This is a genomic window from Pseudomonas sp. BT-42-2, assembly GCF_025847435.2.
Classification (GTDB): Bacteria; Pseudomonadota; Gammaproteobacteria; order Pseudomonadales; family Pseudomonadaceae; genus Aquipseudomonas; species Aquipseudomonas urmiensis.
Genome location: NZ_JAOYTM010000025.1, coordinates 1 through 57671, shown reverse-complemented (window position 1 = coordinate 57671; position 57671 = coordinate 1). Strand labels below are relative to the sequence as shown.

Sequence of the window (57671 nt, the reverse complement as noted above, 5' to 3'; positions counted from 1 at the left end):
CCGTGGGGGGTTTTACCCAAGCGTTGACCTGGTAGCCGGCTACGGCCGCCAGCGCTCCGACAACCTCAACACCCGCGGGCTCAATCCTGACGGTACGCGTAACCACAACAAGGAGACGCTGAACTACACCCAGTCGGAGCTGCGCCTGCGCCAGATGATCTTCGACGGCTTCAACACCGCCAACGAAGTTGGACGCACCGAGGCGGTGGCCAATTCGCGCGCCTACTACACCCAGGCAGTCGCCCAGGACATCGCCTTGCGCACCATCGAGGTGTACCTGGAAGTGCTCAAGCGTCGCGAGCTGGTGACGCTGGCCAAGAACAACCTGCAAGCCCACCTGCGCGTCAACGACCAGATCGGTCTGCGCAGCGAGCGTGGCGTCGGCAGCACCGCTGACCTCGATCAGTCCCGCGCCCGCCGCGCCCTGGCAGAAAACAACCTGGATACCGCCGAAGTCGATCTGGCCGACGCCGAGGCCAACTTCTACAGCGTGGTCGGCCGCGTTCCCGACGAGCTGGAAACGCCCTCCACGATCAAGGTGGAAATGCCTGCCAACCTGGAGGACGCGCGCCGCGGCATGCAAGAGAACAACCCCTATCTGCGTTCTGCCCAGGCCGACGTGAATGCTGCCGAACAACAGTACGAAGTGGCCAAGTCCCCCTTCTATCCACGCCTGGACGCAGTGCTGGCCACCGGCGCCAACAACAACCTGGGCGGTGAGCGCGGCCACAGCAACAATGACTGGCAGGCTGGCGTAGAGCTGAGCTACAACCTGTTCCGTGGCGGCAGCGACAAGGCTCGCCTGCAGTCCGACGCGCACAAGATCAACCAGGCCCTGGACATCCGTAACAATGCCCTGCGCGAGCTGAACGAAAACCTCAGCCTGTCGTGGAACGCCATGAACAATGCGCGCAAGCAAACCCCTACCGCCCGCGAATACGCCGAGACCACCCAGCGCGTGCGGGCGGCCTACCAGGACCAATTTGGCCTGGGCCAACGCACCCTGCTCGATGTGCTGGACAGCGAGAACGAGCTGTACAACGCCAACCGGCGCTACACCGAAGTGCGCTACACCGAGGAGTATTCGATGTACCGGGTGCTGGCGACCATGGGTGAACTGCTGAGCAAGCAGCGCATCTCGCTGCCTCCCGAAGCCATTGCCAAGAGCGAAGTACGCAGTGAGGCCAGGTTGCCCGAGATGCGTTAGGCGTTCAGGGAGCTACGTTCGGACGGAGCCGTACCCCCTCCAAATGCGGCAGGAGTAGGCCATCGTGACCAGTATGCAAACACCCCAGCCGCGTCTGGACGTCGATGATCCGTTGCTCGATGGCCTGCTGATCCTGTGCAAACTGCATGGCTGCCCGGCCAGCCGCGCCAGCCTGTGCAGCGGCCTGCCCCTGGCCGAGCAGCGCCTGGGCCAGGAGCTGCTACCACGGGCCGCCGCCCGCGCCGGCTTGCAGGCGCGCGTGCTGACGCGCGAACTGTCGGCGATCTCGGCGCTGAACTTGCCCGTCCTGCTGTTGCTCAACGATGGCCGCAGCGCTGTGCTGCAGCGCTGGGGCGAGGATGGCCGAGCGCTGATCCTGCCCTGTGAAGCTGAAGGCGGCGAGCAATGGGTCGAGCGCCAGGTGCTGGAGCAGGCCTACTGCGGCCAGGCCCTGTTTGCCCGGCCGCGGCATACCTTGGAAAACCTGCGCACGCCGCTGATGCCACGAGTCGATGCCTGGTTCCGCGATACCTTGCGCCATTCGCGCTGGTTGTACAGTGATGCGTTGCTAGCCAGCCTGCTGATCAACCTGCTGGGCCTGATGGTACCGCTGTTCGTCATGCAGACGTACGATCGGGTGGTGCCCAACCAGGCTATCTCGACCCTCTGGGTGCTGGTCGCCGGCTTGTTCATCGGCACCGCATTTGAAATGGTCCTGCGCATGGTCCGCGCCCACCTGCTCGACCAGGCCGGCAAGAAGACCGACCTAATCCTCTCCGCCACTCTGTTCGAACGCATCACCGGCATGTCGATGAAAGCCCGCCCAGCGACCATCGGCGGCTTTGCCCAGAGCATTCACGACTTCCAGGGCCTGCGTGAATTCCTCACGGCGGTGACCCTGACCAGCATCATCGACCTGCCGTTCGTGGCGCTGATGCTGGTGGTGATCGGCCTGCTCGGTGGCTGGCTGGTAGTGATTCCGTTGGTGGCGTTTCCGCTGGCAGTGGGCTTTGCCCTGTTCATCCAGATACGCCTGCGCGACACGGTGGAGAAAAGCCTGAGCCTGGGCGCGGTACGCCAGGCCCTGCTGATCGAGACCCTCGGCGGCCTGGAAACCCTCAAGGCCTGCGGCGCCGAGAGCGAGCGTCAGTACCACTGGGAGCACACCAACGGCGCCATCGCCCGGCTTGATGCACACGCGCGCAACCTGTCTTCGCTGGCCAGTAACGGCACCCTGTTCATCCAGCAGTTCTGCGGCATGGCGACCATCGTTGCGGGGGTCTACAGCATCATTGCCGGCAATCTCAGCGTCGGCGCCCTGGTCGCCAGCTATATGCTCGGCAGCCGGGTGTTGGCGCCGCTGGGGCAGATCGCCGGGCTGATCACTCGCTATCAGCAAGCCCAGCTGACCATGCGCAGCACCGACGCGCTCATGGCCCTGCCGCAGGAACGCCAGCTGGACCAGCAGGCGTTGGACCACACCACGCTCCAGGGCGGCATCGGCGTCAGCCATGTGACCTTCCGCTACCCCGGGCAAACCGCCGCCGCCCTCAACGACGTCAACCTGACCGTGCAACCGGGCGAGCGCATCGGCATCATCGGCCGCAGCGGCTCGGGCAAGAGCACCCTGGGGCGATTGTTGATGGGCTTTCATCACCCGGACGAAGGCCAGGTATTACTGGACAACCTCGACCTGCGTCAGCTGGACATCGCCGACCTGCGCAGCCAGATTGGCTATGTCGCCCACGACCTGCCGCTGCTGGCTGGCAGCCTGCGCGATAACCTGACCCTCGGCGCGCGGCATGTCAGCGACGCGCGCATGCTGGAGGTCGCCGAGCTGACGGGCGTCAGCGAACTGGCCCGGCAACACCCGCAAGGGTTCGACCGGCCAGTGGGTGAGCGCGGCCAACTGCTCTCTGGCGGCCAACGCCAGGCGGTACTGCTGGCCAGGGCTCTGCTGCTGGAGCCGCCGATCCTGATCCTCGACGAGCCGACCAGCCACATGGACAACAGCGGCGAAGAGCAACTGCGCCAGCGCCTGCTGCAATGGGTACCGGGCAAAACCGTGCTGCTGGTCACCCACCGCACCTCGATGCTCAGCCTGGTGGACCGGCTACTGGTGTTGGACAACGGCAAGATCGTCGCCGACGGACCGAAGGATGCGGTCATCGACGCCCTGCGCAAAGGTCGCATCGGCGCGGCCCTGTAGACGTCTTCGAGGAGTAGGTCCATGTCCATCATGCGCAGTTATTTGCAGGGCACCGGCAAGAGCGCCGAGCGCGACTACATGCCGGAGCTTGCCGGCGCCACCTTGCAGGACGCGCCGCGCCTGTCACGCCTGACCGTATGGCTGGCCGCCGCGCTACTATTGGTGGCGCTGACCTGGGCCAGCTTCGCCGTGCTCGATGAGGTCACAGTCGGCGAAGGCAAGGCCATTCCCTCGAGCAAGGTGCAGGTGATCCAGAACCTGGAAGGCGGCATCGTCACCGAGATCTTCGTCCGCGAGGGCCAGATGGTCGATAAAGGCGCGACGCTGCTGCGCCTGGACGACACCCGTTTTCGCTCCAACAAGGGTGAAAGCGAGGCCGATCGCTATGCATTGACGGCGCAGGTCGAGCGCTTGTCGGCGGAGGCTGAAGGCCGCCCGTTCGAGCTGTCGGACGAAGTGCGCGCCAAAGCGCCACAAGTCGCCGAGGATGAAACCGCCTTGTATCAATCGCGCCAGCGGCGCCTGGCCAGCGAGAAGCAGACGCTCAATGAGCAACTGCGGCAGAAGACCCAGGAGCTTGCCGAGTTCCGCTCCAAGGTCGACCAGTACCGCTCTGCCCTGGGCTTGCTCCAGCAGGAGCTGAACATGTCCTCGCCGCTGGTGGGCACTGGGGCGATTTCCCCGGTGGAAATCCTGCGCCTGAAACAGCGCACAGTCGAAGCCCGCGGCCAGCTCAATGCCACCAGCTTGGCCATCCCACGTGCCGAGGCAGCGGTGGCGGAGATCAAGAGCAAGATCCAGGAGTCGGATGCGACCTTCCGCTCCGAGGCGGCCAAGGAGCTCAACGATAAACGCACGGAGCTGTCGAAGATTGCCGCGACCAGCATCGCCATCGATGACCGGGTCAACCGCACAACGGTGGTGTCGCCGGTACGCGGGATCGTCAAGCTCCTGAAGGTCAATACCATAGGTGGCGTGGTGCAGCCGGGCAGCGATCTGGTGGAGGTCGTGCCGATCGAGGATAACCTGCTGATCGAAGCCAAGGTGCGCCCGCAGGATGTCGCGTTCCTGCATCCGGGGCAGACGGCGATGGTCAAGTTCAGTGCCTATGACTACACCATCTATGGCGGGCTGAAGGCCAAGCTTGAGCTGATTGGCGCGGACACGGTTACCGATGACAAGGGCAATGCGTTTTATCTGATCCAGGTGCGTACGGACAAGAACCACCTGGGCGGGGACAACAAGCCGTTGCTGATCATCCCCGGGATGGTGGCGACGGTGGACATCATCACTGGGCAGAAGAGTGTGTTGGATTATCTGTTGAAGCCGGTGCTCAAGGCGCGGACTGAGGCTATGAGGGAGCGTTGAAGGGTTCTGAAGTCGCGAAGTGAGTGGCGGCGCCTGGGCTGGCCTTATCTGCCGATAGTGGCGGTTCTGTGAATATTCCGGCCTCTTCGCCGGCAAGCTGAACTGGTCAATTTATTTTGGGGGGCGCCATCATTGCGCCCGTAGAAGGTGTCCAAAATCATTAGGCCAGATCAGCTTGCCCCGCGATCTGCCGCAACGCGGCAGAGCCTGAATTCGCGGCGTCTTTGCACTATGTGATATCGGGTACAGGAGCGCTTTGCACTCTATCGCGGGGCAAGCCCGCTCTCACAAAAATTTTCGTACAGCGCCTAAACAAAGTGCGCGATCAGGCGCAAACACGCAGCTCGTCTCAACCATAAAGTATCTTGCAAAAGTTACGCCTATAGGGCTTGCCAATCATTGCCAAAGGGTAGCGTTGAGGGCGGTCTCGATGGAGACCAAACACCGGGGTCGGGTGAATACCTCGTCAAATCATTAAAGAAGTTTGGCAAAACGGCACTCTGGTCAAGTAGCACTCCCGCCGCAGCCATGCTTTCGACTTTCTCCCGAGGCAAACTTCTTACTTGCCTATAATTCACGAAGCCTCCAACGGTGTTAGTTACCATTGTGTCCACTGCACTGTGGCAAAAAGCAGCGATAGTATGGTTAGGGCCATTCAATATTGGAGCCATTTCCCTTTCCATCATTGGACGATAGGGTCCAATACCCTCTATCCGCGTATACATAGCCACGTTCAACACTTCAAAATCCGCATAATCTTTGTATTTATGGGCAACTTCTAAATCCGCCGCAAAAAATTCAGGCATCTCCTGAGTCTTATATTTATCAGCCATAGGATTCGGCTGCAAGACGCCGTTATGATCAGGCATGAACTTATACTGCCGCTGACCATAAGGATTACCATGTGTGCCGGTAAGTATAGTAATTCTAGGTCTACTACCTTCACTCCCGGCTATAATCCTGTGTATTGTGTGCTCAGTGACGCCACTGTTGGTGGTCATCGGCGTCATCCATACCATACCACCGGCTGCGTTGCGCTTGGGCTGCATCATTGCGTTCATCATTTTCTGATACTCCGGATCTTCGGACCCCAGTTTGAATGTCACAAAACTTGGATCTCCCCCGCGCAGTGCATTCCCATCTAGGTATTCTGTAGATCTTGAAAAACGCGACATTCGGAACTTGCCAAAGGCTTTAACAACCCTCGCTCGTACGTTACGCACTATCTTGAAAGCTGCCTTGAGACCTTTGAGAGCTTTGACTCCAACAATATCGGCGAAGCTAGCAATTGTCGCCGCCCACCCCAGCTTTTCTGCCAACTCTGGGTTACTACGCTGGACTGCCACCTTGGCGATTTCAAACCCGGCGTAGGCAAACGTCGACGCGTACATCATCCATTTCGCCACCCCGAGCATCTGCGCCCCCACAGCCGGTGCGCTTGCCAATGTCATCACGACGTGGCCGATCGGCTCCAATGTGGCAGAAAGGCTTGGATTGCTCTGACGCAAGGCCATACCCGTTGCCGTGATTCCTGCGCCAACGGCCAGTCCAACCATGAGTATCCCAACCACAGCTGGAGCGAGTAATCCCGCTGACCCGATAATTGCTGCAGCTGAAATCGCTACCATCACCCCCAGCATTACCCACTCCCCAACACTCGCTGCCTGCGGTGGTGGTGGTTTGGTAGCCTCGATCAGGTCATCGAGATAGGCGAGGTTACTGGCCGCATCGCGACGGCTAATCATGATATGACCGCTGGGGTCGTGCCAATTGACTGGGTCGCCTTCGGCGCAGTAAGCGCGATCATTCAAACCACCAGCACCGAAGGGACTCCAGTCATCTGGTTGATAGAAAACTTTGTGCCCTGGGTCATAAACCCGGTAGCCATTGCCCAAGTGATAACGACCCGTCACCGGATCTGCTCGCTGGCCGTTGTAACCCAGGCCGGCTTTCAGGGCATTCATGCTGTCTAGAGGAGCCTCCCCCCAGGGTGTGAAGCTTACAGAATTGCGCTGCCAGTTGCCGTGGGCGTCCTGTGAGTACTCATCACCACCGCCGTTTTGCGGATCGGTCAAGGTGAACAGCACTTGATCACCCAGCGCAATTGCAAAGCCCGCTTCGTCATCAAGGGTCACCCGCTTGATTACCGTGCCCTGTGTGTCCAGCCAGGTTTCCGCGCACACACGACCGTTGGCGTAGCTCAGAATACGACGCTGCTGGGTAGCGGCAATGTACTGAGCAATCAACTGATCGGCTTCATCGTACTCATAATAGGTCAGCGGCAACGTCTGACCTTTCGCGGTTACCGAGCGAAGCTTACCGGTCTCGCTATAGGCCAGTGTTTGTTCGTGCTCATTGGTTGTGAGGTTGCCGTTACCGTCGTAAGCCAAAGCGACCAACTTCTGCTCGCTCTTGGTCGTGCCTTCAAGCTTATGGCTTTTAAACTGGGTACGGCGGGTCGGGTGCTGGGCATCCGTGTACTCGTAACTCTGCTCGACCGTGCTTCCATCCACACGCAAGGTCGTGCAACTGCTCATATTGCCGAGCACATCGTAGGTATAGATCTGCTCATTGATAGTTTTACCAGCAGCATCCTTGACTTCATTGCCGTCGGTGGCAACGACTGTCCACTTCTGCAGCTCATCGGTACCAGTGACCGTGGTGTTGTAGGTAAATGTCTCTATGCGGGCGTGCTCAGCGGCTCCGTCTCGATAAAGTGTTTTGCTCAACAACTGGTTGGCCGCCGACCAAGTCTGGTGATAGCGGGCCTTTACCTGCCCGCCCACACGGTATATGCGCTCGGACTCACGGCCTAAGGCATCGTAGCTGAAGGCAACACTCATTCGTTGCCCGTTACGCATGTCTTGCACCATCACTGAGGCGCATTGGCCCAAAGCTGTGTACTGGTAGCGATACTCCAGCGAGCCACGGCGCACGCGGCTCCGACGCCCTTGAAGGTTGCTCCACGCTTCACTGCTTCCCCCGCTTGCGTGCCGTACAGAAATCAGTTGCCCACGCAACGACCGCAACGCTTGTTGACGCTGCAGCGTCCTATGCACCGTACGGTCGAAACGCCAGGTGCCCAACAATAACGGCGACAACAACTGGCTAGTGACTTGGCTTTGCTGGGTGCCTAGCGCCTTGCGCTCGCCAGCTATTCCACGGGTCAAGGCGGAATATTTGAATGTAATCAGGGCAGTTCCCAACCCAGTCTCTCCAGCTTTCTGGGTGTACCAGCAGACCGCATCGCCGTTTAGTTCCTTCGGGTAAACGGCTGAACCATCGGGCTGACGGACCTTACCCGCGTTCAGCGTGCTCTTCTTGCTGGCATCAGCTCCACGCACAAAAGCCTGCACTACGTCACCCTGATTGCCATTGCCCACCATTGACCGGCTGCCAAGTACTTTTTCGCTCCCTTGGGCAGCCGTTACACTGACCTTGACCGGCACTGAACTTAAACCCTGATACTCCCATTTCACTACTGAGCCATCTGGGCGTTTAATGCTTTCCTTGCGTGCTAACTCATCCCAGGCAATTTCCCACTCCCGCTGCTTGGGGCTGCCACTGGCGCATGGGATAGTTTGCTTTACACAGGTGACTTGGCCTTTGGCATTGAGCGTCTCGACGGTTTTGATACCCGCCCCTCGAGTAGTTTTTTCGCCCCCTGTCCAGCTTGCTCGGGCTAGGGTAACGCTACCGTCCTTGAGGTTGGTCTGCTCATGCTCGTGAGTGAACTGTGCGGCTCCCGCGTACAGTCCCAGCACTGACTGGGTCTTGCGGGAGACCGCACCCGTTGCGTTGTCAGTCACGACCTTGCCAGTGCGGTCTATCTGCCAATAGCAGTCTTTCAGGTTCTGCGGGGGCGTAACCTGCGGACTACCTACGCGCAGCCCACCCGGCAGATAATCATAGGCCTCCTGCCAGTTCAGGCGGCTATCACTACCCCAACAGACTTCCTCCAGTAGGCAATAATTCGCGTCGGTGTGATCGTTGCCCGGCTCGCGTTGCAGTTCCCGGCGCACGACGCGTTGCAAGCCGTCGTACAATACTCTGCTGTGACGGCCCGTGGCATCTGACAACCTGACCTGAGTACCAGCGACGGTCTGCTGATAGCCTACGGTCTGCGTATGTTTCACGTTGAGCTTCGACACATCCCCACTGTCGAACGCGGCCTGGTCGAACTCATAGGTCGTGCTGCTCAGGCCACGACCGCGGCTGTCATAGGCATGGCAAATAAAGCTGGTGGGCTTACCCTGCCCATCCTGCTGGCTTTCGCGCAGCACACGGCCAGTGCGTACAGAGACAATATGCTGCAGCAGCACCGCCTCGCCGTCACCTACAGCCAACCTGGCGGTTTGGCGCAGCTTGTTGGTGCCAGGTTGCTCGCCCTTATACAGGGCCTCGGTCATGGCTTGGGTGTTGCGTGCAGTTTTATCATCTTTGTACCAAGTGGTGACCGTGCGCGTGGTACTGCGGATGGCGCCCTTGACCTCGTTGTAGGCGATCTGTGCCAGCGAAACACTCAAACCCTTGCGCTCAGCTTTTTTCGCAAGCTTCAAGATAGCGTCTTGTTTCCAATCGCCCACCGGCTCGATGCCCTCAAGGGTAAGTACCGTATCAGGCAGCAATATGCCATTGTCATCCCGATTACCGCTGATATAGCCAAACAAGGTCAGGACCGGGTCCGATTTGTTTTCAGCCGAAAACTTTATGTACTCATACTGCGCGCACAACGGTAATAGCGCACCCGGCCCCTTGGGCAAATGGGGGCACGTAAGCTTCACCGCTTCGGCCAATGTCCTGCCGTCGGCCAGTGTAAGTCCGGTAACGACGGCACTTACGTCCGGTACCTGTTGCGTAATAGGTATTTTTGTAACTACCGGGTCCTGGTAGTACCACGCCTGCGCGGTCATTCCATCATCGGTGGTAAAAAGGCTCGGCTCGAAGCGGCCTTTTATGTACTCCACACAGTTGGTCTCAGTCTGGGTCTTCTCAAGCGCTTTGCGGGCATCACTCATGACTGCTGCTCCGGAAGTTGCAAGGTAGTGAGGTCTTCGACGGTGACGGTGGTAGATACCTGCAGTGCTCGAGCCAACGGTTTGAGCTCCGCTGGATAGTCGGCAGTATTCTGCTGATAGCGGTACTGACTGGTCCGACGCTGTTGGCCTGGTACCTCCTCGATAATGCGATCAAGCAATGAGCCGCCTTCGTCACAGACGGAGTACTCCCAGCGGGTAAATGGTTCCGCGTCGGCATCAACACCCTCGTTCAAGATCGGGGTTCTCATGGCTGACAATACATAGTCGTAACCCGACCATTTCCATGCGTTGATGATGTTTGGTTGGTTTGCCCCTGGGGTTATCGTATGCAGACTGACGCGAGGTAACAGCCTTTCACTGCTCGCTCCGTACTTGACTGCCTCTACCGAACCGTCTTCTTCCGCCACGCTGGTGAGCACGCGATCCAGCGCGACATCCCTTGAATAGCCAAACTGCACGCGTTGATCGACAGTGCCACCGTCCACATCACGGTATCGTGTTAAGGTCTTCAGTAAGCAATCTTCGATATCCAGGACGATCGTGCATTTCTCATCGCTGTCTGGCCAAAGGGTAAAGGTAGTTTTGTCGGGGCCCTCAAGCACAGGCTTATCAGCCTGGCTGGCATTCAGCAGTACGGTGTCTCCATCCTTGATATTTTTCAGCCGCACGTGCCCTCCTACCCCCTGCCACTCGAGTGTGAGTGTGTCACCGTGGGCTGAAGCTATGCTTGATGTGGTTAAAAGCAATGCTGGACGGGTGAGGTTTTCCAGCGTCTGAGTGAACTGGGCGCGCATACGTGCCATGGCAGCAGCCTGTTCGGCTTGAGCGCGCTCAACCTCGAGTTGCTGTTTGAACTCGCCCTCCGGCCGCCCCGCGCGCTCCCACAAGGCGTAATCGTATTTTTTAATCAGCGCTTTAAATTCTGTTACAGCCGCCGTTGCCGCTGCAGATACAGGCACACCTGCAGTCAATTCTCCCCCGAACAACCCGAACGCCGGCCCAAATAGCGCAAACAACCCTGGGTTCAACTTCTGATCAGGCTTGGGCTCCGATTGTTTGAGAAATGCCATAACCTTCTCGCCAAAAGATTTAAGGTAGGCGCTACCGCTCTCTTCATCATCATGATCGTCAGGCTTGCTGATCACTTCCTTACGGCCATCCGGAAACTCCAGGGTCAACCGGGTTAGACGGTCCTCACTGCCTTGCGCATCGGTAATGGTAAAGCCGACGCGCTGTACCTTGTTCTTCGTGTTCGCAATCAGGGTTCTGATTTCTTTCAGGGTCAGCTGTACTGTACGGCCCGTGCTCAGGGTCAACTGCCGCTCGCGGTTGTCAAAGGACGAAAAACGAAACGCCCAACCGTCTCCCAGCGCACTTTCATTGGCCCGACGGGCGGAATAATGCAACGACAGGTCAATAACAGGGCCCCGCCCCGTCAACCCTTGCAATGTGCAAATGGGGTAATGGGCGTGGAACAGCCCCGTTCGCTCGTCAACACCATTGGTGCTTGCGCCGGTGGTATCGTAGAGCTGAGAGCCATGGGTTGAGGCGTAATCAGCACAGAGCGTGTCGGGCGGAGAATACTTCGGTGCCGTAGGTAAGATAACGGGGTTAAGCCCCACGCACTGCCAGATTTTTTCCGCTGTTACATAACCATTCCAGATTTCTGGGTGAGTGTGCGCCGAACCATTCGGCCGATGTATCTCGAACAATACCTGGTCAGCATGTGCCTCAGCAAAATTAAAACAATAGCCCGACGCCAAAGAAGGAGGAGCAATCACTGAAGCCAACTGCAGGCAGCCATGACGCTGTACCGTGACCGCCACAGAGCGCCCGGACACGTTAACCACCGTTAATTTTTCTGGCTTATCTTCAAAACTCACCGAGCATGAAGCACTTCCATTTTCAATCAGATTCATCTTGCAGGGGAACGCATATTTACGGAACGTCTTGTACAGCGTTACTTCGTCTATACGCCCCCGAAAACCAAGATCGTCAAACATCCAGTCACGTTCTAACTCGAGCTGACTTTCCACATAGTCATAGCCATTCATTGAGAGATACTTCCACGCCGCCTTCGACTCAAACAGCTTCCACAACACGTCATTCGGCAGAAAAATATTGGGCGAGAGAAATGGCATCCCCCTCCTTCTCAAATCACGATCTTCACCATGTTCATAAACTGGAGTTTTGAAAACCTCATAATCCTGCAATAGCCCACTACGCCCGCCTAACCCATGGTGAAAGTCTGCACCTTCGTGCTTAAGAAAATTAAGCTGCACTACTTTCCGATAGAATTTTCTCATCATGTTACTTATTTCGTCTGACTCTGAGCCTTTGGCGTTGGGCGCCAGCGTCGCCAAGAGATCCTCATAAATACCCTTAGGCAATTTATTCTCCCTATTACGAACAACACCACTCGCACAGAGAAGAAACACACCCAAAATCTGATTGCGCACTTCAGCCGTTGTTACTGCACCTCTCACCCTTGGAAGTTGCACGTTCGCACTCAACGTTTTGCATCCAAACTGCATCAACACATCCGCACTAGCGTCCAACCAAAATGCAAGGGAAGACACTGAAACTTCCCGCCCCTCCTCCACCACGGGACACGTCGCACTGCCAAAACTACAGGCTATACCGACGGCAATCATTTCAGCTTCGAGGAATGCCTGAAGGCTCTCCACCCAACTCGACAAATAGTTACAATCTTCACTTTTTACCAAGATAAAGCTACAGCTGTGAGCCACATTTCCGCTTCGACGATCACGCAGTTCAAGGTGCAACTCGGTATCTACATTGCTCTGGGATTCAAGCATTGTGTGTAGCGTTATTGCTGTATTTTGATCCTGCACTTGCGGAGTAGCGGGTACCCAATGGGTGGCACCTCCCAATGGTTCGCTCATCCAGATCCGCAGCGGTACTCCAGCCTGCCACCACTGATGGGTGGTGGCATTCTCAGCCCGCTCTTTGTTTAAATCCCCCACCTTTCCGAGGTGAATATAGCCAGCGAGCAGGGACTGCTTCAGCACTTGACTCAATGCTAGAGGCCACGCCGCCTCCGCGGTTTCATTAGCCTTCGGCGTGAACTTGAACGGCGAGCCCGGCAATGGCACTCCGGACACATCATCGTGCACGTTCAAACAAATGGTTTTTCCTGCGGTCAATGATCCCTTTGCTGCAAAACCATCCAACGCATACCACATTAATGGCTCAATCGTGACACTCAGGTTCGACCCTTGAGGAACCCACAAGGCATTCGCTTCAATGGCCGACTTGATGGTGATTTTGTCGTTCTCCAGCACCCCAGCCCGAAGTAGATTAGAACGTTCATTGATCACACTACACACGTGCTTCTGCTGAGCGCCGGCTTCCGTGTGCGTGGGGTCACAGGTGACTATGTGAGACTCGTGCAGGTACTGGCTGGATCGGTCACGGACTTGAATACAAATGCGCTCAACCCAAGAGGGGAAACTGTCAGGCACATAGCCTGCAATGACCTGATTGGCGACAAACGGCGCATTCGTATACATACGCGCTAGCGGTTCGAATACCCAGATCCGGTCAAATTGGGCACGCGCGGACTCTTCGGCAGCGCAATAACTGATACTATCAACACCCTTATCAGCAATGAGGACACCGTCTTTACTCAAGTGCCCTGCCTGTAACAGTGTGGAGCCTTCAACCAAAGTGGTATCGGCATTAATTGCAGCGACCAGCGCCTTTGGCCATACTGATTTTTCCCGATTATCTTTCGTGGCTGTAAGTTCGACAGACTTCAAAACGCGCCCATCCAAGTGAGCGACCGCCCAAACCCGGACTTTTTCACCTATCACCAAGTCCCGGTCTGCGAGCAAGTAACCAGGACTCGTCCATTGGCACGAACCACTTCCGAGCGTCATGCTATCGAAACCGGTCATATCAGGGAGTGTATCAGGAGCCCGCAAATACGCTGCCCCCGCCAGTTCCCACCAGGACTCCAGTGGCGGAATTGTTAAGCTGGCGGAATTATGTTCTGGAATCTCTGGAGGCTTGGGCTTAGGTAAACCATGAACCTTGCTGACATCAGTAATTTTTTCGGGTGCAATTTGCAATATTTTTTTTAATAACTCATCACTCCCCAATGCTGCAGACCTTACGATTAACCACTGACACACTGGCAGTGAGTCCGGATAACCTAAGACAGCACCCTCTCCATACCCCCCACCTCTGTAACCGTCACCCGGCTCAATGTAAATTTCCCCGTCATAGGATTGCGTCAATGAAAAAACTTCGAAACCCGCAGGAGCCTCATCCAGGAACAAATGCTGCTCTTCAACTGAAGGAACTGTAATATCTTCCAACCCTGCATAATACTGTGCAGCAATACTGGTTTTATCTAAAAGACTCCAACCCGTCGCGCTTGATATCCGCCCATTTGTCGACAGCAGTTTCAATACAGCTTCTTGGCTCGCACCCTCATCTACGAGGACCAACATCTCTTCGGTCGCCTGGGCCACTGCTCGTTTGACCAAAGCGTCCACGACCTCAGGATCTCCCCAAATTGCCTCTTTCTTACTTGAAAATACGGCAATTTTCCGAACACCTTCATAGCCGCTAGCGAGTACTAGGTCCGAACCCGACAGAATGCAAGGCACACTTAACGCTTCACGCCGTTTTTTCAATGCTGCATCAGCCTCTTCGATAGGCTCTTTACGCGTAAACGGAATTATAAAATTAAAACGCGGGTCGTCCGCCTTTGGTTTCAGGCCGTCTGACCCAGCATAGGGCCCCTTAGTGATAAACCTCACGCCTTCCTCAAGTACCTCCAAAATGTAGAGCGTTGAGCCACCGTCAGAGGTTACACAATCACCTCTTTTGAACCCGAGAAGCTCCAACATTTCTTTACTGTACATAGAGACTCCTGGGCCCCACGCAGCGACCATAACGCCGCCGAGACCAATTAGACGACCGAGAAAAATCGTATTGATTCACGTCATTGCTGAATAGGATTGCTCCAAAGCCTCGCATGCAGTGAACACGTTAACCACTGACAAAAATGACAGTTGACCAACTGGAAGAACCTAGGTTTTGTACGAAAAGTATGGTCATCCATCGTTGTGGGAGCGGGCTTGCCCCGCGAACTGCCGCAACGCGGCAGCAAAGTCTGAATTTGCGGCGTCTTTGCACTATTTGAACCCACGTCAGAGGTAGGCCCCGAGCCAGTGATCGACGGATGCTTGATGGCGTACTGTGGGTGCTCTGTTCGGGTGCTGCGTGGCAGGATAGCGGTCAGCTACGAATGGCTGCTAACGACCCAAAGCTGCCCTTCACGACGTTCCGCAATCGGCCTAAAGCTGCCTGTTCGTAACGGGAGAAAGCTTCCGGAATTGGATGCCTGAAAGCGCATGATTACCCACTCGCACTGTAGGTACTATGACATGCCCTCAATTCATACCCTGAATGCTCGCGGCAACGTTCTCCTCCCTGTAATGCCCGCTCCCACAGGCTCACCGCCAGCCGGAACAACCGCGCGGTATCTGTGGCAGGTGTGGTGGGTGATCTGGCCTTTTCGCGGGCAAGCTGGCCAACACAAAAGAAAAATTCAAACCTTGGCTGTGGCTTCTGCGAGAGCGCAGCGATTCGCCCGCTCTTGATCTTCGTGCGCGCAGTTTCGGACGACGCAAATTCGCGACTTCAGGAGGCTGAGCAGAGGTGCCTGTAGGGCCAGGTGCGCCAGCACCCTTCGGCGTAGCCGAAGGCGCGAGATGTAGATTTGCGTAGCAAATCGTAGGCCGCACGGGCCCGGAAGGCGCCGGCGCGAAGGGATCCCGCCACGGGCGGGACTGATGGTGGAGCGCAGACTTTTTTGGTTACTTTTGGCTGGGCCGGCACAAGAAACCCAGAACCTCACCCCCCCCCGTGATTACGCTCAAACGTCTCCCGCCCCATAGCCCTGATCTGCCCCTCGATCAACGCCTCAAACGGCCGCAACAACTGATCAAAACACCCCGGTGCCTCCAACACATTGAGCCCCTGCACCACCGCCTCCAACGTAGACAGAGCCCCTGCCTCGGGCGCCTTGCGCAAACGATACCGCGAAGGCAAAACCTGCCCCAGCGTCACCCGCGGCAACTGCGCCAACAACGGATTGAGGTACAAAAGCTTACGCGCCTTACGCCACGTCCCATCCGGCACAATCAGCATAAAGGGCAATTCACATCCCTCCTGCGCATACCCCACCAAGGCCTGTGCCTGCTCCCCCGGAAACAACAGCACCGGCCGATACCCAGGCGTCGCAAATAACTGATCAAGATCGGCAAACACTTCGCCCACCCGCAACTCGGCATTGACTAACCCCAGGGTCGCCAAACGGGCGGTATTGAGGGCATGCAAACGCTCACTCGGATGCTGCAACACCACCACGCGAGTACGGCTCTGAAGATGGGGAATCAACGGGCAAAGACAATGATCTTGCGCACGCAGGCAGCGTTCGCAGCGGGGTCTGGACATCGGGTTCTCCTGGCTCAGGCAATTTTGCCACAGCCACCCGAAAAAAAGCCCACATCCCTGTGGGAGAGACGATCACGCGCTATCGGTTGAAACGTTCAGCCAGGCTGTGCAGATATTCGGCCATGCGCTCAAGGTCCTGGCTGATTTCAGCCCCCTGCTTGGCCTGCCCCGCACTCTGGTCGCACAAGTGCGCGATGCGGGTTATCTGCTGATTGATGTCCTCGGCCACATGGCTTTGCTGCTCCGAAGCTGTCGCCATCTGCTGGCTCATGCCGGTGATACGGCTGACCGCCTGGGCAATGCCTGACAATGCCTCACGCACCGCCTCGACACTGTGCACGCTGTCGCGCGAGATCTGCTCGCCGCGATTGGCGGTGGACACCGCGCGCTCAGCCCCCGCGCGCAGGCTGGCAATGATGTGGTGGATCTCATCGGTGGAGGCCCGGGTGCGCTGCGCCAACGAGCGCACCTCATCGGCGACCACGGCAAACCCGCGACCCTGCTCGCCCGCCCGCGCCGCCTCGATCGCGGCATTGAGCGCCAGCAGGTTGGTCTGCTCGGCAATCGAGGTGATCACATCGACCACGCTGCCAATCGACTGGGTCTGCTCGGCCAAGGCATTCACGGCCTGGCCGATGTCGTTGACCGCCTCGCTCATGCTGCCCATCGCCTGCAAGCTCTGCTGCGCCAGGTCGCTGCCTTGCTGAGCCAGCTGATCGGCGTCGCTGGCCGCATGGGCGGTGCTTTGCACGTTGTGAGTGACTTGCTGGATGGTCGCGGCCATTTGTGCAATGGCGGTGGCCGACTGATCGGTCTCGCTGCGCTGGCGATCGAGCATCTGCGCCTGGGCATCCGACAGGTCCGCCGACTGCGCAGCGCGCGACTTGACCCCGACGCCGGCATCGACCAGGCGAGTCAGCGCTGTCTGCAAACGCGCTTCTTCGCTGATGATGGCCAGGTCCAACTGGCCATGCAGACCGGGATTATCACTGTAGGTCAAGGCCACGAGAGGGCTGGTGAAGGCTTTGGGATGCTCATCGAGGGTGCGCTGGATGGCCCGATTGTGCCGATGCTCGATCAAATACCAAGCGCACAATTGGCTGGCCATCAGCACCGCCAGCGCGGCATAGGGCTGCAGCCACAGGTAGCCGGCCGCCGACACCAGCCCCGCGCCGATCAGCGGCCAGCCCTGGCCCAACCCATGGCCTAATCGCGCCGCCCAGGAGACTGCACTGCGACCGTTACGCAGGCGTGCATAAAGCGCCTCGGCACGGTGGATCTGCTCACGACTAGGCACCGAGCGCACCGATTCGTAGCCGCTGATCCGGCCGTTTTCATAGATCGCCGTGACATAGGCGCTAACCCAATAGAAGTCGCCGTTCTTGGAGCGGTTCTTGACCACTCCCATCCACGGTTTGCCCTGTTTGATGGTTTCCCACATATGACCGAAAACTGACGGCGGCATGTCCGGGTGACGCACCAGGTTGTGGGTCTGCCCGACCAATTCGTCGTAGGTGAAACCGCTGATCGCCACGAATGCGTCATTGCAATAGGTAATGCGGCTGTTGAGGTCGGTGGTGGAAATCAGCCGCTGCTCGCTGGAGAAGGTTCTTTCATGCTCGGTGACGGGCAAATTCATGCGCATCGGGGCAGTCCTTGCTTGTGTAGATGATGGGAATTTTCATCAAAGCAAGTAGAGGTTTAGCAGAGCGCCAGCATGAAAGCGGTCAACTTTTTGTAGGAAATTATCCCTGTCAGACGGAATGTCCTAAATGCGGTATTGCCTAGCCAACATTGAGCTGGCTTTTGAGCAGGTCACGGAAGGTCTGGATCAATGGCTCACGGCTGCGCCCCCGGCGGATGATCAGCGAGAAGGGTGCCTGATAACCGAAGGTAGCCGGCGATAGTACCCGCAGATCCCCTTTATCGACCCAGGCCTGGGCGTAATGCTCAGGCAAATAGCCGATGTAGGCGCCGGAGAGAATCAGGATCAGCTGCGCTTCCATGCTTTCAACGGTTGCCGCGCTGTGCTTGAAGCCATGCCGGGCCAGCTCGGCCTGGCTCCAGTAACCCCGGCCGACCATGCGCTGCTGGGTCACCACCGGTTCGGGAATGCGCCGTTCGACGAACAATGGGTGCCGGCTACTGCAGTACAGCCAGTGCTGTTCGCGATACAACGGCTGATAGACCAGGCCACTCATGCGCGAAGAGAAGGCACCGATGGCCAGGTCCAGACGGTTGTCCTGCACGCCCAGTTGCAGTTCGTAGGGGCTGGAGACCGACAAGTGCAGATGCACCGCCGGATGCTCCTGGCTATAGGCGCCAATGGCCTCGGCCAGGGGCAAGGCGCGATCGCCGACAGTTGAGTCGATCACCCCCAGGTTGAGGGTCCCGCGCAGCTCGCCCTTGAGCGCTGCCGCGTATTGCTCGAAACCGTCCATTTCCGCGAGCAGACGCAAGGTCTCCTGATGAAACAGCTCACCCTTGCTGGTCAGGCTGAAGCCTCCGCGCCCGCGGTGGCAAAGGACGATGCCCAAGGAACTCTCGAGCTGGCTCATGTAGGTGCTGATCGCCGAGGTCGACAGGTTCAGCTCGCGCTGGGCATTGGCGAACCCCTGGTGGCGTACCACGCTGACGAAGATGCGTAGCAGTTTCAGATCGGGCAGGGTCGAGGCCATGGTGCAGCGGTTCCGCAGGCTGGAAATGGCCAAAGTCTAACCCGAGCCAGGGTTATTAGTTCAGAAATTCCTGAACTAAGTATTTGCCGGTAGCGATTCTTTCCGCGCACTACCTTGCGCAGACTTGGCCGAAATGTCCCTGCCCGCCGGCACGCTCGCGCCAGCCAGGCGCGCCGCGGAACAGGTTCGAACAAACATAACAATCGACCGACTGATGAGGCCCACCGTGGACAAGACTCTTCACCAACCACTGGGCGGCAACGAAATGCCGCGTTTCGGCGGCATCGCCACCATGCTTCGCCTGCCCCACCTGCAAAGCGCCGAAGGCCTGGATGCCGCGTTCGTCGGCGTGCCCCTGGATATCGGCACCTCGCTGCGCTCGGGCACCCGCTTCGGCCCCCGGCAGATCCGCGCCGAGTCGGTCATGATCCGCCCCTACAACATGGCCACCGGTGCCGCGCCCTTCGACTCGCTGTCGATCGCCGATATTGGCGATGTGGCGATCAATACCTTCAACCTGCTCGACGCCGTGCGCATCATCGAAGAAGCCTACGACAACATTGTCGAGCATAATGTCATCCCGCTGACCCTCGGTGGCGACCACACCATCACCCTGCCGATCCTGCGCGCCCTGCATAAAAAGCACGGCAAGATCGGCCTGGTGCACATCGATGCCCACGCCGACGTCAACGATCACATGTTCGGCGAGAAGATCGCCCATGGCACCACCTTCCGCCGCGCAGTGGAAGAAGGCCTGCTCGATTGCGATCGCGTGGTGCAGATCGGCCTGCGCGCCCAGGGCTATACCGCCGACGACTTCAACTGGAGCCGTCGCCAGGGTTTCCGTGTGGTTCAGGCCGAAGAGTGCTGGCACAAGTCGCTGGAGCCATTGATGGCTGAAGTGCGCGAGAAAGTAGGTGGTGGCCCGGTGTACCTGTCGTTCGACATCGACGGCATCGACCCGGCCTGGGCCCCTGGCACTGGCACCCCGGAAATCGGTGGCCTGACCACCATCCAGGCGATGGAGATCATACGTGGCTGCCATGGCCTGGACCTGATTGGCTGCGACCTGGTCGAGGTTTCGCCGCCCTATGACACCACCGGCAACACCTCGTTGCTCGGCGCCAACCTGCTGTTCGAGATGCTCTGCGTACTGCCAGGTGTCGTACGTCGCTGACGTGTCAGCGACTGGAGCAAGATGAGCGGTTTACCCGGGAGCGGGCTTGCCCCGCGATCGCTATCGCGAAACAAGCCCGCTTGCGCGTGACCCAGGCAGGAGCCATGAAGAGGGGCCGGTGAGGCCCGCCAATACAAGACAAGACCGCCGGGCGCCGTGCACCTGCCCGGACGGTCGATCTCGCCATAATAAAGATAATCGGGAGACCCCCAATGGCCTTGGACATCATCGTAGTACTGATCTATGCCGCCGGCATGCTCGCGCTTGGCTGGTACGGCATGCGGCGGGCAAAAACCCACGAAGACTACCTAGTAGCCGGACGCAATCTCGGCCCGACCCTGTACATGGGCACCATGGCCACCACGGTGCTGGGTGGTGCTTCGACCGTCGGCACCGTGCGCCTGGGCTACGTCCATGGTATCTCCGGATTCTGGCTGTGCGCGGCACTGGGCCTGGGAATCATCGCGCTGAACCTATTCCTCGCCAAACCCTTGCTGCGCCTGCGTATCTTCACCGTCACCCAGGTGCTTGAGCGGCGCTACAACCCCATGGCGCGCCAAGCCAGTGCGGTCATCATGCTGGCCTACGCGCTGATGATCGGCGTCACCTCGACCCTGGCCATGGGCACGGTATTGCAGGTCCTGCTCGACCTGCCGTTCTGGCTGTCGCTGCTGCTCGGTGGCGGCGTGGTGGTGGTGTACTCGACCATTGGCGGCATGTGGTCGCTGACCCTCACCGATATCGTCCAGTTCGTGATCAAGACCGTCGGCCTGATGTTCATCCTGCTGCCGGTGTGCCTGTACAAGGTCGGTGGCTGGGATCAACTGGTGGCACAGCTGCCGGCGGCCAGCTTCAGCTGGACCACCATCGGCTGGGACACCATCATCACCTACTTCCTGATCTACTTCTTCGGCATCCTCATCGGCCAGGACATCTGGCAGCGGGTGTTCACCGCCCGTGACGAAAAGGTCTGCCAGCGCGCCGGTACCACCGCCGGTATCTACTGCGTGCTGTACGGTTTGGCCTGCGCCCTGATCGGCATGGCCGCCCACGTGCTGATGCCGGACCTGGCCAACCCGAACAACGCCTTCGCGGCGATGATCAAGACCACCCTGCCCGATGGCATCCGTGGCCTGCTGATGGCGGCCGCCCTGGCGGCGATGATGTCGACGGCCAGCGCCGGCTTGCTGGCGGCCTCCACCACCATCACCGAAGACCTGCTGCCCAAGTTGCGTGGCGGCAAGCAGTCGAGCCTGGGGGTCAGCCGCCTGTTCACCTTGCTCACCGGCCTGGTAGTGCTGGGCATCGCCTTGGCAGTGAACGATGTGATCAGCGCGCTGACCCTGGCTTACAACCTGCTGGTCGGCGGTATGCTGGTGCCGCTGATCGGGGCGATCTTCTGGAAGCGTGCGACCACCGCAGGGGCGATCGCCAGCATGTCGCTGGGCTTTGCCACCGCGCTGCTGTTCATGTTCAAGGATGGTCTGGATGCCAATACGCCGATCTACTACAGCCTGGCGATTGGTCTGCTGAGCTTTGTGCTGGTCAGCCTGCTGTCGCGTCGCCCGATGGCCGCGGTGAACCTAGCCTGATCATTATTGGGCTGTCCGGCAGCCCAATCGGTTGAAACGAAAAGGCCGCTGCATCTGATCGATGCCGCGGCCTTTGTCATGTCAACGGCGACGAGGTTGGCGCTTGCGCTGCTCTTCGTCGGTGGGAATCGGCACCGGCTGCAGCGGTGGCGGAATCAGGCCCAAGGCGACAGCCAGGTCGTGGAGCCAGTTGAACAGTGGTTTTTTCATAGAGCCCCCTTCACGGGTCAGCCTCACGGCAAAATCGATTCTGCGATGTTTCATACAGATCATAGTCCGATGTCCTGCATTACGCATTCGCCTAATCGTATAGATAGGGACGATTTTGACCCGGATCAAGCGGTCGCGGGGCGTTCCGACGGTCGGTCAACTGTTTCGCCTTGTTGCAGATCGATCCACGCCTGCAAATTTGCCCCACACATACCCTGGCGCCACATCAACCAGGTTACGGCCTGATCGAAGGGTGCTTGCAGCCGGTGGACGCGAATCTGCTCACGTCCTGGCAGGCTGTCGAGCATCGATTGCGCCATCAACGCCACCCCTGCCCCGGCAATGACACAGGCCAGCATGCTCTGGTAGGACTCGATTTCCATGACCCGGCCCATCGGCGTGTGGGCGTGGGCGTACCAGGCTTCCAGGCGCATCCGGTAGGAGCAGCCCTGGCGGAAGGTGAACACCGCCCGTCCTGCCACATCCCGGGCGCTGTGCACCGGGGGGTGCTCTGGGCTGGTGATCAGTACCAAGACTTCTTCGCACAGTGGCACGCCATCGAGCCCTGCCAGGTTGGGCGGCCCATCGACCAAGGCGGCATCCAAGCGGTGGCTCATCAGCCCTTCCAGCAGATCGCCGCTAGGGGCGGCCTGTACCTGCAGGTTTACCGCTGGGTAAGTCTGGTGATAGCGGGCCAGCAACGGCGGCAGATGCGTCGCCGCCGTGCTGTACATCGTGCCCAGGACGAAGTCCCCTGCGGGTTGACCGCCCTGAACTGCCGCCACCGCTTGGTCGTGCAGGGTCGACAAGCGGTTGGCGTAGTCGAGCAGCACCTTTCCGGCTGGCGACAACTGCAAGCGCTGGCGCTCACGCAAGAACAGCTCAACACCCAACTGCTCCTCCAGCTGTCGCAGCCGCGTCGACAGGTTCGACGGCACGCGGTGCAAGCGCTCGGCGGCACGAGTAAGCGAACCTTCTTCGGCCACAGCCTGGAAGATGCGCAGTTGACTGAACTCCATGACATTCTCCATAACAGAACAACTTCATCATCATTATTCAATTTTATTGAAAGTCAATCCGCCTTACCTTGCCACTCATCGACTCACACCTGGCAGGAGCATCCTCATGTCGCCGCTCGTACAACTACTGGCCAGTGCCGTGGCCCTGATGATGGCCATGGGCATCGGCCGCTTCGCCCTGACCCCACAACTGCCCAGCCTGATCGCTGAAGGGCAATTCGACCTGACTGCCGCTGGCCTTGTCGGCGCCGCCAACTACCTGGGCTATTTCCTCGGCGCGGTGGACGCCATGTTCGCTCGCCAGCCTGGCCAAGTACGCCTACGGCTGCATGCTGGCCTGTGGCTGTGCGTGGTGTTGACCCTCGCCTCGTGGATAGCCAATGGTTTCTGGAGCCATCTGCTGCTGCGCTTTGGCACTGGCGTTGCCAGCGCCTGGGTGCTGGTGATGATTACCAGCCTCACACAACAGCTGGCAGCCGCTCATGGCACACCGCGACTGGGCGCCCTGGTGTTCGCGGGGCCTGGTGTGGGCATTGCGCTGACCGGGCTGCTGGCGCTGGGGGCACACCTGCTGGGGATGGACTCGGCAGGCTTGTGGCTGGTCTATGCAGTGGCCGCGCTGGTCATGTTGCTTACAGTGCGACCGTGGTTGCCAAGGGCGCTGGCGCCTGCACCAGCAGCGGTCGCACGTTCGGTGCCGAGCCCCGGCATCGCCCGCCTGGGGCTGGTGTATGGGCTTTATGGGGTGGGGTATATCTTGCCGGCCACATTTCTCTCGCAGATGGCCAACCAGCGTTTTCACGGGCATTGGCTGGCCGACCTGTTCTGGCCAGCGTTTGGCCTGGCTGCCGCGTTGGGCGTGGTACTGGTGAGTGTGCGCCGACCTGGGCGGACTACCGGCTGGCTGGCCGCAACCCTTTGGCTGCAAGGCCTAGGCGTGCTGGCCTGCCTGCTGGGTGATGGGTTTGGCCTGGCCCTGGGGGTGGTGCTGTGTGGAGGGCCGTTTCTGGCCTGCATGCAATTGGTCATGCAGCGCTCGCGGGAGCAGGCCCCGCATGCCACGCAGCGCAATGCCGGACTATTGACCGCGTGCTTCGCGCTCGGCCAATTGAGTGGGCCGCTGCTGGCAGCGCTGAGCAATCACTACAGTGGTAGCCTGCAACCTGCGCTGGTGTTGGCCGCCAGCGGACTTGGACTGGCCGGCGCCCTGCTAGTGACCAGCCGCAGCGCAGCGCAGGTTTGTCAGACGAGCACTAGCACGGCCTGAACGTGCCTGGGCGTTTTTGCCGGCCTCGTCGCGGGGCAAGCCCGCTCCCACGCAACCCGGTGTTGGCCAACGTGGGAGCGGGCTTGCCCCGCGATCAGCAGCTCAGATGACTACTTAGCCAACCACCTTGCGCAACTGCTTACGCACCCAGGGCTCAGCACTGACCAGGATCACCCCGCACAACACCATCACCGCCCCGAGGACAAAGTTCACACTCAGCGGCTCCCCCAACAGCAGCACGCCAAAGGTCACCCCAAACAACGGCGTTATGAAGGAGAACACCGCCAGGTTCGAAGCCAGATACTTGCGTAACAACCAGAACCAGGTCAGGTAGCTGACGAACGAAACCACAATCCCCTGGAACAACACGCTGCCCATCGCCAGTGGGGTCAACGTAACCCTACCGATCTGCCCGCTCATCAGCGCAATCAGCAACAGCCCGACAAAGCCCACCATCAGCTGATAAAACAGGGTCAAGGTCGCCGGCGCTTCCGACAGCCGCGAGCCGCGCACCACCACCGTAGTCGCGCCCCAGGCCAAACCCGCCAGCACCCCAAAGGCATCGCCTAGAAGCGTGCGGCCATCGATTTGATCGAGCTGCAAGCCGCCAGCGAAGGCTGTAGCGATCCCGGCAAACGACAGCAAGATACCCAACCACTGCAAAAGCCGCAGCCGCTCGCTGGGCAGCATGAAATGCAGGCCGAGTGCGGTGAACACCGGGGCGGTGTAGAGAAACACCGACATGTGCGCAGCCGAGGTCAACTTCAGCCCCTCGGCAATGAATAGAAATTCCAGGCCAAACAGTGCGCCAGCCAGCAATCCCGCCCGCCAGGTACTGCCCACCTGGCCCCAGCCACCACGCCAGCAGATCAAGATACCGACCAACAGCGCAGCGATACCGGAACGGAAAGCCGCCTGCATCACCGGGGCGATATCAACGGCGGCCCATTTGATCATCACCTGCTGGCTGCCCCAGATCAGGCACAGACCAAGCATCAGTTGCAGGGCGAAAGCGTCGGGGTTCTTGCGGGCCGCACTCATGGGCGGGCCCCTTGTACATTCGATGGCATGGGCAAGGCTCGGCAGAGAAAATGGATCCAGTGCCGATTATCGGGTTCGCGACGCCGCCGTTACCAGCCTAAATTGCGCCGCCAGCAATCTGCGCCTTGGCCGATACGTGCTCGAAGGTGTTTTCGTCCAGCGGATCTTCCTGCTCATCCAGCACCTGACGCGGGTGCTCGAAGCCAGGAATGCTGCTGTCGATCAAACTGAGCAAGCGCGAGCCACGCTCGGTGAGCACGAAGTTCTCGCCATTGCCGCCATCCTCTGCCGGTCGAGATTCAATGAAGCCGCGCTCGAAGAGGATCTTCTCGTACTCGCACGCGCGGGTCTTCAGATGATCCAGATCGCCCACCGGCTGGCCTTGGGCGGCCAGCGCCGCGGCGTGTTGCTCGGCGTAGGGGCGTGGCGTAAAGCTGTGATCAGCGCCATTTTGCACTTCGTGCAGCAAGCGTTGGATCAGGTCCCAGTCGTAGCTGCTCATGGAGGTTGGCTCCTGCTGTGAACGGATGGGGTACACAGCTTGGGACCGGCATGGGGCTGCAAGCGTTCCGATGGAAGTTCAACGATGGCGCTGCTGAGCCTGCATATACTGGCGCAACAACTGATTTATACGCGTCTGGTAGCCCGTGCCCTGCTCCTTGAACCAGGCCAATACATCGGCATCAAGACGGATCGTCACGGCCTGTTTGGCTGGAACCCGCAGCTCAGCCTGGCGAAAAAAATCATCACCTAACTCGGCAATGTCTGAAGTGTCGATCTGCTGATCGTCTTGTTGAGCCAGGCGGCTCCAATCAGTTTTGGAAGACTTGGTCATAACGTTTTGCCTCTTGTCTGGTCGCCTTTCGCGCAGAGATGATCCGGATTACATCTGCCTGCCGCTCGGTATACACGACCACCCCGACCAGCGCCTGCAGCCAGCCTAAGCCGATCCAGCGCTCCTCACCATAGGCCTGCCGATCATCGCGCAACAGCAGCATGGGGTGCTGGAACATATCCGGCACATCGCTGAAGTCGATACGCGCTTGCGGATGTTTATCTGATTCTTGGCTTCGTCCCACTCAAAACGCATGGGACTGCCTGTATTTACTTTTGTACATACACAATACTCCCTATAAGCCAGCGAGCCTAGAAGAAGCATCAGCAGATCAACAGAGGTTAAGTGCAGCAAACAGGGCATTTAGGAAGCGGATTACAAGCAAAAGAGATTCGACCAGGCACTTTCCCCAGGTGAACTTTCCTCCCCGTCATAGCCTCAACCGATTACTTGCTGACCGAGGCTCATCTTATGAAGACCCTGCACCGAGTCACCCTGCTTGCCAGCCTGTGCTTCGCCCTGCCCAGCTGGGCCTGCACACTGGAGGAGGCAACCGCAAAACGCGAAGAACTGGCCAAGTTGGTGTCGCAACTGACCGAGCAGAACCCGCAAAAGGCCAAGGAGATCAACGACGAGCTTCAGGGCATGGACCTGGCGACAGAAAGCAAGGATCTACCTGACAAGTGCCAGTTGATCGACCGCAGGCTACAGGAGCTCAAGGTCGCGGAGAAAAAAGCGGAGTGAGGTGATCGCAGCGAGGGGCAAGGCGCCGGTCCGTCCTAGGCAAAGCCAGGGCAGACCGGTAGTTGCCTGGAGAACGCCTTACTCAGCCTTCGGCGCGCGCTTTTTCAGCGGCGCCATGCCATCGGAGCTGGTCAGCGGTGCGTTTGGCCGTGGCTTGGCGGTGGGCTTGCGCTTGGCAGCGGCCTTCTTGTCGCCGGTTTTCTTGTCGACTTTCTTTTTCTTGACGCCGGCAGCCTTGCCGGAAGCCTTGACCTTCTTCGGCCCGCTGTAGGTGCCTTTGACCTCCTTGATCACTCGGCGCTCGAACTGCTGCTTGAGGTAGCGTTCGATGCTCGACATCAAGTTCCAGTCGTTGTGGGTGATCAGCGAGATCGCCAGACCTTCGCCACCAGCCCGGCCAGTACGGCCAATGCGGTGCACATATTCGTCGCCACTACGCGGCATGTCGAAGTTGATCACCAGGTCCAGACCGTCGATGTCCAGGCCACGTGCCGCCACGTCAGTGGCGACCAGCACCTTGGAGCCACCCTGCTTGAAGCGCTCGATGGCCAGCTTGCGGTCCTTCTGGTCCTTCTCGCCGTGCAGCACGAAGGCTTTGACATCCTTGGCCACCAGATGACCATAGACGCGGTCAGCCAGGGCGCGGGTATTGGTGAAAATGATCGCCTTCTGGAAGGTCTCGTTGTCCAGCAGCCACTGAACGATCTTCTCTTTGTGCTGGTCGTGGTCGGCGGTGATGATCTGCTGACGAGTGCCTTCGGCCAACTGCGAGACGCTGTTGAGCATCAGGTGCTCAGGGTTTTTCAGCACTTTGCCAATGATGTCGCGCAGCGCTGCGCCGCCGGTGGTGGCGGAGAACAGCAGGGTCTGCTCGCGGTTCTCGCACTCTTTGCACAGGCGCTCCATGTCTTCGGCAAAGCCCATGTCGAGCATGCGGTCAGCCTCATCCAGCACCATGACCTGAACGTGGGAGAGGTCGAGGTTGCCCGCGTTCAGATGCTCGAGCAGGCGGCCTGGGGTGCCAATCAGCACGTCCGGCACCTTGCGCAGCAGCGCAGCCTGTTCCTTGAAGTCTTCGCCGCCAGTGACCAGGCCCGACTTGATGTAGGTGAACTGGGAGAACAGCTGCACCTGTTTCAAGGTCTGCTGGGCCAGTTCGCGGGTCGGCAGCAGGATCAACGCACGGATTTCAACGCGCGGGCCACCCAGGTCAGCCAGGCGGTTGAGCATCGGCAGGACGAAAGCTGCGGTCTTGCCGCTGCCGGTCTGCGCCGTCACCCGCAGGTCACGCCCTTGCAACGCCAGGGGGATGGCCGCCGCCTGCACCGGAGTCGGCTCGACAAAGTTCAGCTCGGCCACGGCTTTGAGCAGGCGTTCATGCAGGGCGAATTGGGAAAACACGGGGACAACCTCGGGCAAGTACGTAAATTCAGTTGCATAGGGTAACGTTTTCCGCCGCCATAACCGAATTTTCTTTTAGCAACTTTTGGCCGATCCGCGCTCTAATCGTGCCTCGTTCCGCAACATAGACCGCTGTAACGCTCATGGACATTCAACGACTCTGGCACGACACCCTCGACCTCTGGGGCACCCTAGACCAACATCCGCTGCTGCATTCTGCCCTGGGCCTGGCGGTACTGCTGCTGATCTCCCTAGTACTCGGTCGCCTGGCGCGCTTCCTGGTGCTGCACACCAGCCGCCTGCTGGCCCGTCAACAAGCGCTGAAGTGGCTCGACGACCTGCGCCACAACAAGGTGTTTCATCGCCTGGCGCAGACCACCCCTTCGCTGATCATCCAGTTCGGCCTGAAGCTGGTCCCGGAACTTGGCAACACCGCCCAGCACTTTCTCGGCAATGTTGCCCTGGCGTTCACCCTGCTGTTCATGACCCTGGCGGTTTCATGCCTGCTCGATGCCCTGCTGGACATCTACGCCCGCACCGAGCATGCCCGCACCCGCTCGATCAAGGGCTATGTGCAGTTGGCCAAGATGGTCCTGTGGGTGCTCAGCGTCATCGTCATCATCGCCACTCTGATCGACCGCTCGCCGCTGTTACTGCTATCGGGCCTGGGCGCCATGTCGGCGGTGCTGCTGTTGGTGTACAAGGACACCTTGCTGTCATTCGTGGCCAGCGTACAGCTGACCAGCAATGACATGCTCCACGTCGGCGACTGGATCGAAATGCCTCAAGTCGGCGCTGACGGCGATGTGGTGGACATCACCCTGCACACGGTCAAGGTGCAGAACTTCGACAAGACCATCGTTTCCATCCCGACCTGGCGCCTGATGAGCGAGTCGTTCCGCAACTGGCGCGGCATGCAGCAGTCTGGTGGGCGACGGATCAAGCGCAGCCTGTTCATCGATGCTGCCGGTGTCCGCTTCTTGACCCGCGAGGAAGAACAGCGCCTGACCCAGGTACGCTTGCTCGGTGATTACCTGGCCAGCAAGCGCCAGGAACTGCAGAACTGGAACGAAGCGCTGGGACCCGTAGCCGAGTTGTCGGCTAACCGGCGGCGGCTGACCAACATCGGTACTTTCCGTGCGTTTGCCCTGGCCTATTTGCAGAACCATCCTGACGTGCAGCAAAGCATGACCTGCATGGTGCGGCAGATGCAGACCACCGCTGAGGGCGTGCCCTTGGAGATCTACTGCTTCACCCGCACCACGGCCTGGGCTGATTACGAGCGCATCCAGGGTGATATCTTCGATTATCTGCTGGCCGTGCTGCCGGAGTTTGGCCTGAGTCTGTACCAGCAGCCGAGCGGCAATGACATGCGTGCAGGGCTCGCCGCCCGAGCGCCAGTTGAAACGCAGGCGCAGCGCCTTACACAAACCGCAGAGGCCTGAAGAACCAAAGGCGCCGAACAGGCGCCTTTTTTACAGGCAGTGTCTTGATCAGGTGGAGGTCTGCTGCGAGCGAGCAGTCCGATTGCCGCCCAAGCGACTGAGCCACACCGAGGCCAGAATTACCGCGCCGCCAATGAACAATCGCCCCAGCGGCTCGTGCTGATTCCAGATCAGCAAATTGAGCAGCAGCCCGACCGGCACATGCAGGTTGTTCATCACCGCCAAAGTCGCGCCAGAAACCAGGCAGGCGCCCTTGTTCCACCAGTACAAGCCCAGCGCAGTCGGACACAGGCCCAGGAACAGCAACACCAGCCACTGCACATCGGTGCTCGGCAGGTGCTGGGCATTGCCAAACAGCAGGAACGCCGGCAACACCACGATCAACGCGCCCAGGTAGAAATAGCCAAACCGCTTGTAATGCGGCAGATCGCTTGGGTGACGGGCAACCAGGTGACGGTACAGCACCTGGCCGGCGGCATAGGTGAAGTTGGCCAATTGCAGCAACAGGAAGCCGATGAAGAAGTCGCCGCTGATGCTGTCCATACGGATCACCGCGGCACCCGCGACCGCGACCAGTGCAGCGAGCAGCGCCCAAGGGTTGAAGCGGCGGTTCAGCGCATCTTCGATAAGGGTCACGTGCAGCGGCGTGAGAATGGTGAACAGCAACACTTCCGGCACGGTCAGCACGCGGAAACTCAAGTACAGGCAGACGTAGGTGATGCCGTACTGCAACGCACCGATCAACAGCATCGAGCGCATGAAGCGCGGTTCGACCTGACGCCAGCGGGTGAGCGGCAGGAACACCAGGCCGGCCAACACCACCCGCGCCAAGACCGCGAAATAGCTGTCGACATGCCCGGCCAGGTATTCGCCGATCAGGCTGAAGGAAAACGCCTGGATCAGCGCGACGATAATCAGGTAGCCCATGGTGCTCTCTCGTAAATCAAGGCGGCGACCTTAGCCGGTTGGCAAAAACCGATCAACTTGGCGTAGCGCCCTGAGCGCGGGGCAAGCCCGCTCCCACGGGTAGGGCTGACGGCGCAATACACGTGGGAGCGGGCTTGCCCCGCGATCAGGGCGGACCAGGCGCTAGAAAAACTCCAGGCATAAAAAAGCCCGACCATCATATGGCCGGGCAGGCACACCCAAGGAGCAACAGGTGTCAGGGTTGGGAATTGGTCGGTACTCAGGCCACCGCAGCCAGCTTGGCCTTGGCCTGATTCAGCCCCTTCTCGTGGAAGTCGCCGCTCATGTTCAGGCCTTCGGCATGAATGAAAGTCACGTCATGGATACCAATGAAGGCCATGACCTGGCGCAGGTACGGTTCCTGATGGTCGCTGGTGGCGCCGGCATGGATACCACCGCGGGCAGTCAGGACAATGACACGCTTGCCCGTCAGCAGCCCCTGTGGACCGGTCGGGGTGTACTTGAAGGTGATACCGGCGCGCAGTACATGATCGAGCCAAGCCTTGAGCGTGCTCGGGATGGTGAAGTTGTACATCGGGGCAGCCATCACCAGTACATCGGCGGCCAGCAGTTCATCGGTCAATTCGTTGGAACGCTCCAGGGCTTCGCGCTCGATCTGTGAGCGTTGATCCTCAGGCTTCATCCAGCCACCCAGCAGGTTGGCGTCCAGGTGCGGCACTGGAGTCACCGCCAAGTCACGCACATTGATGTCGTCGGCCGGATGCGCCGCTTGCCATTGGGCAATGAAATCTCGGGTCAATTGACGCGAAACGGAGTCCTGCTGGCGGGCGCTGCTTTCGATGATCAATACGCGGGACATGGGTGCCTCCATCGGCAAATAGGGTGCGATTCGATGGAGGAAAGATTAAGGGTTGACCTATCGATAAAAAAGCGTAAAAAGTGGGTTCAATCTATCGACTAATCCGTTTTATTCCGGTTTACAGCTCAAACCGATCCGCAGCTTGATGATCTGCCGGTTGAACTTGGCGGTAACGTCCACGCTTTGCTTGGCCGGCACATTGACCCGACGCACCCGTGGCGCTTCCGGGCCATTGCGGAAAGTGACCTTGCACGACGCCGCAACCTCACCATAGTTGTTCAGCGAGATGCTGCCGATGTCGTAGGCCGTGTCGTAGGCGGTGTAGTCGACCTTGACCCCGGTCACCTGCTTGTCGACATCGATGGGATATGCCATGGCGGTAAGGGGCAGGCACAGCAGTAATGCCACACAACTTTTCTTCATAGAGCGCTCTCCTTGAAAGAGCGCAGCTTAGGACAACAGGAGCTGAAGATGAAAGCGCCGCGCGTAACCCTGGATCAGTGGCGAACCCTGCAGGCAGTGGTCGATCACGGAGGGTTTGCCCAGGCCGCCGAGGCCCTGCACCGCTCACAATCGTCGGTCAGCTACACAGTGGCACGCATGCAGGAGCAACTTGGCGTGCCGTTGCTGCGCATCGACGGGCGCAAAGCCGTGCTGACCGAAGCTGGAAACGTGCTGCTGCGCCGCTCGCGCCACCTGGTCAAGCAGGCCAGCCAGCTCGAAGACCTGGCCCATCACATGGAACAAGGCTGGGAGGCCGAGGTGCGCGTGGTGGTCGATGCCGCCTACCCCAGCGCCCGCCTGGTGCGCGCCCTGAGCGCGTTCATGCCGCAGAGCCGAGGCTGCCGCGTGCGGCTGCGCGAAGAGGTGCTGTCTGGGGTCGAGGAAGTCCTGCATGAAGGCATCGCCGACCTTGCGATCAGCAGCTTCAGCATCGGTGGCTACCTGGGCACCGAACTGAGCTCGGTGGAGTTCGTCGCCGTCGCCCACCCCGAACACAGCCTGCACCGCCTGGGCCGGGAGATTACCTTCCAGGACCTGGAGAGCCAGTTGCAGGTGGTAATCCGTGACTCTGGCCGCGCGCAACCCAAGGATGTCGGCTGGCTGGGCGCTGAACAACGCTGGACGGTCGGTAGCCTGGGCACTGCGGCCACTTTCGTCAGCAGCGGCCTGGGCTTTGCCTGGCTGCCTCGGCACATGATCGAGCGCGAGTTGCGCGACGGCGTGCTCAAGCCATTGCCGCTGGATCAGGGTGGCAGTCGCCATCCACTGTTCTACCTTTACTCCAGCAAGGAAAAGACCCTGGGCCCGGCCACGCAGATCCTCATCGACCTGCTGCGCAATTTCGACACTGCGCCCCTGGACGTGCCCTTCGCAGCCCCGCCGCAAGCCTGAGGACCGCGCCCATGGCCTATTTCGAACACGAAGAATGCACGCTGCATTACGAGGAATACGGCCAGGGCGAGCCCCTGGTGCTGTTGCATGGGTTGGGCTCCAGTTGCCAGGACTGGGAGCTGCAGGTGCCCGAACTAAGCCGGCACTACCGGGTGATCCTGATGGATATCCGCGGCCACGGCCGCTCTGACAAACCCCGCGACGGCTATCAAATCGCCACCTTCAGCGAAGACCTGCTGGCCCTGCTCGAACACCTGCGCACCGGTCCGGTGCACTTCGTTGGCCTGTCGATGGGCGGCATGATCGGCTTTCAGTTCGCCGTCGACCACCCGTTGTGGCTACGCAGCCTGTGCATCGTCAACAGCGCCCCCGAGGTCAAGCGACGCACCCGCAGCGACTGGATATGGTGGGCAAAACGCTGGGGCCTGGCGCGTCTGCTCAGCGTCGAAACCGTCGGCAAGGGCCTGGCCGAGCGGCTGTTCCCCAAACCCGAACAAGCCGATCTTCGCCAGAAGATGGCCCAGCGCTGGGCACGCAACGACAAGCGCGCGTACCTGAAGAGCTTCGACGCCATCGTCGATTGGGGCGTGGCGGAACGCATCGGCCAGATCGGCTGTCCCACCTTGGTGATCGCCGCCGACCACGATTACACCCCGATACAACTGAAACAGCGCTACGTCGCCTTGATACCCCAGGCTAGACTGGCAGTCATAGAAGATTCCCGGCACGCTACACCCCTCGATCAACCCGAGGTCTTCAACCAGACCCTGCTGCACTTTCTAGCAGCCGCCTCCACCTCTCAAGGATCTTTGAGCCCATGCTGAAAAAACTCCTGCTCGCCGCCTGCTCGGTTGCCTTCGCCACCAGCGTCATGGCCTCGGACAAGACCCCGCACGTTCTGCTCGACACCAGCTTCGGCCAGGTCGAAATCGAGCTGAACGCGGAAAAAGCGCCGATCAGTACCAAGAACTTCCTTGAGTACGTCGACAGTGGCTTCTACAACAACACCATCTTCCACCGTGTGATCCCAGGCTTCATGGTCCAGGGCGGCGGCTTCACCGAGCAGATGGTGCAGAAGAACACCAACGACCCGATCCGCAACGAAGCCAGCAATGGCCTGCACAACGCCCGCGGCACCCTGGCCATGGCCCGCACCTCCAACCCGAACTCGGCCACCAGCCAGTTCTTCATCAACGTTGCCGACAACGCCTTCCTCGACCCAGGTCGCGATGCCGGATATGCCGTGTTCGGCAAGGTCACCAAAGGCATGGACGTGGTTGACCAGATCGTCAATTCGCCGACCACTATCAAAAAAGGCATGCGTGATGTACCGGCCGATCCGGTGTTCATCAAGTCTGCCAAACGCATCGACTGAGTGCAGGCCTCACAGGGATGTGAACCGCCTGCAGGTCGGGTAGAACAGGAGTTGTAACCCCCATGCTGTACCGCCGTTTCGAGCAATTGATCGACATCTTCCGCGAAGCGCCGAGCGAGGCGCCTCCGAGTACGGTGTGGCCGTTCTACCTCTACTACCTGCGTCAGGTGTGGCCGAGCTTCTTGGCCCTGCTGATCGTTGGCCTGGTCGCCTCGTTGATCGAGGTGGCCATGTTCAGCTACCTGAGCCGGATCATCGACCTGGCCCAAGGCACGCCCAACGCCAACTTCTTCAGCGAGCACAGCGGCGAGCTGATCTGGATGCTGGTGGTGGTCCTGCTGCTGCGTCCGGTGTTTTTCGGCCTGCACGATCTGCTGGTGCACCAGACCATCAACCCGGGGATGACCAGCCTGATCCGCTGGCAGAACCACACCTATGTGCTCAAGCAGAGCCTGAACTTCTTCCAGAGCGACTTCGCCGGGCGCATTGCCCAGCGCATCATGCAAACCGGCAACTCCCTGCGCGACTCAGCGGTACAGGCGGTTGACGCGCTGTGGCACGTGTTGATCTATGCGATCAGCTCGCTGGTGCTGTTCGCCGAGGCTGACTGGCGGCTGATGCTGCCGCTGCTGGTCTGGATTGCCTGCTACATCGCCGCGTTGCTGTACTTCGTGCCGCGGGTCAAGGAGCGCTCGGTAATTTCCTCCGATGCGCGCTCCAAGCTGATGGGGCGCATTGTCGATGGCTACACCAACATCGCCACCCTCAAGCTGTTCGCCCACACCGACTACGAGCAGCAATACGCCCGCGAGGCGATCCGCGAGCAGACCGAGAAAACCCAGCTGGCCGCTCGCGTGGTGACCAGCATGGACGTGGTGATCACCACCCTCAACGGCTTGCTGGTCGTCACCACCACAGGGCTTGCGCTGTGGCTGTGGACCCAGTCACTGATCACGGTAGGCGCCATCGCACTGGCTACTGGCCTGGTGATTCGTATCGTCAACATGTCCGGCTGGATCATGTGGGTGGTCAACGGCATCTTCGAGAACATCGGCATGGTCCAGGATGGCCTGCAAACCATTGCCCAGCCGGTGACGGTCACCGACAGCCCCAACGCACCGGTGCTCAAGGTCACCCGCGGCGCAGTGCGCTTCGACAACGTGGGTTTCCATTACGGCAAAGGTGGCAAGGTCATCGACGGCCTCAACCTGGACATTCGCCCTGGTGAGAAGATCGGCCTGATCGGCCCTTCTGGAGCAGGCAAATCGACCTTGGTCAATCTGCTGCTACGCCTGTACGACCTGGAAAGCGGGCGCATCCTGATCGATGGACAGGACATCGCCGAAGTGAACCAGGCCAGCCTGCGCGCGCAGATCGGCATGATCACCCAGGACACCTCGCTGTTGCACCGCTCGATCCGCGACAACCTGCTGTACGGCCGCCCCGATGCCAGCGAACAGGCGTTGTGGGAAGCCGTGCGCGGGGCCAGGGCCGACGAGTTCATCCCGCAGCTGTCCGATGCCCAGGGGCGCACTGGCTTCGATGCGCATGTGGGTGAGCGCGGGGTCAAGCTGTCTGGCGGACAGCGTCAGCGTATCGCCATTGCCCGGGTGCTGTTGAAGAACGCACCGATCCTGATCATGGATGAGGCCACCTCGGCGCTGGATTCAGAGGTGGAAGCGGCGATTCAGGAAAGCCTGGAGACCCTGATGCAGGGCAAGACGGTGATCGCCATTGCCCACCGGCTGTCGACCATCGCCCGGATGGACCGGCTGGTGGTGCTGGACAAAGGGCATATCGTCGAAAGCGGAACCCATGCCGAACTGCTGGCGCACCAAGGGCTGTATGCGCGCTTGTGGCATCACCAGACCGGCGGTTTTGTCGGCGTCGATTGAGTTTCAGGCTGGCGCGCCCCCATCGCGGGGCAAGCCCGCTCCCACGATAACCAGATGCAGCTATGCAGCCATTGCGTGGGAGCGGGCTTGCCCCGCGATCAGGCTGCAACAGTCCCCCCATCAATCCCGCCGATAAGGCAGCATCCCCCGCGCCTCTTCGGCATAAGCCCTGACCCCCTCGCGCTCCTGCCCAAGAAAATCCTCCACCGCCCGCCTCAACCCCGGATGCAACAGGTAGTGCCACGACCGCGTAATCACCGGCTCAAATCCGCGAATCAGCTTGTGTTCGCCCTGCGCCCCCGCATCGAAGCGCTGCAAGCCTTGGGCAATGGCAAAGTCCATGCCTTGGTAGAAGCACGTCTCGAAGTGCAACCGATCGAACTCGGCCAGGCACCCCCAATAGCGCCCATACAAGCTATCGCCGCCCACCAGGCTCAGCGCCATGGCCACATCCCGCCCCGCCTGGCGCGCCACCACGACGCGGATCGCCTCGGGCATGCGCTCGGCCAGCAGGCTGAAAAACGCCCGCGTGAGGTACGGCGTTCGCCTACGTACGGCATAGGTGTTGGCGTAACACAGATAAACGAAATCCCACTGCGCTTGGCTCAGCTCATCGCCGCGATACCACTGGAAGTCGATACCCTGCCCCAGCACCTGCTCACGCTCCTTGCGCATCTGCTTGCGCTTGCGCGAGCTGAGGGTATCAAGAAAATCCTGGAAATCCCGATAGCCCTGATTGCGCCAATGAAACTGGCAACCCAGGCGCTCCATCCAGCCCGGCAGACCGGCAATCGACTGGTCCAGGGCGCTGTCGGTGAAGTTGATGTGGGCGCCCGACAAGCCACCCTTGCCCAGATACTCAGGCAGCGCCTGCAACAACAGCAGGCCATCGGCAGGATCGTCGGTTAGCAATCGCGGGCCACTGACCGGGCTGAACGGCACGGCGCCCAGTAACTTGGGGTAGTAGGCAATCCCGGCGCGCTCACAGGCATCGGCCCAGCCGTGATCGAACACGTACTCGCCGAACGAATGCCATTTGCGATAGGCCGGCAGCACCGCGCGCACCTGCCCGTCACGCTCCAGGATCAAGTGCTCGGCAGCCCAGCCGGTGGCGGGCACGACGCTGCCGCTGTCCTCCATCGCTGTGAGAAACGCATGCCTTAGAAACGGCTGGCCGGCGGGCACCAGCGCATCCCAGGTCGCCACTGGCAGGTCGCGCAAATGAGCAAGGCTGTACAGGCTGATCACGGTTTCAACTCTCCAAGAGGCGCCTGCCAGTATCCCGGATGCAGGGCGCGACTGACAAACCTCAAGCGCACTGACAGCGGTTTTCTTAACGGCAGTGCCACTAAATAGACATTATTCTGTCATCCCCCCTCGCAATACTTGCGCCTGTTTTCCGGAACCCCAGCGACCTGTCTATTCAGGCCTTTTCCGAAGACTTGCCAACTCGGGGGCGGGCGCACAAGCCTCCCCATACTTTTCCAACAGGGAGAACCTTATGCGTCTTGTTTCTACACTTACTGGAGTGAGCCTCACCGGCCTGATGCTGGCTCTGAGTACTCCAGCCAGTGCTGCAGTCGACGCCAAGCTGCTCGAAATGCTCCGCGCCAACGGCTCGATCAACCAGGCGCAGTACAACGAACTGCAGGCCGACCTGTCGAAGGAAACCAAGGAAAAGGCAGACATGAAGGCTCAATCCGAGCGGATGAGCTCCTTTGAACAGAAGGTCGCCTGGGCCGCCAAGACCCAGATCAAGGGCGATGTGCGCTTGCGCTACGAAGACGTCAACGTCGACGAACCGAACAGCTCCAGCGGCAACCAGGACCGTCAGCGCGTGCGTGCCCGCGTTGGCTTCTACAGCGAAATCAACCCGCAGGTCGACGCCGGCATCCGTGTCGCCACCGGCAGCAGCGCTGACCGTCGCTCGACCAACCAGAGCCTGGACAACTACTTCGACAAGAAGTCGCTGTGGGTTGACCTGGCCTACCTCGACTGGCACCCGACCGCCCTGCCCGGCCTGCACCTGATCGGCGGCAAGATGGCCCAGCCTTGGGTCAGCATGGGCGACATCATCTGGGACAGCGACATCAACCCGGAAGGTGTGGCTGCTACCTACAAGACCGACCTGGGCGGCGCCGAAGTGTTCGCCAGCGCGGGTCAATACACCCTCAAGGACAACGTCGACGGCGACGGCGTGCAGTACAAGCACGACGCCCAGGTCTACCACGGCCAGCTGGGGGCGAAGTTCGCGCCGATGGATGCCCTCAAGGTCACCGTGGGTGCGAGCATCTATGGCTACGACAACGACAAGGAAGCCACCATCCTGCAGTCGTTCGGCAACACCACCAACGAGTTCAACCTGGTGGAAGGCTTCGGTCAGATCGACCTGACTGGCCTGGCTGTCCCGCTGTCGGCCTATGGTCAGTACGTGAAGAACACCGAGAGCACCGATGGCGAAGACCAGGCTTGGCTGGCGGGCCTGAAGACCAAGCTCGGTGCCTGGAGCCTGGACTACAACTACCGCGATGTGCAGCGTAACGCTGTGGTCAGCCTGTTCACCGACTCTGACTTCGGTAACGGCTTCACGGGTTCGCGCGGTCACAAGTTCAAGGTGGGCTACGAGATCGACAAGAACTTCTCGGTGGGTGCTGCTTATCTGATGGCCAAGACCGACCTGTCGCAGTTGCCTAATAGCAATGCTGATGTCGATACGTTGCAGGTGGATCTGGAAGCTAAGTTCTAAGGTGTAGTTGCTCTGCGTTAGTGAAAGCGGGAAGTGCCGAACCCCATCCGGCGCTTTTCGCTTTTTTTCGTTGGGGTTGGGCTTGGGCTGGGCTGGGCTGGGCTTGGGCTTTTAGAGTTTTGAGCATATCCATTGGCGAAGGTGGCGCTGAGTCACCTTTCCGCCCTTACGGCGGGTCACTTTTGGTCGTGGCCAAAAGTAACCAAAAGCCGTGCGCTCCACCATCCGGCCCTACGCTGCGCTCCGGGTCCCCTCGCTTCGGTGCCTTCCGGGCCCGCGCGGCCTACGATTTGCTACGCAAATCTACATCTCGCGCCTTCGGCTACGCCGAAGGGTGCTGCGCACCTGGCCCTACAGACACCTACGCTCGGCCTCCTGAAGTCGCGAAGTTAGTGGCGGCGCCTGGGCTGGCGTTATCTGGCGATAGTGACAGGTGTGGTGGATAGTCGGACGCCATCGCGGGGCAAGCCCGCTCCCACAGGCTCACCGCCAGCCAGAAGAACGGCGCCGTGCCTGTGGTAGGTGTGGTGGACATTCTGGCCTCTTCGCGGGCAAGCCCGCTCCCACAGGGTCCGTGGGGTTCGCAGTATCTGCGTGGGGTCAGTGCTGGCTCAACGCTGGACGTAAATCGACGCGGTAACTGTGGGAGCGGGCTTGCCCGCGAAGAGGCCAGAACAAACAACACAGCAGAAAAATCAAAATTTGGCTTTGGCTTTGGCTTTGGCTTTGGCTTTGGCGAGAGCGTAGCGATTCGCTGCTCTTGATCTTCGTGCGCGCAATTCCAGGCGACGCAGATTCGCGACTTCAGGAGGCTAAGCAGAGGTGCCTGTAGGGCCAGGTGCGTCAGCACCCTTCGGCGTAGCCGAAGGCGCGAGATGTAGATTTGCGCAGCAAATCGTAGGCCGCGCGGGCCCGGAAGGCGCCGGCGCGAAGGGATCCCGCCACGGGCGGGACTGATGGTGGAGCGCAGACCTTTTTGGTTACTTTTGGCTGGGCCGGCACACCGGGCGTTTGCCAAAAAGTGACTCGCCGTAAGGGCGGAAGGGGCCAGTAGTAGCACCCCAAAAAACGGATAAGTTCGAATTTCAAGAACTCAACTCAAAACCAGCGCTACCCCCGCAAAATGGCCGCAAAGGTGACTCAACGCCACCCCCGCAACCAGAAAAAACCCAAACCTCATAAATTAGCGCTTACGCAAAATCACGCTACCAATCGAATACCCAGCACCAAACGAACTCAGCACCCCCACCGCCCCCACAGGCAAATCATCCTGATACAGGTGCAAGGCAATCACCGACCCCGCCGAACTGGTATTGGCATACCGATCCAAAATCACCGGCGCATCTTCCTCAGCCACATCCCGCCCTACCAACTTCTTGACGATCAAGTGATTCATGCTCAAGTTGGCCTGATGCAACCAGAAACGCTTCACATCGCTCGGCTGCAGACCATTCTCTTGCAAGTGCTGGCCGATCAACTCAGCCACCATCGGACACACCTCACGGAACACCTTGCGCCCTTCCTGAACGAACAGTTTGTCCGCAGCCCCCTCGCCCTCCTCCGCCGCACGGTTTAGGAAGCCGAAATTATTGCGGATGTTGTTGGAGAACTGAGTCAGCAACTTGCTGCTGACGATCTCGAACTGATGCGCCGAAGTCGCCAGGTCAGCTCGCTCGAGCAGCACGGCGGTAGCGGCATCGCCAAAGATGAAGTGACTGTCACGATCGCGGAAGTTCAGGTGAGCGGTACACACCTCAGGGTTGACCACCAGCACCGCTCGGGCCTGGCCCAGCTGAATACTGTTGGCGGCGGTCTGGATGCCGAAGGTGGCCGACGAGCAGGCAACGTTCATGTCAAAGCCAAAACCGTTGATGCCCAACGCCTGCTGCACTTCGATGGCGATAGCCGGATACGGGCGCTGCAGGTTGGAGCAAGCGACGATCACTGCATCGACATCGGCGGCAGTGCGACCTGCACGTTCAAGGGCCTGGCGGGCCGCGGTCACGGCCATCTCACAGAGGATCGACGGCTCATCATTGGAGCGCTCCGGCAAGCGTGGCTTCATGCGCTGCGGATCGAGAATGCCAGCCTTGTCCAACACGAAGCGGCTCTTGATCCCCGACGCCTTCTCGATGAAGGCGGCGTTGGATTCGGCCAGGGCTTGGACTTCGCCACGCGCGATGGCCGCCGCGTTGTCCTGGTTGTACTGCGTGACCCAGGTATTGAACGACTCCACCAGTTCTTCGTTGGAAATGCTCTGGGCCGGGGTATACAGGCCGGTGCCGCTGATCACGACGTTATGCACGGTCGTTCCTCTGGTCAGAGGCCATCGCCGCACGGCGCTGGCCGAAATAAGGGGCATGATAATGGCACCTTGGTACCAATTTACAATTGCAACTTCCCGCTGAAACGGGAGAACCAGCGAGGGCTATGCCCTCGTTCGCGGATAAACCTGCTCCCCGTGGGAGCCGGTCTAGCTCGCGAAGGGCCGCAAAGCGGCCGCAAAACTCCAGCAAGTTTGCCACATTTGCAGAAGTTTAGCCCTCTACCTGGCTCCACTGTTTGCTCAAGCGTTTGTCGGAAACCGGCACCTTGGTGCCCAGCTGCTGGGCGAACAGCGATACCCGGTATTCCTCTAGCAACCAACGGTACATGAGCAACTGCTCATCGCGCTTGCCCTCCTGGGCATGCTTGTCGGCGCGTGTCTTGTACTGGGTCCAGAGAGTGGCCAATTCGCCACTCCAGACGCGGTCCTTCTGCACTTGCGAGCCGAGTTTCTCCAGGCGCAATTCGATGGCCTTGAGGTAGCGCGGCAACTCCTTGAACCACATCCCAGGCGTATCGCGTACAAAACCTGGGTAGACCAGGTTGGCCAACTGCAGCTTGATGTCGTTCAAGGCCACGGCTTGGCTCAAGTCGATCTTGCCTTTGAAGCGCTTTTGCAAGCCATGCCACAGCTTGAGCACTTCAAGCGTCAGCCTGGCCAAGCGCTCGGCGTGCTCAGCCCAACTGCCGCGCTTGCGCTCGGCCAACGAAGCAAGGCCAGCACCATCGCGCGGCAGCTGCGCTTCACCTTCCAGGATGCAGCTGTCGAGACTGGCCAGCAGGATGTCCTCGACCAACGCCTCGACCCGGCCCATGTCGCGGTACAGCAGGCCCAGCTCGGTCAGCCCGGGCAACTTGCCACGCAGGAACTTGGCCGGTTCTGCCAGCTGTTGCAGCAGCAGGCGCTGCAATGCGCGGCGATGCTGGAACTGGGCCTCGGCGTGGGTCGAGAAACGCCCTTCACGTACGCTGCCGTTCTCTTCGACCAGCGCCGGGTAGACCGTCATCGACAGCCCGGCGATCTTTTGCTGGGCGGTTTCAGCGACGTCGGCGAAGGCCTTGGCTTGCACCGGCTGCTCGGACTTTTCCGTGCGCGGCATGGCCAGTGCGGCTTGGCTGGCTGCGACAAATCGGGAGGTCAGCTCGGCCAGATCGCGCCCTTCGCCGAGGAACTTACCCTGGCCATCGACCACTTCGATGTTCATCCGCAGATGGCTCTCGACCAGCTCAGCCGCTTGCGCCCAAGCCTCATCGGTTACCCGCGCGCCGGTCATGCGCAGCAGTTCCTGGCCCAGCGCCTGGGGCAAACCACCCTGGCCAAAGGTCATCCGCGCCAGGGCGGCCTTGACGAAGTCCGGCACCGGCACGAAGTTCTTGCGCAAGGCCTTGGGCAGGTTGCGTACCAGGGCGATGCACTTGGCCTCAAGCAAACCTGGCACCAGCCATTCCAGGCGCTCACCCGGCAGGCTCGGCAGCAACGGCGCCGGCACCCGCACAGTGACGCCATCGCGCGGATGGTTGGGCTCGAAATGGTAGCTCAGCGGCAGGCTCAGCTCGCCCACCTTGAGGCTGTCAGGGTATTGCGCGGCGGTCACTTCACTGGCCTCGCGGGCCAACACATCCTCTTCGCGCATGATCAGCAGATTGGCGTCTTTCTGGCTGGTCATGCGATACCAGGCGTCGAATGTCGCCGTCTGGTGAATCTCGGCAGGCAGGCGCGCTTCATAGAAGGCGTAGAGGGTTTCCTCATCGGCGAGAATGTCGCGTCGGCGCGCCTTGGCCTCGAGCTCGTCGAGCTGTTCGAGCAGGCGTTTGTTAGCCGCCAGGCACTTGGCCCGCGACTGAATCTCACCGCCAACCAAGCCCTCGCGGATAAACAGCTCGCGTGAAACCACCGGATCGATCGGCCCGTAGTGCACCGGGCGCCGGCCGACCAGGATCAAGCCATACAGGGTGATCTGTTCATAGGCCACCACTTGCCCGCGCTTCTTCTCCCAATGTGGTTCGAAGTGGTTTTTCTTGATCAGGTGACCCGCCAGCGGCTCGATCCAGTCTGGCTCGATCTTGGCCACCATGCGCGCATACAGCTTGGTGGTTTCGACCAGTTCGGCGGCCATCACCCACTGCGGGCGCTTGCGGCCGATGCCGGACGAGGGGTGGATCCAGAAACGGCGCTGGCGCGCGCCCTGGTAGTCGCCCTCTTCGGTCTTGTGGCCGATCTGGCTGAGCAGGCCACTGAGAATGGCCTTGTGCATGCGCTGATAGTCGATTGGCTCTTTGTTGACGGTCAGTTGCAGGTCGCGACAGATCAGCGACAACTGGCGATGCGCATCGCGCCATTCGCGCAGGCGCAGGTAATTGAGGAAGTTCTTCCGGCACCAGTTTCGCAGCGGGTTGGCGGTCAGCGCCTGGCGCTGCTCTTCGAAACCGCGCCACAGATTGACCAGCGCGGCAAAGTCCGAATCGACGTCTTTCCACTGCGCGTGGGCTTGATCCGCTGCCTGCTGACGCTCCGGCGGACGCTCGCGTGGATCCTGCACCGACAGCGCGCTGGTGACGATCAATACTTCCTGCAGACTGCCCAAGCGGGCGCCTTCGAGCAGCATGCGGCCCAGTCGCGGATCGATAGGCAAACGCGCCAGTTGCCGGCCGAGCGGGGTCAGCTGGTTCTCGCGATTGACCGCCGACAGCTCCTGCAGCAGGTTGAAACCGTCGCTGATGGCCTTGCCATCGGGCGGTTCGATGAAGGGGAACGCATCGATGGCACCCAGGCGCAAGTGGAGCATCTGCAAGATCACCGCCGCCAGGTTGGTGCGCAAGATCTCCGGATCGGTGAACGCCGGTCGGCCGTTGAAATCATCCTCGCTGTACAGACGCACACAGATGCCCGGCTCGACCCGCCCGCAGCGTCCCTTACGCTGGTTGGCACTGGCTTGCGAGACCGCCTCGATAGGCAGGCGCTGGACCTTGGCGCGATAGCTGTAACGGCTGATCCGCGCGGTGCCACTGTCGATCACATAGCGGATGCCGGGCACCGTCAGGGAAGTCTCGGCCACGTTGGTGGCGAGCACCACGCGCCGGCCTGGGTGCGACTGGAAGATCTTCTGCTGCTCGGCCGGCGACAGCCGGGCGTACAGCGGCAAGATCTCGGTGTGACGTAGCTGAGCCTTGCGCAAGATCTCGGCAGCGTCGCGAATCTCGCGCTCGCCGGGCAGGAACACCAGCACATCACCCGGCCCCTTGCCGACACTGCGTTCGTGCGCGGCGATTTCATCGAGGGTGGCCAGGATCGCCTGATCAACTGTCAGGTCGTCTTCAACCTGGTTGCCTTCCTCGTCCTGCTCGCTGGTCAGCGGCCGGTACCAGGTTTCCACCGGGTAGGTACGGCCCGAGACTTCGATGATCGGCGCGTTATCGAAATGCTTGGAGAAGCGCTCCAGATCGATGGTCGCCGAAGTGATGATCAGCTTCAGCTCGGGCCGGCGATGCAGCAAGGTCTTCAGATAACCGAGCAAGAAGTCGATGTTCAGACTGCGCTCGTGGGCCTCGTCGACGATGATTGTGTCGTAACGCTCAAGAAACCGATCATGCTGGGTTTCGGCGAGCAGGATGCCATCGGTCATCAGCTTGACCAGGGTGTTGGAATCGCTCTGATCCTCGAACCGCACCTGGTAGCCGACCAGCGCGCCCAGCGGCGTGCCGAGCTCTTCCGCGACCCGCGCGGCAACGCTGCGCGCGGCGATCCGACGGGGCTGGGTGTGAGCGATCTGGCCGTGGCTACCACGGCCCAATTCCAGGCAGATCTTGGGCAACTGAGTGGTCTTGCCCGAACCGGTTTCGCCGGCGATCACCAGGACTTGGTGTTCACTCAAGGCCTTCTTGATCTCGTCGCGTTTGGCGGCAATCGGCAGGTTATCGTCGTAGCGGATACTCGGCACGCTTTGCTGGCGCGCAGTGACCTGGGCGAACGAGGCCTGGACCTTGTCCACCCACTGCGCCAGCTTGGCCTCGTCGGGGCGCTTGCGCAGCTCATGCAATTGCCGACGCAGACGATGGCGGTCGGCGATCATGGCGTGGTCGAGGTTGTTCAGCAGCTGGTCGATGGCGTGGTCTGTCATGGGGCTTTTTAATGATGCAGGTGAGCCTGCTTGTGCATGATCGGCATTCGAAGGGCTGCGATTGTCGCATAACGTAGCGCTTTATGGAGGTTCCCGTGGCAGCGGGCTTGCCCCGCGATAGCCGTTAAAGAGCTATCGCGGGGCAAGCCCGCTGCCACGCCAGCATCCTACAAGGTGGCTGCATTTGTTTAGCCAAGCGCGAACTGAAGGTAGCCATTCACTGATTTAATCAACCTTACAGCCCATGGGAGTATCGAGCCATGATCCTCCTCACCAGCATCGCCCAGCCGCCGTCACGCCCTTCCTTGCCGAAGGTTCGGGCCTGCGCTGGCGAAAATCCGCTGGTGCACATCATCCTCGCCTTCTGGGCCTTGTGGCACTGCCGTCACGCGCGCCCACCGGATGCTTTACTCACGCTTGACTGACCCATTCCGGCCCACCGGCCGGCTGACCCAGTATGACCTGGCGCCTGTTGTGCGCAGGTCCTGTGCGCGAGCGAATCCATCATGCACTTTGCTCCTATCGAGCAGGCCGAACGCTTTTTGGCCGACAACCCTGATATCGACCTGATCGAGCTGTTCATCCTCGACGCCAACGGCGTGCCACGCGGCAAGCTGCTGCACCGCGATGAGCTGTTGGCGGTATACGAAAGCGGCCGGCCATTGCCCAGTACCATCCTCGGCCTGACCCTCAATGGCGATGATGTCGAGAACTCCGGACTGGTCTGGGACGTCGGCGATATCGACTGCCGCGCCTACCCGCTTGACGGTAGCCTGGTCCGTCTGCCGTGGCGGCGTGTGCCTACCGCCGCTGTGCAAGTCAGCATGCACCCCAGCGAAGGCCTGCCCGCCAGCGTTGCCGATCCACGCCACGTTCTGCTGCGCACCATCGAGGCGCTCAAGGCTGATGGCTTGCATCCAGTGATGGCCTGTGAGCTTGAGTTCTACCTGCTCGACCAGCAGCGCGATGCCCACGGCCGCCCGCAGCCAGCGCTGGACAACGACGGCGGCCGGCCACGCGCCACCCAGGTCTATGGCCTGCGCGAACTGGAGCAGATCGAGCCGTTCCTCGCCGACCTGTACGCGGCTTGCAAAGCCCAGGGCATCCCGGCGCGCACGGCGATTTCCGAATACGCCCCCGGTCAGGTGGAGATTACCCTGGAGCATGGCGACGCCTTGGTGGCGATGGATCAGGCGGTGCGCTACAAGCGCCTGGTCAAGGGCATCGCCCATGCCCACGGCATGCAGGCGTGCTTCATGGCCAAACCGTTTTCGGATCTGGCTGGCACCGGCATGCACATGCACCTGAGCCTGGCCGATGCGCAGGGCAACAATCTGTTCGCCAGCAGCGATCCGGCAGGCACCCCGCTGCTGCGCCAGGCGGTCGCTGGCATGCTGCGCCACTTGCACGAATCGCTGTTGCTGTTCTGCCCCAACGCCAACTCGTTCCGGCGTTTCCAGGCCAACAGTTATGCGCCGCTGGCGCCGACCTGGGGCGTCGACAACCGGACCGTCAGCCTGCGCATACCGGGCGGCCCGGCCAACAGCCGGCATGTCGAGCACCGCATCTGCGGCGCCGACGCCAACCCCTACCTGGCCGCCGCCGCGATCCTCGCCGCCAGCCACCAAGGCATCCGCCAGCAGCTCGACCCCGGCGCGCCCGTGCAAGGCAACGGCTATGCCCAGGCTACCGAGCACCTGCCCACTGACTGGCTGACCGTGCTCGATGCCCTGGAGCAGTCGAGCTGGGCCAAAGAAGCGCTGGGCGAGGCCTTCCTCGGTGTGTACCTGAAGGTCAAGCGAGCCGAGTACCGCCAGTTCATGGCCGAAGTCGGCGAGCAGGACTGGCGCTGGTACCTGCACCAGGCCTGAGCCCTACCCTTTTTCTGCCAAGGAACCACCATGAACGCAGCACTGAACAACGGCGCGGCCCAGCGCGCGCCGTCCTACTACAGCGCCACCCTCAACGATTCGACCCAATACCCGACCCTACAGGGCACCCATCAGGTCGACGTGGCGATCATCGGCGGTGGCTTCACCGGCGTCGCCACCGCCGTGGAGTTGGCCGAGCGCGGCCTTAAGGTGGCGATCGTCGAAACCCACCGCATTGGCTGGGGCGCCAGCGGGCGCAACGGCGGCCAGGTCACCGGCAGCCTGTCGGGCGATGAAGCGATGCGCACGCAAATGCGCGATCGGCTCGGCGCCGAAGTCGACGACTTCATCTGGCAGCTGCGCTGGCGCGGCCACCAGATCATCGAGCAGCGAGTGCAGCGTTATGGCATCGATTGCGACCTGAAACGCGGCCATCTGCATGCGGCGATGAAGCCTTCGCACATGGACGAGCTACGCAGCTTTCAGGCCGAGGCGCAGCGCCGTGGCATGGGCGATCAGGTCGAGTTGCTTGATCGCCAAGCGGTGGCTCGCCAGCTGCAAAGCCCGCTGTACCTGGGCGGCCTGAAGAACCGCCGCAACCTGCACCTGCATCCGCTCAACCTGTGCCTGGGCGAGGCCCGCGCCGCCAACAGCCTGGGCGCGCTGATCTTTGAAAACTCCGAAGTGCTGGAGATCATCCACGGCCCGCGCCCGTCGGTGGTCACTGCCCAGGGCCGGATCGAGGCCCGCCAGGTGATGCTGGCCGGCGATGTCTACCACAAGCTGGAAAAGCGCCAGCTCAAGGGCAAGATCTTCCCGGCCATGGGCGGTATCGTCACCACCGCGCCCCTGGGGGAACTGGCCGCGCAGATCAACCCCGAGGACCTGGCGGTGTACGACTGCCGCTTCGTCCTCGACTACTACCGCCTGACTGCCGACAAGCGCTTGCTGTTCGGCGGTGGCGCCAACTATTCAGGCAAGGATTCGCGGGATATCGCCGGCGAGCTGCGGCCCTGCATCGAGCGCACCTTCCCCGCGCTCAAGGGCGTGCCGATCGAGTTCCAGTGGAGCTGTGCGATGGGCATCGTGGTCAACCGCATTCCGCAGTTGGGCAAGCTTTCGCAGAATGTCTGGTACTGCCAGGGCTATTCCGGGCACGGCATCGCCACCAGCCACATCATGGGCGAGATCATGGCCGAGGCACTGACGGGGACGCTGGAGAAGTTCGACACCTTTGCGGCGTGCAAGCACATCAAGGTGCCGATGGGGGATCTGTTGGGCAATCCGCTGTTGGCGGCGGGGATGTGGTACTACCAGATGCTGGAAAAACTACGCTAGAGCCCTCATGGGAGCGGGCTTGCCCCGCTCCCATGCAGCCTGTTCGAAGTCGTCTGGACCTCAGGCGATCTTCTTCAAGCCCTGCTTCTTCAGCTCTTCGTCACGCAACTCACGGCGCAGGATCTTGCCGACGTTAGTGGTCGGCAACGCATCGCGGAACTCGATGTAGCGCGGCACCTTGTAGCCCGTGACGTTGGCGCGCATGTGCTCCATCACCTGCTCCTTGGTCAGGGTCATGCCTGGCTTGACCACGATGAACACCTTGATCAGCTCGCCCGACTTCTCGTCCGGCACGCCAATCGCAGCGCACTGCAGCACGCCCGGCAAGCCGGCCAGGACGTCTTCGAGCTCGTTGGGGTACACGTTGAAGCCGGAGACCAGGATCATGTCTTTCTTGCGATCGACGATGCGCATGTAGCCATCGAGCTGGATCAGGGCAATGTCGCCGGTCTTCAGCCAGCCATCGGCGTCAAGGATCTCGGCGGTAGCGTCTTCGCGCTGCCAGTAGCCCTTCATCACCTGCGGGCCCTTCACGCACAGCTCGCCGACTTCACCCAGGCCAAGCTCCTGGCCATTGTCATCGATGACCTTGCACAGGGTCGAGGGCACCGGAATGCCAATGGTCCCGACCTGGTTGGCCTCGGCCGGGTTGACCGCTGCTACCGGGCTGGTCTCGGTCATGCCGTAGCCTTCACAGATGGCGCAGCCGGTGACGGTCTTCCAGCGCTCGGCCACGCTCAGTTGCAAGGCCATGCCACCGGACAGGGTGATCTTCAGCGCCGAGAAATCCAGCGCACGGAAGGCTTCGTTGTTGCACAGGGCCACGAACAGGGTGTTGAGGCCAACGAAACCGCTGAACTTCCACTTGCCCAGTTCCTTGACCATGGCCGGCAAATCGCGCGGGTTGCTGATCAGCACGTTGTGGTTGCCGATCAGCATCATGGCCATGCAATGGAAGGTGAACGCATAGATGTGGTACAGCGGCAACGGGGTGATGAGGATCTCGCACCCTTCATGCAGGTTGGCGCCCATCAGTGCCCGGCACTGCAGCATGTTGGCCACCAGGTTGCGGTGGGTGAGCATGGCGCCCTTGGCCACACCGGTGGTCCCACCGGTATACTGCAGCACGGCAACATCGTTGGGCTGCGGATTGGCCTCGGTAACCGGCTGGCCCTGGCCTTTGGCCAAGGCATCGTTGAAGCGCACGGCGCCTGGCAGGTGGTACGCCGGGACCATCTTCTTCACGTACTTGATGACGCTGTTGATCAGCAGGCGCTTGATCGGCGGCAGCAGGTCGGCCACTTCGGTGACGATGACATGCTTGACCTGGGTCTTGGGCACGACCTTTTCGGCCAGGTGGGCCATGTTGGCCAGGCACACCAATGCCTTGGCGCCGGAGTCGTTGAACTGGTGCTCCATCTCCCGCGCGGTGTACAGCGGGTTGGTGTTGACCACGATCAACCCAGCGCGCATGGCGCCGAATACGGCTACAGGGTATTGCAGGACATTAGGCAGCTGTACGGCAATCCGATCACCTGGCTTGAGGTCGGTGTGCTGTTGCAGCCAGGCAGCAAACGCCCCTGACAAGGCATACAGCTCGCCATAGGTGATGGTTTTGCCCAGGTTGCTAAAGGCCGGTTTGTCGGCAAAGCGTTGGCAGGACTGCTTGAGTACCGCTTGGATATTGGGGAATTCGTCAGGATTGATTTCCGCCGTAATCCCGGCTGGGTACTTATCCTTCCAAAAATTTTCGATCATGGAAGCCCACTCCTTCAGCAACAGCGAATTCATCACGCGTTTATGCGTTTATTATTGATATGAGATGACGGTTCATTGCAAACCGTATCCTCTGAAAGCGGGCCGAGAGTAACAGCTTTACCAGGGGTCGCCTAGAGGCCAAAACAGGCCTGACGGTCACTAAAATGACTCAATGAATTATATGAGTCATTTTTAGAGTATTTAACCAAAATGTCGCAAATCGGGCTGTATTGCGCATTTTAGAGGGGTTTGAACGTCATCGCGGGGCAAGCCCGCTGCCACGTCTGTTTTATCCGTGAGAGCCGGCTTGCCCCGCGATGGCGAAGGACAGCAGGTGATCAAGCGATGTCGCGCAACTCCCGGCGTAGGATCTTGCCTACCGGGGTCATCGGCAGCGAATCGCGCAGGACAATGTGCTTGGGCACCTTGTAGCCAGTGAAGTTGGCCTTGCAGTAGGCCTTGAGCTCCTCGACGCTGACCCCGCCCTCACGCGGTACCACGAACAACTTCACCGCCTCGCCCGAGCGCTCGTCGGGCACGCCGATTGCCGCGCAGTTGGCCACCTGTGGATGGCCCATGATCACGTCCTCGATCTCGTTGGGATACACGTTGAAGCCGGAGACGATGATCATGTCTTTCTTGCGGTCGACGATGCGGGTAAAGCCATCGGGGTCGATCACCGCGATATCCCCGGTCTTGAACCAGCCCTCGGCATCCAGCGCCTGGGCGGTCGCCTCGGGCTGCTGCCAGTAGCCCTTCATCACCTGCGGGCCCTTGATGCACAGCTCGCCACGCTCGCCCAGCGGCAACTCGTTGCCGTCATCGTCGATCACCTTGAAAGCGGTGCCCGCCACCGGAATGCCTACCGTGCCCAGCCGGGCCAACTGGCCATAGGGGTTGGTGCTGGCCACCGGCGAGGTTTCGGTCAGGCCATAGCCTTCGACGATGCGACAGCCGGTGAGGCTCTCCCAGCGCTCGGCGGTGGCCTTGACCAGCGCCGTGCCACCGGAGTTGGTGACCTTCAGCGCAGAGAAATCCAGCGACTTGAAGCCTGGGTGATCCATCAGTGCGACGAACAAGGTATTCAGACCGAGCAGCGCCGAGAAACGCCACTTGCCCAGCTCCTTGATGAAGCCCGGAATATCCCGCGGATTGGTGATCAGCACGTTGTGATTGCCAGTGACCATCATGCACATGCAGTTCGCCGTGAACGCATAGATGTGGTAAAGCGGCAGCGGTGCGATCATCACCTCCTGGCCCTCCTTGATCAGCTTCTGCCCGTCCGGGCCGTGCTGGGAGAAGCAAGCGAGCACCTGGAGCATGTTGGCGACCAGGTTGGCATGGGTCAGCATCGCCCCCTTGGCCAAGCCGGTGGTGCCACCGGTGTACTGCAGCACGGCAATGTCGTCGAGGGTCAGCGGCACTGGTTTGTGGGTCAGCTCCCTGCCCTGGCGCAGCACCTGCTTGAACGGCACTGCCTGCGGCAGGTTGAAGGCCGGTACCATCTTCTTGACCTTGTCCACCACGGTATTGATCAGCCAGCCCTTGGCCGTGGGCAGCAGGTCGCCCATTTTCGCTTCGATCAGGTATTCGATCCCGGTATCGGGTAGCACCTCCTGTACACGCTTGCCGAACATGTTCAGGTAGACCAGGGCACGGGCGCCGGAATCCTTGAACTGGTGGCGCATCTCACGCTCGGTGTACAGCGGGTTGGTATTGACCACGATCAGCCCGGCGCGCAAGGCGCCGAACACGGCGATGGGGTACTGCAACACGTTGGGCATCTGCACCGCGATGCGATCCCCAGGGGCCAGATCGGTGTTGTGCTGCAGCCAGGCGGCGAAGGCCGCCGAATGGCGCTCAAGCTCAGCGTAGCTGAGGGTCACGCCCAGGTTGCTGAACGCCGGGCGGTCGGCGAAACGCTTGCAGGAGCGCTCGAACACTTCGACGACGGAGCGGTAAGCATGGATATCAATGGTGGAAGGAACGCCCGCCGGGCGCTTGTCATTCCAGAAATCGGCTTGCATTTATTGTTGTTCCTCTTTGCCTGGACCGTCCCTGACCTGATTGCCTGATGGCAATTAGGCGTTCAGCCGACGTTAGCAGGTAAGCAGGAGGTGGCAAATACGCCAAGTGCTGCCATTAACATTGTGAATCTTATTTGTGCCCTTCCTGCAATTTGGCCGATTGTGCATAAACTGTGCTCGAACCCGCGCGTAAAGGACCCGCCATGCCCCATGACGCCTTCTGGCTGCCTGCCAGCGAGCATTGCAGCCTGTACGTCCATCAGTGGCTGCCGAGCACACCGGTCAAGGCCGTGGTGTTACTGGCCCACGGCATGGCCGAGCACGCTGGGCGCTACCGCCGCCTGGGTCATGCCCTGAGCGAGGCAGGCTTTGCCCTGTTCGCCCCTGACCTGCGCGGCCACGGGCGTACCGCCGAGCTTGGCCACTTGGGCCTGTTTGCCCGCCATCATGGCTGGAATGCCGTGGTCAACGACCTCGGCCTGCTCGCCCAGTACATCGGCCAGACGTATCCGGGGACCCCGCTGTTCCTGTTCGGCCACAGCATGGGCAGCTACATTGTCCAGGCCTACCTGCTGCATCACAGCGCCAGTGTGCAGGGGGCGATTCTCAGCGGTTCGAATTTCCAGCCGCCAGCGCTCTATCGAACGGCAGCGGCCATCGCCCGCGTCGAAGCCTGGCGCCAAGGTGCCATGGGCAAGAGTGCGCTGATCGAGTGGCTGTCGTTTGGCTCGTTCAACAAGGCCTTCAAGCCTAACCGTACCGCCTTCGACTGGCTCAGCCGCGACCCTGAAGAGGTCGACAAGTACGTCGCCGACCCGTTGTGCGGCTTTCGTTGCAGCAACCAGTTGTGGCTCGATCTACTGCAAGGGCTGGCGCAAATCAGCCAGCCGGGTAACCTGGCGCAGATTGATCCGAACCTGCCGATCCTGGTAATTGGCGGCGAATGTGATCCGGTCAGTGCCGGCAAGCGTCTCAAGGATCTGGCCGCCGCCTTGAGCGCGACCGGCAATCGACATGTGCAGCTGCGCCTGTACCCTCAGGCGCGGCATGAGCTGCTCAATGAAACCAATCGCGACGAGGTCTGCGCCGATATACTCGGCTGGCTCGAACAGGCGCTGGCCCTTGGCCGCCCTGCTCGCAATGAATGATATGCGCCCTCGTCCGCCTACAAGGAAGCCCTGATGACCCAGGTCACCAACACCCCTTACGAAGACCTCGAAGTGGGTCAGAAAGCCACCTTTGAGAAGTCCGTCGAAGAACGTGACATTCAGCTGTTCGCCGCGATGTCCGGTGACCACAACCCGGTGCACCTGGATGCCGAGTTCGCGGCCAAGAGCATGTTCCGCGAGCGTATTGCCCACGGCATGTTCAGCGGCGCGCTGATCAGTGCGGCAGTGGCTTGCACCCTGCCTGGCCCGGGCACCATCTACCTGGGTCAGCAGATGAGCTTCCAGAAGCCGGTGAAGATTGGCGACACCCTGACCGTGCGTCTGGAGATTCTGGAAAAGCTGCCCAAGTTCAAGGTGCGCATCGCCACCAATGTGTACAACCAGAAAGATGAGCTGGTGGTATCGGGCGAGGCCGAGATCCTCGCGCCACGTAAGCAGCAGACCGTTGACCTGGTTTCGCCGCCGAATTTTGTTGCCAGCTGATTTACAGAGTTGAGTCATTTGGCGCCTATGCGGACCATCATCGCAGGCTTCGCCAGCTCCCATGTCTCCCTGATAGGGCGGACACGTGGGAGCGGGCTTGTCCCGCGATGAGGCCAGAGCTGACACCCCTGCGCTCATTCCAGCGCCTTCAACCGCCGCTCTATATACCGCCGCTGCGGCCCCTGCTGGGTAAGCGCCAGGGCCTGCAACCAGGCAGCACGCGCTTTGTTAATCTGCCCCAACTGTACATGCAGCTCTGCCTTGGCTGCATGCGCCAAGTGATAATCGCGCAGCTCCCCCCGATCCAGAATCGCCTGCACCGCCACCAACCCCACCTGCGCACCATCGCGTTTGGCCAGTGCCGCTGCGCGGTTGAGCTCGACCACAGGTGACGGCCAATACCGCAGCAGCACGTCATACAAGCCGACGATCTCCTGCCAGTCGGTGTCTTCTGCCCGCTCAGCCTGGGCATGCACTGCGGCGATCGCCGCTTGCAGGCTGTACCCACCAAACTGCCGACTGCGCAAGGCCTGCTCCACCAGCTGGATGCCTTCAGCGATCTGCTGACGGTCCCACAGGCTGCGGTCTTGCTGGTCGAGCAGCACCAGCTCTCCTTGCGCATCGCTGCGCGCACGCTGCCGCGAAGCTTGCAGCAGCATCAGCGCCAGCAGGCCAAGTACCTCAGGGTCGGGTAACAGCTGAACCAGCAGGCGCCCCAGGCGAATGGCCTCATCGCACAGCTCGCGCTGCACCAGATCTTCGCCCGATGAGGCCAGGTAACCTTCGTTGAACACCAGGTAGATGACGCGCAACACGCTTTCCAGACGCTCAGGCAGTTCAGCCATCTCCGGGACCTGATACGCAATGCCTGCGTCGCGAATCTTCGCCTTGGCGCGCACGATGCGCTGGGCGATGGTCGCCGGACTCTGCAGAAATGCCCGGGCGATCTGCTCGGTAGTCAGGTCACACACCTCGCGCAGGGTCAACGGCACTTGGGCGTCGGCCGCCAGGGCTGGGTGGCAGCAGGTGAAGATCAACCGCAGGCGGTCGTCGGCAAGTAACTCCTCCTCACTGGGATCACGCCCCTCACTGTCCAGCAGCATGATCAAATCCGCCTGAGAGCGATCGAAACGCATGCGCCGACGCAAGGCATCGATAGCCTTGAAGCGCCCAGTCGAGACCAACCAGGCGCGCGGGTTACCCGGCATGCCATCGCGCTGCCAGCGCTCGACGGCGATGAAGAAGGCATCGTGCATGGCCTCCTCGGCCAGGTCGAAATCGCCCAACAGGCGAATCAGGGTCGCCAGGATGCGCCGCGAGTCGCGCCGATAGACCGCCTCGACTTGCTCACGTACGCGCTCTGGGCCAAGCATCAATCAGGCATCCGCTGGGTGACCACCTCCACCAGGCGGTCCAGGCTTTCTCCCCAGCCTTGATGAAAGCCCATTTCTTCATGGGCGCGGCAGTCGGCAGCATTCCAGTGCCAGGCCCGGGCGGTGTAGCGGGTCTTGCCCAGCTCGTCGTCGAACGTCACCACAGCGGTCATGAAAGCCTTCTCCGATGGCACCCAGCCCGGCCCGAAGGCATCGGTGAACACCAGCCGCCGCGGTGCGGCGATCTCCAGGAACACGCCCTGGTTAGGGTACTCAGTGCCATCGGGGGCGCGCATCAGGGTGCGGAACAGACCGCCAACCCACAGCTGCATCTCGCATTCGGGGGTGGTCATGCCGTGCGGCCCCCACCACCGCATAAGCCACTCGGGTTCGCTCCAGGCGCGGAACACCTTGGCTGCAGGCGCATCGATCAGGCGGCTGATGGACAGTTCGTGTTGCGGGCCAGGTTGGGCGTCGGTCATTGTTATTGTGCTCCGCTGTCAGGGTTGCAGTTCGCGTACCGGGCGCACCTCGACACTGCCCACACGTGCGGCAGGAATGCCTTTGGCAATGTTCAACGCCTCATTCAGATCGCGAGCATTGACCAGATAGAACCCGGCCAACTGCTCCTTGGTCTCGGCGAAGGGCCCGTCGGTCAGGCTCATGCGGCCAGCGCGCACGCGTACCGTGGTGGCTGTCTGCACCGACTTGAGCGCCTCGGCCGCAAGCATGCGCCCGGAGCCATGCAATGAGTCCGCGTAGGCTTGGCACTCGGCGTCTTGCGGGCTCTCGGGCAGGCTGTGCAGCAGCCCTTCGTCACAATAGACCAGGCACAGGTATTTCATGGTCGTCTCCAGCGCTTGCGCACAGTGCGTTTGGCGATAAACCCGGGTGTTTTCAGTTCAAGGTTTAAGGTCGAACAGGGCCTTCTGGGTTTCCATGTCGAACGGCGCCGACCAATGCTCATGGATCACCTGCCATTGCCCGCCGTTACGACGATAGCCGACCGTGGCGCGCATGAAGCCGCACTGGCTTTGGTCATCCGACGGGCCGCAGCGATTGAGCCAATGGGCCAAGCCCAGGTCACCGTCGGCATGTATGGTCAGTTGCTCCATCTCGAACACCATCGGGCCGGTGCAGAAGCTCATGCACATTTCCCAGTGGGCGCGGTAGGCGGCCTTGCCTTTGAATTGCAGCTCTTTGATGGCGTCGAAGGCGAGGATGTCGTCGGCGTAGGGGGCGGCGATACCGTCTAGGTCGCGGTCGCGGACGGCTTGCATCCAGGTGTCGATCAGTTGGCGGATTTCGGTTTCGGCTGCGCTGTTCATCTGTGGTTTCTCCGATCGGTCATGAGTGCTTGGTGTAAGTGGTTGCTGCGGCTTCATGGTTGGTCGAATGGGCTTGGGAGAAATCGACAGGTTGGTTGGGAATTGTTTTTTCGCGGTTTGGGATTGGAGGTTCTTGGGCTTGGGCTTGGGCTTGGGCTTGGGCTTGGGCTTGGGCTTGGGCTTGGGCTTGGGCTTGGGCTTGGGCTTTTAGAGTTTTGAGCATATCCATTGGCGAGGGTGGCGCTGAGTCACCTTTCCGCCCTTACGGCGGGTCACTTTTGGTCGTGGCCAAAAGTAACCAAAAGCCGTGCGCTCCACCATCCGGCCCTACGCTGCGCTCCGGGTCCCCTCGCTTCGGTGCCTTCCGGGCCCGCGCGGCCTACGATTTGCTACGCAAATCTACATCTCGCGCCTTCGGCTACGCCGAAGGGTGCTGACGCACCTGGCCCTACAGACACCTACGCTCGGCCTCCTGAAGTCGCGAAGTTAGTGGCGGCGACTGGGCTGGCGTTATCTGGCGATAGTGGCAGGTGTGGTGGATATACCGGCCTCTTCGCGGGCAAGCCCGCTCCCACACGCTCACCGCCAGCCAGAAGAACAGCGCCGTACCTGTGGTTGGTGTGGTGGATATTCTGGCGTCTTCGCGGGCAAGCCCGCTCCCACACGCTCACCGCCAGCCAGAAGAACGGCGCCGTGCCTGTGGTTGGTGTGGTGGATATTCTGGCCTCTTCGCGGGCAAGCCCGCTCCCACAGGCTCACCGCCAGCCAGAAGAACGGCGCCGTGCCTGTGGTTGGTGTGGTGGATATTCTGGCCTCTTCGCGGGCAAGCCCACTCCCACAGGCTCACCGCCAGCCAGAAGAACAGCGCCGTACCTGTGGTTGGTGTGGTGGATATTCTGGCGTCTTCGCGGGCAAGCCCGCTCCCACACGCTCACCGCCAGCCAGAAGAACGGCGCCGTG

40 protein-coding genes and 2 pseudogenes (1 of these 42 running past the window's edge) are annotated in these 57671 nt (G+C 60.5%); 18 read left to right on the top strand and 24 right to left on the bottom strand.

The window, feature by feature from the left end; translation table 11 throughout:
• The 3 genes from OIU19_RS24010 to OIU19_RS24000 form a co-directional block, all read left to right on the top strand.
• Window positions 1-1207, top strand: partial view of a TolC family outer membrane protein gene (locus OIU19_RS24010; RefSeq protein WP_264237096.1) — the 3' portion only. 167 nt of this gene lie to the left of the window's left edge; 1207 of the gene's 1374 nt are visible here — the last part of the coding sequence; its start codon lies off the left edge, out of view; the stop codon is at window positions 1205-1207.
• Between the two features lie 73 nt (window positions 1208-1280).
• Window positions 1281-3416, top strand: a complete 2136-nt coding sequence (locus tag OIU19_RS24005; RefSeq protein ID WP_264237101.1) for a type I secretion system permease/ATPase — start codon at window positions 1281-1283, stop codon at window positions 3414-3416.
• Window positions 3417-3437: 21 nt separating this feature from the next.
• Entirely contained in the window at window positions 3438-4784 is a 1347-nt protein-coding gene (locus OIU19_RS24000) for an HlyD family type I secretion periplasmic adaptor subunit (protein WP_264237095.1), read from the top strand.
• 380 nt (window positions 4785-5164) lie between these two features.
• Here the strand turns inward: OIU19_RS24000 and OIU19_RS23995 are convergent, their stop codons facing one another.
• The gene (locus OIU19_RS23995; protein WP_264237094.1) at window positions 5165-9802 is read right to left on the bottom strand and encodes an RHS repeat-associated core domain-containing protein; all 4638 of its coding nucleotides are present in this window, start codon (window positions 9800-9802) and stop codon (window positions 5165-5167) included.
• Window positions 9799-14718: a hypothetical protein gene (locus OIU19_RS23990; RefSeq protein ID WP_264237093.1), complete on the bottom strand. Its 4920-nt coding sequence runs from the start codon at window positions 14716-14718 to the stop codon at window positions 9799-9801. The genes OIU19_RS23995 and OIU19_RS23990 overlap by 4 nt, the downstream gene beginning before the upstream one ends.
• Before the next feature lie 293 nt (window positions 14719-15011).
• Between OIU19_RS23990 and OIU19_RS23985 the strand changes: the two are divergent.
• Window positions 15012-15089, top strand: a pseudogene (locus OIU19_RS23985) (IS5/IS1182 family transposase); the annotation flags it as partial.
• A gap of 623 nt (window positions 15090-15712) precedes the next feature.
• Here the strand turns inward: OIU19_RS23985 and OIU19_RS23980 are convergent.
• From OIU19_RS23980 to OIU19_RS23970, 3 genes are all read right to left on the bottom strand, one after another.
• Window positions 15713-16315, bottom strand: a complete 603-nt coding sequence (locus tag OIU19_RS23980) for a tRNA-uridine aminocarboxypropyltransferase (protein ID WP_264237092.1) — start codon at window positions 16313-16315, stop codon at window positions 15713-15715.
• 79 nt (window positions 16316-16394) lie between these two features.
• Window positions 16395-17960 (bottom strand): PAS domain-containing methyl-accepting chemotaxis protein, encoded by a 1566-nt coding sequence (locus OIU19_RS23975; protein WP_264237091.1) that lies wholly within the window; start codon window positions 17958-17960, stop codon window positions 16395-16397.
• Window positions 17961-18099: 139 nt separating this feature from the next.
• On the bottom strand, window positions 18100-18993 hold the full coding sequence (locus OIU19_RS23970) for a LysR family transcriptional regulator (RefSeq protein WP_186557496.1): 894 nt from the start codon (window positions 18991-18993) through the stop codon (window positions 18100-18102).
• Between the two features lie 226 nt (window positions 18994-19219).
• Between OIU19_RS23970 and speB the strand changes: the two genes are divergently transcribed.
• Together speB and OIU19_RS23960 are read left to right on the top strand one after the other, a co-directional pair.
• Window positions 19220-20170 carry an agmatinase gene (speB, locus tag OIU19_RS23965; protein WP_186557495.1) on the top strand — a complete coding sequence of 317 codons (951 nt, stop codon included), beginning with the start codon at window positions 19220-19222 and terminating at the stop codon, window positions 20168-20170.
• 212 nt (window positions 20171-20382) lie between these two features.
• The gene (locus OIU19_RS23960) at window positions 20383-21762 is read left to right on the top strand and encodes a sodium:solute symporter (protein WP_264237090.1); all 1380 of its coding nucleotides are present in this window, start codon (window positions 20383-20385) and stop codon (window positions 21760-21762) included.
• An 81-nt stretch (window positions 21763-21843) separates the two neighbouring features.
• Here OIU19_RS23960 and OIU19_RS23955 read toward each other — a convergent pair whose 3' ends face one another.
• Both OIU19_RS23955 and OIU19_RS23950 read right to left on the bottom strand, forming a co-directional pair.
• Window positions 21844-21972 (bottom strand): PA1414 family protein, encoded by a 129-nt coding sequence (locus OIU19_RS23955; RefSeq protein WP_256214945.1) that lies wholly within the window; start codon window positions 21970-21972, stop codon window positions 21844-21846.
• A 125-nt stretch (window positions 21973-22097) separates the two neighbouring features.
• Complete coding sequence (locus OIU19_RS23950; RefSeq protein WP_264237089.1) at window positions 22098-22991, bottom strand: LysR family transcriptional regulator; 894 nt, start codon at window positions 22989-22991, stop codon at window positions 22098-22100.
• Window positions 22992-23097: 106 nt separating this feature from the next.
• On the opposite strand from OIU19_RS23950, the gene OIU19_RS23945 reads away from it, so the two are divergent.
• Window positions 23098-24258: an MFS transporter gene (locus tag OIU19_RS23945; RefSeq protein WP_264237088.1), complete on the top strand. Its 1161-nt coding sequence runs from the start codon at window positions 23098-23100 to the stop codon at window positions 24256-24258.
• A 114-nt stretch (window positions 24259-24372) separates the two neighbouring features.
• Here the strand turns inward: OIU19_RS23945 and OIU19_RS23940 are convergent, their stop codons facing one another.
• The 4 genes and pseudogenes from OIU19_RS23940 to OIU19_RS23925 form a co-directional block, all read right to left on the bottom strand.
• Entirely contained in the window at window positions 24373-25299 is a 927-nt protein-coding gene (locus OIU19_RS23940; protein ID WP_264237087.1) for a DMT family transporter, read from the bottom strand.
• A gap of 97 nt (window positions 25300-25396) precedes the next feature.
• Complete coding sequence (locus OIU19_RS23935) at window positions 25397-25801, bottom strand: transcriptional regulator (protein WP_186557490.1); 405 nt, start codon at window positions 25799-25801, stop codon at window positions 25397-25399.
• 78 nt (window positions 25802-25879) lie between these two features.
• Window positions 25880-26134: a BrnA antitoxin family protein gene (locus OIU19_RS23930; RefSeq protein ID WP_264237086.1), complete on the bottom strand. Its 255-nt coding sequence runs from the start codon at window positions 26132-26134 to the stop codon at window positions 25880-25882.
• A pseudogene (locus OIU19_RS23925) lies at window positions 26112-26389 on the bottom strand (BrnT family toxin). The gene OIU19_RS23930 and the pseudogene OIU19_RS23925 overlap by 23 nt, the downstream one beginning before the upstream one ends.
• A gap of 216 nt (window positions 26390-26605) precedes the next feature.
• On the opposite strand from OIU19_RS23925, the gene OIU19_RS23920 reads away from it, so the two are divergent.
• Entirely contained in the window at window positions 26606-26878 is a 273-nt protein-coding gene (locus tag OIU19_RS23920; RefSeq protein ID WP_186557488.1) for a hypothetical protein, read from the top strand.
• Between the two features lie 78 nt (window positions 26879-26956).
• On the opposite strand, the gene OIU19_RS23915 is transcribed toward OIU19_RS23920, so the two are convergent.
• Window positions 26957-28279, bottom strand: a complete 1323-nt coding sequence (locus OIU19_RS23915) for a DEAD/DEAH box helicase (protein ID WP_186557487.1) — start codon at window positions 28277-28279, stop codon at window positions 26957-26959.
• A gap of 143 nt (window positions 28280-28422) precedes the next feature.
• Here OIU19_RS23915 and OIU19_RS23910 point away from each other — a divergent pair, with 143 nt between their 5' ends.
• Window positions 28423-29724 carry a mechanosensitive ion channel family protein gene (locus OIU19_RS23910; protein WP_264237085.1) on the top strand — a complete coding sequence of 434 codons (1302 nt, stop codon included), beginning with the start codon at window positions 28423-28425 and terminating at the stop codon, window positions 29722-29724.
• A gap of 48 nt (window positions 29725-29772) precedes the next feature.
• Here OIU19_RS23910 and OIU19_RS23905 read toward each other — a convergent pair whose 3' ends face one another.
• The 3 genes from OIU19_RS23905 to OIU19_RS23895 form a co-directional block, all read right to left on the bottom strand.
• Window positions 29773-30651: a carboxylate/amino acid/amine transporter gene (locus OIU19_RS23905; RefSeq protein ID WP_264237084.1), complete on the bottom strand. Its 879-nt coding sequence runs from the start codon at window positions 30649-30651 to the stop codon at window positions 29773-29775.
• Window positions 30652-30910: 259 nt separating this feature from the next.
• The gene (locus OIU19_RS23900; RefSeq protein ID WP_264237083.1) at window positions 30911-31510 is read right to left on the bottom strand and encodes an FMN-dependent NADH-azoreductase; all 600 of its coding nucleotides are present in this window, start codon (window positions 31508-31510) and stop codon (window positions 30911-30913) included.
• A 108-nt stretch (window positions 31511-31618) separates the two neighbouring features.
• A complete protein-coding gene (locus OIU19_RS23895; RefSeq protein WP_264237082.1) occupies window positions 31619-31933 on the bottom strand; it encodes a 3-phosphoglycerate kinase in 315 nt (104 codons plus the stop codon).
• A gap of 48 nt (window positions 31934-31981) precedes the next feature.
• On the opposite strand from OIU19_RS23895, the gene OIU19_RS23890 reads away from it, so the two are divergent.
• From OIU19_RS23890 to OIU19_RS23875, 4 genes are all read left to right on the top strand, one after another.
• Window positions 31982-32905, top strand: a complete 924-nt coding sequence (locus tag OIU19_RS23890) for a LysR family transcriptional regulator (protein ID WP_186557482.1) — start codon at window positions 31982-31984, stop codon at window positions 32903-32905.
• A gap of 11 nt (window positions 32906-32916) precedes the next feature.
• Window positions 32917-33729, top strand: a complete 813-nt coding sequence (locus OIU19_RS23885; RefSeq protein ID WP_264237081.1) for an alpha/beta fold hydrolase — start codon at window positions 32917-32919, stop codon at window positions 33727-33729.
• On the top strand, window positions 33723-34280 hold the full coding sequence (locus tag OIU19_RS23880; protein ID WP_264237080.1) for a peptidylprolyl isomerase: 558 nt from the start codon (window positions 33723-33725) through the stop codon (window positions 34278-34280). Before OIU19_RS23885 ends, OIU19_RS23880 begins: the two co-directional genes overlap by 7 nt.
• Window positions 34281-34342: 62 nt before the next feature.
• Window positions 34343-36175 (top strand): ABC transporter ATP-binding protein, encoded by a 1833-nt coding sequence (locus OIU19_RS23875; protein ID WP_186557479.1) that lies wholly within the window; start codon window positions 34343-34345, stop codon window positions 36173-36175.
• Window positions 36176-36295: 120 nt separating this feature from the next.
• Here the strand turns inward: OIU19_RS23875 and OIU19_RS23870 are convergent, their stop codons facing one another.
• Window positions 36296-37423, bottom strand: a complete 1128-nt coding sequence (locus tag OIU19_RS23870) for a GNAT family N-acetyltransferase (RefSeq protein WP_264237079.1) — start codon at window positions 37421-37423, stop codon at window positions 36296-36298.
• Between the two features lie 253 nt (window positions 37424-37676).
• Between OIU19_RS23870 and OIU19_RS23865 the strand changes: the two genes are divergently transcribed.
• On the top strand, window positions 37677-38921 hold the full coding sequence (locus OIU19_RS23865; protein ID WP_186557477.1) for a putative porin: 1245 nt from the start codon (window positions 37677-37679) through the stop codon (window positions 38919-38921).
• Window positions 38922-40104: 1183 nt separating this feature from the next.
• On the opposite strand, the gene OIU19_RS23860 is transcribed toward OIU19_RS23865, so the two are convergent.
• Together OIU19_RS23860 and hrpA are read right to left on the bottom strand one after the other, a co-directional pair.
• Window positions 40105-41226: a beta-ketoacyl-ACP synthase III gene (locus tag OIU19_RS23860; protein ID WP_264237078.1), complete on the bottom strand. Its 1122-nt coding sequence runs from the start codon at window positions 41224-41226 to the stop codon at window positions 40105-40107.
• A gap of 232 nt (window positions 41227-41458) precedes the next feature.
• Window positions 41459-45364, bottom strand: a complete 3906-nt coding sequence (gene hrpA, locus OIU19_RS23855) for an ATP-dependent RNA helicase HrpA (RefSeq protein ID WP_264237077.1) — start codon at window positions 45362-45364, stop codon at window positions 41459-41461.
• Between the two features lie 506 nt (window positions 45365-45870).
• Between hrpA and OIU19_RS23850 the strand changes: the two genes are divergently transcribed.
• Entirely contained in the window at window positions 45871-47235 is a 1365-nt protein-coding gene (locus OIU19_RS23850) for a glutamine synthetase family protein (RefSeq protein WP_264237076.1), read from the top strand.
• A gap of 30 nt (window positions 47236-47265) precedes the next feature.
• Window positions 47266-48573: an FAD-binding oxidoreductase gene (locus OIU19_RS23845; protein WP_264237075.1), complete on the top strand. Its 1308-nt coding sequence runs from the start codon at window positions 47266-47268 to the stop codon at window positions 48571-48573.
• A 60-nt stretch (window positions 48574-48633) separates the two neighbouring features.
• On the opposite strand, the gene fadD1 is transcribed toward OIU19_RS23845, so the two are convergent.
• Together fadD1 and fadD2 are read right to left on the bottom strand one after the other, a co-directional pair.
• Window positions 48634-50331, bottom strand: a complete 1698-nt coding sequence (gene fadD1 / locus OIU19_RS23840; protein WP_264237074.1) for a long-chain-fatty-acid--CoA ligase FadD1 — start codon at window positions 50329-50331, stop codon at window positions 48634-48636.
• 338 nt (window positions 50332-50669) lie between these two features.
• Window positions 50670-52358 carry a long-chain-fatty-acid--CoA ligase FadD2 gene (fadD2, locus tag OIU19_RS23835; protein ID WP_186557722.1) on the bottom strand — a complete coding sequence of 563 codons (1689 nt, stop codon included), beginning with the start codon at window positions 52356-52358 and terminating at the stop codon, window positions 50670-50672.
• A 203-nt stretch (window positions 52359-52561) separates the two neighbouring features.
• Here fadD2 and OIU19_RS23830 point away from each other — a divergent pair, with 203 nt between their 5' ends.
• Window positions 52562-53506: an alpha/beta hydrolase gene (locus OIU19_RS23830; protein WP_264237073.1), complete on the top strand. Its 945-nt coding sequence runs from the start codon at window positions 52562-52564 to the stop codon at window positions 53504-53506.
• Between the two features lie 33 nt (window positions 53507-53539).
• Complete coding sequence (locus tag OIU19_RS23825) at window positions 53540-54010, top strand: MaoC family dehydratase (protein WP_264237072.1); 471 nt, start codon at window positions 53540-53542, stop codon at window positions 54008-54010.
• A gap of 134 nt (window positions 54011-54144) precedes the next feature.
• Here OIU19_RS23825 and OIU19_RS23820 read toward each other — a convergent pair whose 3' ends face one another.
• Genes OIU19_RS23820 through OIU19_RS23805 form a run of 4 tightly spaced genes read right to left on the bottom strand, consistent with a single transcriptional unit; the run spans window position 54145 to window position 56711 of the window.
• Window positions 54145-55383, bottom strand: coding sequence for an RNA polymerase sigma factor (locus tag OIU19_RS23820; RefSeq protein WP_264237071.1), 1239 nt, complete (start codon window positions 55381-55383; stop codon window positions 54145-54147).
• Window positions 55383-55865, bottom strand: a complete 483-nt coding sequence (locus OIU19_RS23815; RefSeq protein WP_264237070.1) for an SRPBCC family protein — start codon at window positions 55863-55865, stop codon at window positions 55383-55385. The genes OIU19_RS23820 and OIU19_RS23815 overlap by 1 nt, the downstream gene beginning before the upstream one ends.
• An 18-nt stretch (window positions 55866-55883) precedes the next feature.
• A complete protein-coding gene (locus OIU19_RS23810; protein ID WP_264237068.1) occupies window positions 55884-56228 on the bottom strand; it encodes a YciI family protein in 345 nt (114 codons plus the stop codon).
• Between the two features lie 57 nt (window positions 56229-56285).
• Window positions 56286-56711, bottom strand: coding sequence for a nuclear transport factor 2 family protein (locus OIU19_RS23805; protein ID WP_264237067.1), 426 nt, complete (start codon window positions 56709-56711; stop codon window positions 56286-56288).
• Window positions 56712-57671 lie beyond the last annotated feature (960 nt).

Bases quoted from the DNA above. Each gene is read 5' to 3' on its own strand.
- OIU19_RS23830 (WP_264237073.1), top strand. From the start codon at position 52,562: ATGCCCCATGACGCCTTCTGGCTGCCTGCCAGCGAGCATTGCAGCCTG.
- OIU19_RS23910 (WP_264237085.1), top strand. From the start codon at position 28,423: ATGGACATTCAACGACTCTGGCACGACACCCTCGACCTCTGGGGCACC.
- OIU19_RS23935 (WP_186557490.1), bottom strand. From the start codon at position 25,801: ATGAGCAGCTACGACTGGGACCTGATCCAACGCTTGCTGCACGAAGTG.
- OIU19_RS23850 (WP_264237076.1), top strand. From the start codon at position 45,871: ATGCACTTTGCTCCTATCGAGCAGGCCGAACGCTTTTTGGCCGACAAC.
- OIU19_RS23995 (WP_264237094.1), bottom strand. From the start codon at position 9,802: ATGAGTGATGCCCGCAAAGCGCTTGAGAAGACCCAGACTGAGACCAAC.
- OIU19_RS23960 (WP_264237090.1), top strand. From the start codon at position 20,383: ATGGCCTTGGACATCATCGTAGTACTGATCTATGCCGCCGGCATGCTC.
- OIU19_RS23875 (WP_186557479.1), top strand. From the start codon at position 34,343: ATGCTGTACCGCCGTTTCGAGCAATTGATCGACATCTTCCGCGAAGCG.
- OIU19_RS23990 (WP_264237093.1), bottom strand. From the start codon at position 14,718: ATGTACAGTAAAGAAATGTTGGAGCTTCTCGGGTTCAAAAGAGGTGAT.
- OIU19_RS24000 (WP_264237095.1), top strand. From the start codon at position 3,438: ATGTCCATCATGCGCAGTTATTTGCAGGGCACCGGCAAGAGCGCCGAG.
- OIU19_RS23975 (WP_264237091.1), bottom strand. From the start codon at position 17,960: ATGCGCATGAATTTGCCCGTCACCGAGCATGAAAGAACCTTCTCCAGC.
- OIU19_RS23920 (WP_186557488.1), top strand. From the start codon at position 26,606: ATGAAGACCCTGCACCGAGTCACCCTGCTTGCCAGCCTGTGCTTCGCC.
- OIU19_RS23885 (WP_264237081.1), top strand. From the start codon at position 32,917: ATGGCCTATTTCGAACACGAAGAATGCACGCTGCATTACGAGGAATAC.
- OIU19_RS23945 (WP_264237088.1), top strand. From the start codon at position 23,098: ATGTCGCCGCTCGTACAACTACTGGCCAGTGCCGTGGCCCTGATGATG.
- OIU19_RS23825 (WP_264237072.1), top strand. From the start codon at position 53,540: ATGACCCAGGTCACCAACACCCCTTACGAAGACCTCGAAGTGGGTCAG.
- hrpA (WP_264237077.1), bottom strand. From the start codon at position 45,364: ATGACAGACCACGCCATCGACCAGCTGCTGAACAACCTCGACCACGCC.
- fadD1 (WP_264237074.1), bottom strand. From the start codon at position 50,331: ATGATCGAAAATTTTTGGAAGGATAAGTACCCAGCCGGGATTACGGCG.
- OIU19_RS23895 (WP_264237082.1), bottom strand. From the start codon at position 31,933: ATGAAGAAAAGTTGTGTGGCATTACTGCTGTGCCTGCCCCTTACCGCC.
- OIU19_RS23905 (WP_264237084.1), bottom strand. From the start codon at position 30,651: ATGGGCTACCTGATTATCGTCGCGCTGATCCAGGCGTTTTCCTTCAGC.
- OIU19_RS23955 (WP_256214945.1), bottom strand. From the start codon at position 21,972: ATGAAAAAACCACTGTTCAACTGGCTCCACGACCTGGCTGTCGCCTTG.
- OIU19_RS23900 (WP_264237083.1), bottom strand. From the start codon at position 31,510: ATGTCCCGCGTATTGATCATCGAAAGCAGCGCCCGCCAGCAGGACTCC.
- OIU19_RS23940 (WP_264237087.1), bottom strand. From the start codon at position 25,299: ATGAGTGCGGCCCGCAAGAACCCCGACGCTTTCGCCCTGCAACTGATG.
- OIU19_RS23880 (WP_264237080.1), top strand. From the start codon at position 33,723: ATGCTGAAAAAACTCCTGCTCGCCGCCTGCTCGGTTGCCTTCGCCACC.
- OIU19_RS23810 (WP_264237068.1), bottom strand. From the start codon at position 56,228: ATGAAATACCTGTGCCTGGTCTATTGTGACGAAGGGCTGCTGCACAGC.
- OIU19_RS23980 (WP_264237092.1), bottom strand. From the start codon at position 16,315: ATGTCCAGACCCCGCTGCGAACGCTGCCTGCGTGCGCAAGATCATTGT.
- OIU19_RS23820 (WP_264237071.1), bottom strand. From the start codon at position 55,383: ATGCTTGGCCCAGAGCGCGTACGTGAGCAAGTCGAGGCGGTCTATCGG.
- OIU19_RS23890 (WP_186557482.1), top strand. From the start codon at position 31,982: ATGAAAGCGCCGCGCGTAACCCTGGATCAGTGGCGAACCCTGCAGGCA.
- OIU19_RS23865 (WP_186557477.1), top strand. From the start codon at position 37,677: ATGCGTCTTGTTTCTACACTTACTGGAGTGAGCCTCACCGGCCTGATG.
- OIU19_RS23815 (WP_264237070.1), bottom strand. From the start codon at position 55,865: ATGACCGACGCCCAACCTGGCCCGCAACACGAACTGTCCATCAGCCGC.
- OIU19_RS24005 (WP_264237101.1), top strand. From the start codon at position 1,281: ATGCAAACACCCCAGCCGCGTCTGGACGTCGATGATCCGTTGCTCGAT.
- OIU19_RS23930 (WP_264237086.1), bottom strand. From the start codon at position 26,134: ATGACCAAGTCTTCCAAAACTGATTGGAGCCGCCTGGCTCAACAAGAC.
- fadD2 (WP_186557722.1), bottom strand. From the start codon at position 52,358: ATGCAAGCCGATTTCTGGAATGACAAGCGCCCGGCGGGCGTTCCTTCC.
- OIU19_RS23970 (WP_186557496.1), bottom strand. From the start codon at position 18,993: ATGGCCTCGACCCTGCCCGATCTGAAACTGCTACGCATCTTCGTCAGC.
- OIU19_RS23805 (WP_264237067.1), bottom strand. From the start codon at position 56,711: ATGAACAGCGCAGCCGAAACCGAAATCCGCCAACTGATCGACACCTGG.
- OIU19_RS23950 (WP_264237089.1), bottom strand. From the start codon at position 22,991: ATGGAGTTCAGTCAACTGCGCATCTTCCAGGCTGTGGCCGAAGAAGGT.
- OIU19_RS23845 (WP_264237075.1), top strand. From the start codon at position 47,266: ATGAACGCAGCACTGAACAACGGCGCGGCCCAGCGCGCGCCGTCCTAC.